The sequence below is a fragment of the Prevotella sp. HJM029 genome, from assembly GCF_000599605.1.
In the GTDB taxonomy this organism is placed as follows: domain Bacteria; phylum Bacteroidota; class Bacteroidia; order Bacteroidales; family Bacteroidaceae; genus Prevotella.
The window spans coordinates 1-41,492 of the sequence record NZ_AZHT01000018.1 but is presented as its reverse complement, the minus strand read 5'-3'; the positions used below and the strand labels follow the sequence as shown (position 1 = coordinate 41,492).

General features: G+C 45.1%; 31 protein-coding genes and 1 pseudogene. 24 read left to right on the top strand and 8 right to left on the bottom strand.

All coding sequences use genetic code 11. From position 1 onward, the window contains the following. Nucleotides 1-493 precede the first annotated feature (493 nt). Genes X919_RS0101795 through X919_RS0101775 form a run of 5 tightly spaced genes read right to left on the bottom strand, consistent with a single transcriptional unit; the run spans nucleotide 494 to nucleotide 7,061 of the window. Nucleotides 494-1,678, bottom strand: a complete 1,185-nt coding sequence (locus tag X919_RS0101795) for an AGE family epimerase/isomerase (RefSeq protein WP_028898779.1) — start codon at nucleotides 1,676-1,678, stop codon at nucleotides 494-496. A gap of 18 nt (nucleotides 1,679-1,696) precedes the next feature. Beyond that, the gene (locus X919_RS0101790) at nucleotides 1,697-2,614 is read right to left on the bottom strand and encodes a dihydrodipicolinate synthase family protein (RefSeq protein ID WP_028898778.1); all 918 of its coding nucleotides are present in this window, start codon (nucleotides 2,612-2,614) and stop codon (nucleotides 1,697-1,699) included. Between the two features lie 31 nt (nucleotides 2,615-2,645). Continuing rightward, nucleotides 2,646-3,887, bottom strand: coding sequence for an MFS transporter (locus X919_RS0101785; protein ID WP_028898777.1), 1,242 nt, complete (start codon nucleotides 3,885-3,887; stop codon nucleotides 2,646-2,648). A gap of 7 nt (nucleotides 3,888-3,894) precedes the next feature. Beyond that, nucleotides 3,895-4,980 (bottom strand): mutarotase, encoded by a 1,086-nt coding sequence (locus X919_RS0101780; RefSeq protein ID WP_028898776.1) that lies wholly within the window; start codon nucleotides 4,978-4,980, stop codon nucleotides 3,895-3,897. Further along, a complete protein-coding gene (locus X919_RS0101775) occupies nucleotides 4,977-7,061 on the bottom strand; it encodes a GDSL-type esterase/lipase family protein (protein WP_028898775.1) in 2,085 nt (694 codons plus the stop codon). The genes X919_RS0101780 and X919_RS0101775 overlap by 4 nt, the downstream gene beginning before the upstream one ends. A 598-nt stretch (nucleotides 7,062-7,659) precedes the next feature. Here X919_RS0101775 and mtnN point away from each other — a divergent pair. The 21 genes from mtnN to X919_RS0101670 all read left to right on the top strand — a co-directional run bounded on the left by mtnN (nucleotide 7,660) and on the right by X919_RS0101670 (nucleotide 37,165). Continuing rightward, on the top strand, nucleotides 7,660-8,319 hold the full coding sequence (gene mtnN / locus X919_RS0101765) for a 5'-methylthioadenosine/S-adenosylhomocysteine nucleosidase (RefSeq protein WP_028898774.1): 660 nt from the start codon (nucleotides 7,660-7,662) through the stop codon (nucleotides 8,317-8,319). Between the two features lie 20 nt (nucleotides 8,320-8,339). Beyond that, complete coding sequence (locus X919_RS0101760) at nucleotides 8,340-8,828, top strand: S-ribosylhomocysteine lyase (protein ID WP_028898773.1); 489 nt, start codon at nucleotides 8,340-8,342, stop codon at nucleotides 8,826-8,828. A 41-nt stretch (nucleotides 8,829-8,869) separates the two neighbouring features. Beyond that, on the top strand, nucleotides 8,870-9,490 hold the full coding sequence (locus X919_RS0101755; protein WP_028898772.1) for a deoxynucleoside kinase: 621 nt from the start codon (nucleotides 8,870-8,872) through the stop codon (nucleotides 9,488-9,490). Nucleotides 9,491-9,507: 17 nt separating this feature from the next. Next, nucleotides 9,508-10,128, top strand: coding sequence for a deoxynucleoside kinase (locus X919_RS0101750; RefSeq protein ID WP_028898771.1), 621 nt, complete (start codon nucleotides 9,508-9,510; stop codon nucleotides 10,126-10,128). A 120-nt stretch (nucleotides 10,129-10,248) separates the two neighbouring features. Further along, nucleotides 10,249-11,406: a purple acid phosphatase family protein gene (locus X919_RS0101745; RefSeq protein ID WP_028898770.1), complete on the top strand. Its 1,158-nt coding sequence runs from the start codon at nucleotides 10,249-10,251 to the stop codon at nucleotides 11,404-11,406. 108 nt (nucleotides 11,407-11,514) lie between these two features. Continuing rightward, complete coding sequence (locus X919_RS0101740) at nucleotides 11,515-12,057, top strand: RNA polymerase sigma factor (protein WP_028898769.1); 543 nt, start codon at nucleotides 11,515-11,517, stop codon at nucleotides 12,055-12,057. Between the two features lie 146 nt (nucleotides 12,058-12,203). After that, entirely contained in the window at nucleotides 12,204-13,169 is a 966-nt protein-coding gene (locus X919_RS0101735; protein WP_028898768.1) for a FecR family protein, read from the top strand. A 24-nt stretch (nucleotides 13,170-13,193) separates the two neighbouring features. Next, entirely contained in the window at nucleotides 13,194-16,613 is a 3,420-nt protein-coding gene (locus tag X919_RS0101730; RefSeq protein ID WP_028898767.1) for a TonB-dependent receptor, read from the top strand. A 10-nt stretch (nucleotides 16,614-16,623) separates the two neighbouring features. Further along, nucleotides 16,624-18,384 (top strand): RagB/SusD family nutrient uptake outer membrane protein, encoded by a 1,761-nt coding sequence (locus X919_RS0101725; protein ID WP_028898766.1) that lies wholly within the window; start codon nucleotides 16,624-16,626, stop codon nucleotides 18,382-18,384. 34 nt (nucleotides 18,385-18,418) lie between these two features. Continuing rightward, complete coding sequence (locus X919_RS0101720) at nucleotides 18,419-21,229, top strand: SusC/RagA family TonB-linked outer membrane protein (protein ID WP_028898765.1); 2,811 nt, start codon at nucleotides 18,419-18,421, stop codon at nucleotides 21,227-21,229. A 28-nt stretch (nucleotides 21,230-21,257) separates the two neighbouring features. Then, the gene (locus X919_RS0101715; protein WP_028898764.1) at nucleotides 21,258-22,946 is read left to right on the top strand and encodes a RagB/SusD family nutrient uptake outer membrane protein; all 1,689 of its coding nucleotides are present in this window, start codon (nucleotides 21,258-21,260) and stop codon (nucleotides 22,944-22,946) included. 15 nt (nucleotides 22,947-22,961) lie between these two features. Next, on the top strand, nucleotides 22,962-24,980 hold the full coding sequence (locus X919_RS0101710; protein ID WP_028898763.1) for a SusF/SusE family carbohydrate-binding protein: 2,019 nt from the start codon (nucleotides 22,962-22,964) through the stop codon (nucleotides 24,978-24,980). 221 nt (nucleotides 24,981-25,201) lie between these two features. Continuing rightward, nucleotides 25,202-27,217: a glycoside hydrolase family 16 protein gene (locus X919_RS0101705; protein WP_028898762.1), complete on the top strand. Its 2,016-nt coding sequence runs from the start codon at nucleotides 25,202-25,204 to the stop codon at nucleotides 27,215-27,217. Nucleotides 27,218-27,224: 7 nt separating this feature from the next. After that, nucleotides 27,225-29,732, top strand: a complete 2,508-nt coding sequence (locus X919_RS0101700; protein WP_028898761.1) for a glycoside hydrolase family 2 TIM barrel-domain containing protein — start codon at nucleotides 27,225-27,227, stop codon at nucleotides 29,730-29,732. 12 nt (nucleotides 29,733-29,744) lie between these two features. Then, entirely contained in the window at nucleotides 29,745-32,048 is a 2,304-nt protein-coding gene (locus X919_RS0101695) for a glycoside hydrolase family 3 N-terminal domain-containing protein (RefSeq protein ID WP_051502365.1), read from the top strand. Between the two features lie 460 nt (nucleotides 32,049-32,508). Further along, nucleotides 32,509-33,036, top strand: a complete 528-nt coding sequence (locus tag X919_RS0101690; protein WP_028898759.1) for a YceD family protein — start codon at nucleotides 32,509-32,511, stop codon at nucleotides 33,034-33,036. A 23-nt stretch (nucleotides 33,037-33,059) separates the two neighbouring features. Beyond that, nucleotides 33,060-33,245, top strand: coding sequence for a 50S ribosomal protein L32 (gene rpmF, locus X919_RS15810; protein WP_081759393.1), 186 nt, complete (start codon nucleotides 33,060-33,062; stop codon nucleotides 33,243-33,245). Next, nucleotides 33,245-34,264, top strand: coding sequence for a beta-ketoacyl-ACP synthase III (locus tag X919_RS0101685; RefSeq protein WP_028898758.1), 1,020 nt, complete (start codon nucleotides 33,245-33,247; stop codon nucleotides 34,262-34,264). The genes rpmF and X919_RS0101685 overlap by 1 nt, the downstream gene beginning before the upstream one ends. Before the next feature lie 93 nt (nucleotides 34,265-34,357). After that, nucleotides 34,358-35,239: a GTPase Era gene (gene era / locus X919_RS0101680; RefSeq protein WP_028898757.1), complete on the top strand. Its 882-nt coding sequence runs from the start codon at nucleotides 34,358-34,360 to the stop codon at nucleotides 35,237-35,239. A 144-nt stretch (nucleotides 35,240-35,383) separates the two neighbouring features. Next, nucleotides 35,384-36,697, top strand: a complete 1,314-nt coding sequence (gene der, locus X919_RS0101675; protein WP_025070252.1) for a ribosome biogenesis GTPase Der — start codon at nucleotides 35,384-35,386, stop codon at nucleotides 36,695-36,697. Between the two features lie 75 nt (nucleotides 36,698-36,772). Then, the gene (locus X919_RS0101670; RefSeq protein WP_028898756.1) at nucleotides 36,773-37,165 is read left to right on the top strand and encodes a hypothetical protein; all 393 of its coding nucleotides are present in this window, start codon (nucleotides 36,773-36,775) and stop codon (nucleotides 37,163-37,165) included. A 563-nt stretch (nucleotides 37,166-37,728) separates the two neighbouring features. Here X919_RS0101670 and X919_RS0101655 read toward each other — a convergent pair. Both X919_RS0101655 and X919_RS0101650 read right to left on the bottom strand, forming a co-directional pair. After that, nucleotides 37,729-38,499 (bottom strand): ABC transporter ATP-binding protein, encoded by a 771-nt coding sequence (locus X919_RS0101655; RefSeq protein WP_028898754.1) that lies wholly within the window; start codon nucleotides 38,497-38,499, stop codon nucleotides 37,729-37,731. Beyond that, nucleotides 38,496-39,254 (bottom strand): MlaE family ABC transporter permease, encoded by a 759-nt coding sequence (locus tag X919_RS0101650; protein ID WP_028898753.1) that lies wholly within the window; start codon nucleotides 39,252-39,254, stop codon nucleotides 38,496-38,498. Before X919_RS0101650 ends, X919_RS0101655 begins: the two co-directional genes overlap by 4 nt. A gap of 136 nt (nucleotides 39,255-39,390) precedes the next feature. On the opposite strand from X919_RS0101650, the gene lptB reads away from it, so the two are divergent. The 3 genes from lptB (at nucleotide 39,391) to X919_RS14565 (ending at nucleotide 40,854) form a co-directional block, all read left to right on the top strand. Beyond that, nucleotides 39,391-40,182 (top strand): LPS export ABC transporter ATP-binding protein, encoded by a 792-nt coding sequence (lptB, locus tag X919_RS0101645; RefSeq protein WP_025070257.1) that lies wholly within the window; start codon nucleotides 39,391-39,393, stop codon nucleotides 40,180-40,182. A 162-nt stretch (nucleotides 40,183-40,344) separates the two neighbouring features. Then, nucleotides 40,345-40,566, top strand: coding sequence for an integrase core domain-containing protein (locus X919_RS17175; RefSeq protein WP_081759392.1), 222 nt, complete (start codon nucleotides 40,345-40,347; stop codon nucleotides 40,564-40,566). 78 nt (nucleotides 40,567-40,644) lie between these two features. Further along, nucleotides 40,645-40,854, top strand: coding sequence for a hypothetical protein (locus X919_RS14565; protein WP_051502363.1), 210 nt, complete (start codon nucleotides 40,645-40,647; stop codon nucleotides 40,852-40,854). Nucleotides 40,855-41,309: 455 nt separating this feature from the next. On the opposite strand, the pseudogene X919_RS16995 reads toward X919_RS14565, so the two are convergent. Further along, nucleotides 41,310-41,492, bottom strand: a pseudogene (locus X919_RS16995) (IS982 family transposase); the annotation flags it as partial.

The window sequence follows — 41,492 nt, the reverse complement described above, 5'->3', positions numbered from 1 at the left end:
AATGACCCTGCAAACCGGCATTTCATACAGCTTCTTTTGTTTCATTTTGTTTGATTAATATAATGACTCATTTAGAGTTATTAATAATTTATACTTTTTCTTATTACACAAAAAGCATCTGCGAAGCGTGTTGAAAACGCCTTGCAGATGCCTAAGAATACAGATAGCTCACGTGCACCGCTACCGCCTTTGCACAAAGACTTAGACGGACAGAATGTGTGTGTGTGTGTTACACTTTTATTTGGTTTGGCCAAACAAAAGTGGTTAAAAGTCGCACAATGTTTATAACTGCGTTCCATTTTTCTACTACACATTTACTAATAAAGAGCTCGTTATCCGAGTAGAATTGGTGCAAATTTAATACTTTTTTATCTTATACGGCATAAACAGCAATAGTTTTTTTCTATTGTGTGTAGAGATTGAATCAAGAAAAACACCCAAAAGCATGGTATTTGCCTTGCTTTATGGGCGTTGTTATAAGGACGTTAGCGTTTTATAGCCGCTCAAGGATGTCGTTGCAGAGCGCAAACGACTTCATCATCATGCGTGGAACGTGAAATGGACCTTTGTAAAGGTTTCCTTTTGCAGGTTGTGCCACCGTACCATCGCGATGCAAGTAGCCATACCACTCGGGATAATCGGCATCGGGTAGGTGGGCGTAAGTCCATTCGCTGATTTGCTGATGGCGTTGCAAGTATTTCTCTTCGCCTGTGGCCAAATAGGCGTAGAGCGAGGCAATGATGGTTTCGCATTGCGGCCACCAAAACTTCATGTCTTGTGCATAGTCTTGTGAGGGTAGATTTTTGCAGTCGCGGAAGTTAATGATACCGCCAAACTCTTGATCCCATCCCCAGTCCCACGACCAATCGAAGATGGTGAGGGCGGTGTTTAAAAGTGGCTTGTCCCACTGGCGATGGCGCGCTTCTTCCATGAGGAACCAGCTGGTTTCGATGCAGTGTCCTGGATTAATCGTGCGTGTCATGTTGGTATCGATAAACTCTCCGTTGGGACCGACGCATTCTAAAAGCGCTTTAAACTCAGGGTGCATGAAATAGCGTTGCAGCTTGTCGATGGATTCGTTGATTTGCTTTTCCAATCGTTCGTCATTAGAAACTTGGCGCAAAATGCTACATACATTGATGAGAATCATCACGATGGAGTGGCCTTGTAACTGCACTGTGGGCTCAAATTTGGGTTGCAAGAAGCCAGGTGTGTTGAGAAAATGCAGCGTGTCTTCAAAAACTTCGAGCGCCCGTTGAGCATAATGTTGGTCGCCCGATGCAAGCGAATATTCGGCCATGGCAATGGCAGCGAAGGTCTCACTGAACACGTAACGACGCTTGCGCAGGGGAGTTCCGTCGGCTGTTACCGAGAAAAACATGTGGCGATCGGTATCGAAGCAATGCTTTTCAATGAATGCAAGAGTCGTTTTTGCAGCCTCAAGCCACTCGGGTTTGCGTTCGATGTGGTTGTAGGCATAGGCACAGACGTAGGCAAAACGCCCCTGAAACCACACCGATTTGGTGGTATCCATGAGCGAACCGTCGCGATTTACGCAGGTGTAGACGCCTCCGTTGACGCGGTCGAGCCCATGCTCCATCCAAAAGGGCATGATGTTTTCGGTGAGGTCGTGCTTGTAGCGGTCGGCCCATTGTTGCAAATAAGTTTTGGGATTGATATTCATCATCGTTGTATTTTAAAATTGATTACACTTGTTGAAAAAATCAATGGCATCGAGTTCGGCCTTCATACGCGCCTCTTCTTCGTCGGTCATATTTTGGAATGGCACGCGGTTGGGACCTAAATCAAAGCCCATGAGTTTCATGATGCGCTTGCCACCAACGATGTTTCCGCGATAGTGGCAGATCACATTAATCACCTCTTGTGCAAAATCCTGGTGTGCACGTGCAGCTTCTATATCGCCCTTTTTCCATGCATCAATGATGGCAACAAGTTCACGTCCATTGTAGTTGGTCGTTCCACCGATGCCTCCTTGTGCACCACCTTGTGCTAATGAGGGCAGAATAGTTTCGTCTTGTCCGTGGAGCATGTCGAACTTTCCGTTGGCATAAAGCCGACATTGGTTGTATTCGTAGAGGCTCTCGTAGGTGTATTTGATTCCAGCGAAATTGGGTATGCGCCCGTCTACAGCTTTCAACAGGTCGACCATCGGCAAAAAGGCGCCATTGAAAGCGGGAATGTGATAATAATAGAATGGTAGGTTGGGTGCAGCAGCGGCTATCTGTTCACAATATTTTACAAGCTCTTCAATGCGGCCAATGCGTGGAAAGGGGGGGGCCATGGCGCCAATTCCCCACGCACCAATCTCAGCAGCATGGCGTGCCAGTGCAATACTCTCGCGCAAACAGCAGCTACCCACATGTACAATCACCTTGAAACCTTCGGGAGCTTGCTTCACCCATTCTTCTGCTAAAGCCATTCTTTCGGTTGTCGTGAGCATATAACCCTCACCCGACGAACCATTGATAAACACGCCTTGCAAACCATTTTTCTTTAACATTGCCCCGTAAGCTGCAATGGGCTGAAGATTCACATCACCATTTTCATGAAAGGGAGTGAATGGAGCGTCAATCAATCCAATAATCTTTTCCATTTTATTTTTATTCTAAAATTCTATTTTCTCATTAATCCATATTGTCTGTCTGCGGCTTTAAAAACCACAATTGTGCTAAGAGTGCTAAGGCTACAATGCCACCTAAGAAGGCAAAGCCAGTGCCAAGCTGGTTGCCATCGGTCCATTTGCCAAGGACTTGTGTTACCGCAGCACCAGCAAACACACCCGTCATATTCATGATGCCATAGGCTGTAGCGCGTTGCTTTGCCGAGATAAACTGGCAGAGTATGGGCATATTATTGGCATCGAACATGCCGTAGCCCACACCAAAGAGTAGGCCTGCCCCCACAATAGCGGGCAGACTATGGCCAATCCCCAGCAATATCAATGCAGGAATGGTGAGTCCTAAGCCTATTGCACTGGTATAGATACGCCCTTTAAGGTTGCGCTTCACCCAGCGATCAGATAGAAAACCTCCCCAAATGACGCCTACAAACGATGAGATGGCAATGGTTATGGTGGAAATAGGCCCTGCTTCTTCCATGGGGATACCTAAGTTTTGGGCAAATAAAGTAGGCAACCAGTTCTTTGTAGCCCAGCCAGGAAGGCTTGGAACAGCAAAGAAGAAGAGGATAATCCAGAAAACCCAGTTGGATAAAACCACTCCAAATCCACTTAGTAAGCTACTTCTTTTTGATGTTTCTTGGGCGGTGTAATTTGCCCTTGTGTCGTGTGAAGGCTTTTCATGTAGCAGAATTGCTAATGCCAACGCATAAAGAATACCGACGAGTCCAAACCAATGGAATGCGGTCTTCCATGACAATATTGCTGCAACCACGGCTCCAAAGCCACCCACTGCTTGACCCATATAGATGCCCGTCATGTGGATTCCTATAGCTAAAGAACGACTTTTTCCCTCATGCCAATCGGCTAAGAGCGACAAAGCTGATGGAATATATAGTGCTTCGCTAATGCCCATGATGCCGCGCAGATAATATAACTGGTTAAAACTCGTGGCATAACCCATGGCCAATGTTACTGCAGACCATACAAACAGACTACCCACAACGAGCCATTTGCGGTTCACTTTGTCGGCCACCATGCCTGCAAAAGGCGACACAAGACCATAAACCCACAGGAAAACGGCCATCAAGGCGCCGAAAGCCTCGGCTTGATTGAGTTCGTGAATGTCGGCCTTCATCGACGTTTGCATGGTCGAAAGCATCTGTCGATCCATGTAATTTAGCAACGCTACCACCCACAGCAGCGCCACAACAACCCAAGGATAGTATTTTTTTTCGATGATTTTCATCATGATGTTAGTAGCTGAAAGTGAGACGATAGATATCAGGTGTGCGCACACCGGGTTTCAATTCGCCGCCGATGAGATAGACATCATGGCCATGTTTCGCCAAGGAAGCCCCTGCGCGCGCAGCAATCTGCTCTTTTCCTACAATGTGCCATTCTCCTTTTTGATATGCGCAAATATAGGGGTTGAAACGATACCATTCCACAGGATGTGTCATGTAGCCTGGTTGAGGATGATTCACGGCTTCAAGGAATATATCTTTATTTACACCACCCATAGCTACAAAGGTGTCTTCGGTGAGATTGATGGCTGCAGCACCCCCTAAATAAATCTCTTCTCCAGCATCATCTTTGGGAGGTAATAGCTCTTTTAATGGGTGTGCTAAGCTTTGACCAGCAATGTTGAGTGCTGTCAATTCTGTCTCGGTCTTGGGTGTGCAGCCGCCCCATTGGCAAAAGCTTCCATCGACAAAAGCACTGATGGGTTGTCCTAATTTCTTGGTTGTAAGAGGCTGGAGTGCGTGCCATCCTAATTCTATATGCTCTAAATCGAGTTCGAAGAGTTGTAAACCATTGCTCACAATAACGTGCTGATTATAGTGTGCTCCTGTGAAGTTGTCCATTTTAGTGGGCAGGGTAGGATAGTTCTCTATACAGGCTTTACCTTCTTTGATGGTGATGACAAAGGCTGTGGCAAAGCTTTCTTGTGTGTTGTTGCCACCAATGCACAACAACCCTTTTTCTAAAGGAATGCTCACACCATAGGCACAAGGAGCAGGAAGCTGTCCGATGCATCGCCAATGAAGTTCATTGTTATCGGTAATCTGTGCAGTATAGATGCCTTGATAAAAGCGTTTTTCACCACCTTCTGCAGCGGGTTTGTTAGGGAAGTTACAACCTCCTGCCATTAAAAGCGTATTGCCCACAGTGCCTGCAAAGCAGGCTGATACACCTTTCTCTATGCCAGGTTCGGCAGATGGGAACCCTATGATACGTTCAATGTGCGATAGTTGGATGGATTGTGCATGCACATCCTCCCCTGATAGGAAATCAATCATTGCGATATAAATAATTAGAATAACACGAATCGTTTTCATTGTGGAATTTTCATTTCAAACGTACTGCACGGAAGTTGTGCTCCGTTTACGAGATTAGCCCGTGTAAAAGGTTGCCAACCATAGCGAACCATCGTCGGCTCTGTTACTTCGTCACAACGCAGAATCACACTTTCACCTTCGATTTCGGCTGTCGCAGTATGGAAAACACCGTCATTTCCAGCTACTTCGAAACCTGTTAACCTACCATTTTTAGCTTGTAGGCCTATCCCATTTTTAAAATAAAGATAGGTCAAAGTACCTACTTTTCGTGCTTTGATGCAGGAAGGGCCTTCCGAAACAATATCGCGTCCATAAATGTTGTGCAGCGCTTGAAGTGTCAATCGCTCGCCAACGGGCTGCTTGTTGCGATAGTGCACATCTAACGAGTCGCCCACATCGCTTGTCACAACCATCCATGTTTGGCGTAGTTGCTTGGCTAAAATGTATTGTGAGTGGCGGAATTGAGGCCACGACGGACGATTTAAACTCGATAATTGTACCACAAGGAATGGCATTTTGGGTTGGTGGAAGAACCGCCTCCAGCTCTTTTCTAATAGCCTAAAGAGGCGTGCATGCAGTTCAATGTTATGGGCATTTGATTCGCCCTGATACCATACTACCCCCTTAATGGCATAGCCTTTCAGTGGCAGCATTCCCGCTTCAAACATGTAGCAAGGCTCATAGGGGTGGCGTTGAGTGGTGGTTTTCTCGGCAAGGGCAATGTTTTCGAGTGCGCGTTTGCGTGCCCATGGCTGTCCGAAATCGCCATGATACCAGTCATACAGGATAGAAGGGAACTGCCATTCCAAGGTATGACGATCAATCCACGACTCTGTTGTGGTGCCACCAACGGCATTACAAATGATGCCCACGGGCACTTTGAGGCTATCGGCCAAAGCCTTTCCAAAATGATAGGCCACAGCAGAGAAAGAAGCTACCGTTGCTTTATTGGCTACTTGCCAACCCTTCATGTCTAATAAAGCCAATCGATTTATGCTATCGAGCACAGCCTTTGGCCATTTTTCAGCGTTTGTAGGGAAACTGGTCGGCATATTGTAGAGGTGGAGTAGGGGTTGTTGGTCGGCATGAGCTAAGTCTTCGCTCGATGTTGTCGTTGCTCTTACAGGAAATTCCATATTGGATTGTCCAGAGCAGAGCCACACCTCTCCAATATATATAAGGTGTAAATCGCGCCGTTCTCCTTTTGTTCTGATTTGAGCTTCATAGGGTCCACCTGCTTCCATGGCAGGAAAGGTTACCTTCCAGTGTCCATCAGCAGCTGCGATACTAGTCTGTTGCAGTCCGTTAAAAGCCACTTTCACTTGTGTTCCAGCATTGGCTGTCCCTCGAAATACGATGGGTTGCTGGCGTTGCATCACCATTCCATCACCATAGAGAGGTGCAAGTTTCAATCCACCATAGTTTCCTGTGAGTGCAGCATAGATGGTTTTCGCCATGATGGTAGCACCTTCGGCATTGGGGTGGAGCGCATCGGCAAATAAATCAGGGCGTGAGTAGAGTGGTGTGTGCAAATCAATGAGCCCCGTTTGATTAGCTTCGGCAATGCGACGAATGTGTTTTTGAATGGCCGCATGCCAGTCGCGCGTGCCACTTTCAAAGCGAGGATGGGGATGAAAGATGGGCGTCAGCAGACAAATCCATATCTTTACTTTGGGATTGGCCTGACGAAAGCTATTGATGAGCTGTTGATAATCATAATCAAATTCGCTGTTATAGTTGGGCCAATTGCGTGGGTCTGTGTCGTTGAGCCCTAAATGGATAACCACAAAGTCAGGTTTAAATGCTAAGGCTTCCTGGTATTCTGGCTGCTGAATATAGGAGCGATGTCCCTTAGAGAGTAGTGTTGTGCCTGAATGCCCAAAATTTCTTACTTCGTAGTGTTTACCTAAAAGTTGTTGCAGCACGTAGGGGTAACAAAGGGTCTCACGATTGTCTAAGCCATAACCAAAGGTAACGCTGTTGCCAACACAAGCCACTCTAATAGGATTTTTTGCAGAGCCTAAGAGGGTGATGAGCAATAGGCCACATACCAATAAATATCTTTTTGTCTTTTGTTTCATTTGCCTTAGCTGCTTTTTGTTTAATAGATTTAGCGCTGAGTTTTGTAGCTACAAATATACAATAAATATGAAACATGCCCAAATATCTATTTGTTTTTTCTGTTTTTATGCTTGAAAAAAGGAGATTGGCAAGCCCAAAACGAGTATGGAACGTGAGAGATGGCATAGGGGGAAGCCTGTATCCTCCATAGGAGGCAGAAAACAGACTTTCAAGCAGGCTTTGGCCAGCATGGTTGCACAATGAAGTTCATGAAGCATTTCGTTATCATCTACTTAGGAAGGTATAGGAGTCCTGTGAAAATTCGATTCAGGATGTTAATGGTTTTGTAAGGAATGTGGGTGTTTCTGTGATGCAAATCGTCGAGAAGTGTAATTGCTTTTTTGAGCATGTATAAGGAAGTGCTACCCATATCTTACGAAAATGGTAAGAAGGGAACATACTTTTATATTGTGGGGTATCCTCAAATGCTCTGTATATGGCGTTGTTCGCAGAAGCTTTAGGCATTAAATGCGATAAAATCATCCTAAATCTGTGTGAGATGCAATGCTTTGCGCCAATATTTTTTACTACCTTTGTAGGCAAAACCAACCAAGAGAAATGAAAATTGGAATTATCGTTGCAATGGACAAAGAGTTCGCGCAACTGAAGAAGGTGTTTGGAAACGATTCCAACATCGTGCTACAAAAATGTGGCATTGGGAAGGTGAACGCCGCCATAGGTGCCACGATGATGATCGAAAAGCATCATCCCGATGTGATTATCTCTTCAGGATGTGCAGGGGGAGCAGACCCTTCACTCAACGTGGGTGACGTGGTTGTAGCCATGGAGACGACCTATCACGATGCCTATTGTGGTGACAATTGTGCTTATGGTCAGATTATGGGCATGCCAAAACGGTATATATTATCGGATAAACTCATTGCAATTGTGCAGCAATTTGGTAGTGATTGCCATGCAATAACGATGGGTTTAATGGTGAGTGGCGACTGGTTTGTTGATTCACGTGAAAAGATGCGTGAGATAATGCAGCATTTTCCCGAGGCCAAAGCTGTGGATATGGAGAGTTGTAGCATTGCGCAAGTGTGTTACACATTTGGTGTGCCCTTTGTGAGTTTCCGTATTATAAGCGATGTTCCTTTAAAAGACCATAAGGCAGAGATGTATTTTGATTTTTGGGAACGATTGGCTGATGGTAGCTTTGAGGTGACACATCGATTTGTGGAACGGTTACAACAAGTAGGCAATGTCTTGAAATAAATATAGAAAAGGAATAAAGAATGGAAAAGATACCGAGTTTCACAGTGAACCACGAACAATTACAACGTGGTGTGTATGTGAGTAGGAAAGACCATGTGGGTGGCGAGATTGTGACAACATTTGATGTGCGCATGAAATTGCCTAATCGTGAACCCGCATTACATAATGGTGCCATTCACACCATAGAGCATCTTGCAGCGACTTTCATTCGCAACGATGCTGAATGGAAAGAACGTATTGTTTATTGGGGGCCTATGGGTTGCTTGACGGGGAATTATCTCATTGTGCAGGGCGACTTAGAAAGCAAAGATGTGCTGGACTTGTTGCGGCGCACCTTCGATTTCATCGCTCATTATGAAGGAGAGGTACCTGGTGCTTCAGCAATGGATTGTGGAAACTACCTATTGCAAGATTTGCCGATGGCACGTTATGAAGCAGAAAAGTTTTTGAAAGAGGTGCTCCTATCCATCACCGAAGCGCAAATGCACTATCCACCTAAAGCAGAATAGATGCCATTTATCGGTTTTTTATCTTTTTAAAAAAGAAAAACGTGCATATTGCAATAGCTGGAAATATAGGGAGTGGCAAGACGACGCTCACGGAATGTTTAGCGCATCATTATGGATGGATTCCTAAATATGAGGCTGTGGACTATAATCCTTATTTGGAAGACTATTATAAGGATATTCCAAGGTGGTCGTTTAATATGGAAGTGTTCTTTCTGAAAGAGCGCTTTAAAGATTTGCTGACGTTAGCGAAAAGCAGCGGAAAAGAAACCTTTGTGCAGGATCGTAGTATCTATGAAGGGGTGTATGTGTTTACAGAGAACAACTATCAGATGGGCAATCTCAGTGCACGAGACTTCCATACGTATATGGAGCTTTTCGAATCGATGACGCATATATTGCATTACCCCGATTTGATGATTTACCTTCGGTCGAGTGTTTCAAATTTAGTAAAAAACATTCAGAAGCGCGGACGCGACTATGAACAGCAGATGCCTTTGGAATATTTGGAGCGCTTAAACCAGCTTTACGAGGAGTTTGTGTTTCAAAAGTATCAGGGAAAAGTGATGGTTGTGGAAGTTGATACACTCGATTTTCTACGAAATAAAAAAGATTTTTCGGGTATTATCGATCAAATCGATGCCCATTTGTTTGGATTATTCTAACCTATTAATATTGAATTATGCATATAGCAATTGCTGGAAATATTGGAAGTGGTAAAACAACACTCACGCGAATGTTGGCCAAACGGTTTCATTGGATACCGCGTTTTGAGCCTGTAGATAACAATCCTTATCTCGATGACTTCTATGCAGACATGCCACGATGGTCGTTTAATTTGCAAGTTTATTTCTTGAATAAGCGTTTTAAAGAGGTGGTTGAGATTGCAAAAAGTAAAGATACCATTATTCAAGATCGAACAATTTTTGAAGATGCACGCATCTTTGCACCTAACTTGCACGAGATGGGGATGATGAGTGATCGAGATTTTGCAAACTATTCTGACCTCTTTGACCTGATGATTTCATTGGTAGCCTTGCCCGATTTGATGATTTACATTCGTTCGAGCATACCCACTTTGGTGAAACATATTGGAAAAAGGGGACGGAGCTTTGAAAAAAGTATTCGTATCGATTATCTCACTGGGCTTAATAATCGCTATGAAGACTGGATTAAAGGCTATAAAGGACACCTTATTATCATTGATGGTGATAACATAGATTTCGAAAATAATGCACAAGATTTTCAGAAGGTTACCGACCAGATTGATGCTGAGCTGTATGGATTGTTCCCTTTGAAATAGAAAAAACAGCAATCAAACCAAACATTTTTAAAAAAAATATAGTACCACTTTAACCTTTTCTCGTATTGCTGGTGTAATCTTTTGAAAAAAGAACTTTTAATACATCAAAAAGCAAAGTACATGAAACATCTATTATTAGGATTAATGTTGCTGTTCACACTTGGTGCCAACGCCATCAAAGTGACGCATGGTCCATGGATATGTGATATGGATAGCACAAGTGCAACCATTGTTTGGGTGACCGATAAGCCTGGCCTTTCGTGGGTAGAGGTGGCTCCCGAAGGCCCCGATCACTTCTATGGACAGGCGCGACCTCGCTATTATGACGTGTTGGCGGGGCGCAGAGTGATTACGGATAGTGTGCATCGCGTGCACGTGACAGGCTTAAAACCCGATGCGAAGTATCGCTATCGTGTGTTCACACAAGAGATTGTTGAGTGGCATTACGACGATTTGGTGAGCTTGGGTAAGACTGCTTGTACCGATGTTTGGCGTGGTAAGCCCTACACCTTTACGACTTTTCCTGCCCAACCGCGCGACCTTACCTTCTTGGTATTGAATGATATTCACGAGCGACCGCAGTTTATGAAAGAATTATGCAAAGATGTTGACTTTCATAAGATTGATTTTGTGTTGCTCAATGGCGATATGTCTCACCGCATACGCGACCAGAAACACATGATGGATGCCTACTTAGACACCTGTGTTAGTATGTTTGCCACGCATACCCCGTTGTTCTTTAATCGTGGAAACCATGAGCTACGCGACCGATTCGCCGATAACCTTTATCATTATTTTCCCACAAACAATGGCCATTATTATCGCGTACAGCACGTAGCAGGAATCGATTTCTTGTTTATTGACTCAGGAGAAGATAAGCCCGATGAGAGTATTGAATATAGTGGTATGGTGGATTATGACCATTATCGCGAAGAGCAAGCTCACTGGTTGCGTAGCCTTCGTGAAGAAAAAAAGGTGGGACGTTATCCTTTAGTGGTATTCTCACACATGCCGCCGACATTGAAAAACTGGCATGGTTGCTATCACATGCAGAAAACAATCACTCCAGAGCTCAACAAAATGAATGTTTCTGTGATGCTTTCTGGTCATCTACACGCGTTTGCCTATCAAGAACCGAATGAGGTAATCAACTTCCCTAATTTGGTGAACAGCAATAATACGTACCTGCTTTGTCATATCTCGAAAGGCAAGTTGGAGGTCGATTACGTTGGATTGACAGCGAAAGAGAAAAAGCATTTTACGTTTCCACTAAAATAATCGTGAGACAGGCGGTTGCAGTAGCCACCGAATAACCATAGGTTGCTGGCCGCCATCCAACGCATTTGCAAGCATTATCCACTACAAACAATTTTATCCTGGGTTTTAATGAATGACACTCCTGATGGCTACATCGCACGATTGAAGGAAGGCTCTTACGAGGTTTTCTCCGATTTGTATGCACATTATTCTAATAGGCTCTATGGCTTTGCCATGGCACAAACTAAAAATAATGCTCTTGCTGAGGATATTGTGCAGGAGGCATTCTTGAAATTGTGGAACACACGCCAACAGTTGGATTGCTATGGTAACGTACATGCTTTGTTATTCACCATCGCGCGAAACTTGATTATCGATGGTTTTAGAAAGCGAATTGCGCAGATTGATTTCGAAGAGTATCGGCAAGCCTGTCATAAAATGTCGCCCATCCCTACGCCCGAAGAGCAGGTGAATTATCATGAAGTGGTAGAACAGGTGGAACAAACGAAAAGACACTTGTCAAAACGAGCATGCCAGATCTATGAAATGAGCCGCGAAAAGAATATGACCATACAAGAGATTGCCGACTCCTTGAATTTATCTTCGCAGACGGTTAAAAACTATCTTACATCAACCTTGAAGGTTTTCAGACGCGAGTTGAAGCAGCGTTAGACCCCCTGCTGAGGCCTCGTTTGCCAAAACCGAGTTCTCAAAGGGCGATTATTCCTCCAATCATGATTAAAAGATCATCGTTAATAAACGTTATATAAAGGTATCACGTGAGCGTCTTTGCGTATCCTTATTAGAAGTAACCCTTTATGGAAAAGCGAATAGAAGAATTGTATCAGCAATATTTATCGGGGCAATTGTCGCAATCTGACTTCGAACAATTGCAACGAAAGGTGGCGCAAACCTCCGATGAAGACTTATGGAATTTGATGTGTGGTGAGTTCTCCTCCTCTGCTTCTTCGGCTAAAATGGAGGATGCCTCACAACAAAGAATACTGCAACAACTTCAGCAACAGATACGCCGTTCGCAGCGTTGGCAGCTTGTTCGTAGGCTTTTGCGCCGTGCCTCGGTGGTGATTTTACTGGTTTCTGTGTTGAGTGGCAGCATTTGGTGGTTGCGTTCGCAGCATACAAAAACACCTATCTATACCTATGTCAGTGTGAAAGCCGGCAGCAAAAGCACGATCACACTGCCCGATGGCACCCATGTGAGTCTCAATGGCAATAGTCAATTACGGTATCATGTGGTTCCAGAGGAGCAGCGTGAAGTGGAGCTTTTGCGAGGTGAAGCCTATTTTGATGTGACCAAGGATGCCAATTGTCCTTTCCATGTGCGTGTAAACGATATGCAGATTGAAGTGTTGGGCACACGATTTAATGTGCGTTGTCATGAAGGAGTGGTTGAAACAGCACTCTTCTCGGGAGCAGTTCAGCTCTCTGCTGCAGGTCTTTCGCAGGTCTATCAGCTGGTGCCTGGTCGAAAGTCAGTCTACTCCGTAGTCAACCATCAAATGAATATTTGTGATAATGATAGCACTACGGACGCACGTTGGAAAGATGGTTATCTGGCGTTTAGTAGCCAACCGCTGAGCGAAGTGCTGCAAGAAATAGAAAATTGGTATGGTGTAACGATAGAATTGCGCAATCAAAAATTAGCAGATGATTTGCTCACGGGGGCTTTCTATCACGAGACCTTGGAGAGCGTACTCTATTCGTTGAGTTTGCAATATAAATTTAAGTATCAGATCAAGCATAATCATATCCTCATAGAATAATCAAATCTACAAACCTATATCATAATGACAAGCAAACAGAGAAATAAATGGAAAGACGTACGGCGCATCTTACTTATCCTGGCGCTGTTGTTGCTTCCTGTCACGTTGTGGGCGCAGCGTGGCCGTGTAAGCCTTAATCTTCAGAACGAAGAAGTGAGCCTGTTTATTCAACAGGTGGAGAAACAAACGCGCTATACGTTTGTTTACCGTAACAATGTTCTTCAACCGCAAACGAAAGTTACTTTGGTATGTAAAGATTTGCCGTTGGAGAAAGCTCTCTCGCAAGTGTTCGCTCCTTTAGGGATTCAGTATTCTTTTAACAATAGTACCATTGTATTGATAAAGGAAAAAGCTGATAAAAACGAGCGAAAGACAACTAAACCTTCCAGCGAACGCACGCAAATGGCAGCAGGAACGAGCAAGCTTTCGGGTATTGTGCATGATGCAAATGGCGACCCAATCATTGGGGCAAGTGTTTTGTTGAAGGGGACAAAGGTGGGCACTATTACGAATGCTGATGGCGAATTTGCATTGGATGTGCCAGCAGATGGCATACTCCTGATTTCGTATATCGGCTTTGCCACTCGTGAAGTAGCCATCAAAAAACACGCCAAATTAAAAATTACATTGGATGAAGACGAAGCACACAACCTCAATGAAGTGGTAGTTGTGGGCTATGGAACACAGAAAAAAGCCTCGGTAACGGGTGCTATCGCTTCTGTCACCACAAAAGATTTGGTGCAGACACCACAGGCGAACATCAGCAATATGTTGGTTGGTAAGATGCCAGGCTTGATTGCTATGCAGCGAAGTGGTGCGCCAGGTGAAGACCAATCCACATTGTTGATTCGCGGTGTGAGCACGTTTTCCGACAATACAGCACCTTTAGTGATGATTGATGGCGTAGAACGTCCTAACTATAATGGTCTTGATCCGAATGAAATTGAGTCGGTAAGCATTCTTAAAGATGCCTCGGCAACGGCCATCTATGGTGTGCGAGGTGCCAATGGTGTGATATTAATTACCACACGAAAAGGTCAACAGGGTAAGCCACGTTTGAGCTATTCGGGGAATATTGCAATCCAATCTCCTACGGCATTGCCACATTATTTAAATAGTGCGCAGTATTGTGAAATGTACAATGAGGCGCTTAAGAACGACGCTTATACAAAGGGAACGACGTATGTTCCACGCTTTACGGAGGAAGATATTGAGCGCTATCGCGATGGAACCGATCCCATTATGCATCCCAATACGGATTGGGTGGGTAAATTTTTGCGTAACACTTCAATGCGCACACAACACAACTTTCATATCTCAGGTGGCACCAATCGGGTGAAATATTTTATCTCTGCGGGCTTCTTTAAACAGAATGGTATGTATAAATACACGAAGATTGATCGTGATCATGATGTGAATGCTTCGGATGCACGTTATAATTTCCGTTCCAATCTTGACTTTAATGTCACGCAAGATTTTAAAGCTATCGTGCAATTGGCAACACAGATTAACAATATTCGTACACCAGGTCTCGGCAATAGTGAGCTTTGGAAAGAAATCTCTTGGGCCACACCCTTGGGAACTCCAGGTATGGTTGATGGCAAACTGGTGCGTCTTGAAAACGCTATCGATGATGAAAATCCTTGGCAAGCCCTGTTGAATAATGGTTATAAAGACACCTATGCGAACACCATCAATACGACATTGCGTTTTGAATACGATTTGTCCAGAGTGTTGTTAAAAGGTTTGTCGGTTCATGCCAGTACCTCTTATGATAGCTATTATTATAGTAGACGGCTCTCAGTGAAGACCATGCAGACGTTTGTTCCTAAGCGGGATCCCAACGATCAAACGCAAATTATTCTCATTCCACAGAATGAAGCGAGCACATGGGGTGGCGAATTTGAATATGGTAAGAATAGGAAAGTGTATTTTGAAGCAGGACTTCATTACAACGCCACATTCGGAAAGCATCAGGCAACTGGACTCTTGCTCTATAACCAAAGTAAGTATTATGCACCTTCTTTAAAGTTCCATGTCCCTAATGCCTATCAAGGTATTGTCGGACGTATAACCTATGGTTATGCTAACCGTTATTTAGTGGAGTTTAATATGGGGTATAATGGTACAGAAAATTTTGCTGCTGGACGCCGGTTTGGCTTCTTTCCTGCCGTCTCAGCAGGCTGGGTTATGAGCGAAGAACCTTTCTTTCCTAAAAACAACTGGCTTGTTTATCTGAAACTAAGAGCCACTTATGGTGAGGTAGGTAATGATAAAATTGGTGGAGATCGTTTCTTATATCTACCTTCAGTTTATGGAAATACGAGTGGAAATCTATCGGGTTACAACTTTGGGTCATCGGCAAATCCTGTTTATTCGCAAATGATTGAGGAAAAACGCTTAGGAAATCCGTTGCTGACCTGGGAGAAAGCACATAAGTTAAATATAGGTGTCGACATGAATTTCCTGAAGAATCATCTCACGATGACGTTTGACTACTTTAAAGAACGACGTAACAATATCCTTTCTAACCGCAATAGTGCGCCCATGTTAATTGGTGCTTCACTACCAGCTTACAATATGGGTGAGATGGAAAATAGTGGTTTTGAGCTGGATATAAATTATCGAAATAGCATCCGTGACTTTAATTATTGGGGACGGTTCAACTATTCTTTTGCACGCAATAAAATTCTTTTCCAAGATGAAGTGCCCGAGAAGTATGCTTATCAAATGCGCACAGGTCGGCGTGTGGGACAGTTCTATGGTCTTCTTTTCGATGGTTTCTACAATACATGGGAAGAGATTAATGCGCTTGATAGGCCTGTAAGCAGCTGGAATGGCAACCGCTTGCAGCCTGGAGATATGCGTTATGTTGATGTCAATAAAGATGGAAAAATTGATATGTACGACATGGTGCCCATCGGATATTCGTCTACTCCTGAGATTATATATGGTTTTTCTGTGGGTTGCAGCTGGCGTGGTTTTGACTGTTCTGCACTCTTTCAAGGAACATCCCATGTTTCAATCAAGTATTTTGGCCGTGCATTATGGCCTTTTATCAACGCACATAATAGTGCAAAAACATTAATTTTGGAACGTTGGACGCAGGAGCGTTATGAGCAAGGAGCCACCATAAGCTTCCCTCGTTTATCAATGAGTCCAACGCGAGATACAGATAACAACTATCAAGACTCTAATTTCTGGATTCGCAATGCCAACTATTTACGGTTGAAAAATGTGGAGATTGGCTACACCTTTCGTAAGCATCAACTCAAAACGTTGGGGTTAGAAAGCTTGCGACTCTATGTCAGTGGTACCAATTTGTTTACTTGGACAGATGTTATCGACTTAGACCCTGAGGCCCCATCTAAAGGAGGTGCAGTAGAAATCAATACTTATCCGCTGCAAAAGATCTATAATGTTGGCTTAAATATTCAATTCTAAAACCTTTCGTATGAAAAAGAAGTTTATATCTATAGCATCGATACTCGCGACTGTTTTCCTGACAGCTTGTTCCGATTTCTTAGAGACTCCACCCTCTGTAGACTATGGAGAGGATGAAGTTTTTGCTACGCGTGTAGGTGTAGAGAAGCTCTTAACGACACTTTATGCCGAAGGAATGCCCTATGGATTTTGTATGAGTAGCAGTAACACGGATCGGCGGTTGTTATCGTCATCCACGCTGGCTTCTGCCTGTGATGAGGGCGAAGATGTGGCTACTTGGGCTATGGGAAATGCCGCATGGAATGCAGGAAATCACACCAACAGTAATTTTACATGGGATGAAGACTGCCGTTTTTATTTGCGAAACCACACGATGCGAGTGGCAAACCTCATTTTAAAGCGTATCCATGAAGTACCTTTCGATGAAGGAGACCCCGATTTTAATCGGCGCACTACAGGTGAAGCCTACTTCATGAGAGCCATGTTGTTGTGGGAAGGTGTCTATCGTTATGGTGGAATGCCTATTGTAAGAGAGGTCATCGACCCAACAGATTTCTCACAACGGGCACGCAATTCCTTTGCAGATTGTATCGATTCGATTCTCATTGACTGTGATCGTGCCACAGAATATCTGCCCGATTACTATACCGACAATGCTAAACTGGGGCGCGCTACGCGCATAGCTGCTTTGGCTTTAAAGAGCAGAGTATTGCTTTATGCTGCAAGCCCTTTGTTCAATACGAACACACCTTATATGGCTTTTCCTGGGCATGAAGAGCTCATTGGCTATGGAAACTATGATAGGGAGCGTTGGAAAAAGGCTGCCGATGCAACCAAAATTGCAATCGATGCGGCCATAGCCTCTGGCCATTACCATCTGTATAACACCGGAAACCCCGATAAAGACTATGAAGATGTGTGGACCATTCCCGATAATGAAGAAATCATTTTGGGGAATATGAAATATCGTAATTTCAAGACAACCAGTCGGCCTTTGGTGGCAAACCTACCCACATGGGCCATGAATAAGTCATGGGGTGATGCGGGATTATATGTGCCCTTTAATTTCGTTTTGCACTATGAGAGGCGTGCAGATGGGCAGCCTGCTGATTGGAATATGGATGGAGGTGACAACCTTATTGATATTTATAACAGTCTTGATCCGCGTTTTAAGCAGACCATTGCCTATCATAGTAGTAGTTGGAATGATGAGATCCCGTTTATCAACTTCCTTGAAGGTGGTGCTGAACATTCGAAAATGGATCGTACTGCACACTTACTTCATAAGTGGGTGCCCCGTATATTACACGTCAATGGTAGCAATACGGCCAATGTTCAGTGGCCTGTTTTCCGACTGGCTGAGCTCTATTTAAACTATGCCGAGGCACTGAATGAGTATGAAAGTGCACCGCCACAAGCAGCTTATGATGCGGTCAATGCCATCCGTTCACGTGCAGGAATGCCTGATTTCCCTGCAAATATGACACGAGAAGCTTTCCGAACGAAGCTCCGTAACGAGCGTGCTGTGGAGTTAGCTTTCGAAGATCATCGCTTTTGGGATATTCGAAGATGGCGTATAGCAGGTGAAGAAGGCGTCATGAAAGGGCAATTTTATGGTTTAAGAATTCATTCAATAGATGGGAATAAAACACATATTCATTATCAACCCTACGTTTTTGAACATCGTTTTTGGAATGATAACTGCTATTTATATGCCATTGACCAGAAAGAAGTCAACAAAGGTTATCTCATTCAAAATCCTGGATGGTAGTTAAAAACAAACCTTAATGTAAAATAATAGGACAATGAAATTGAAATATTTTATCATCAGCTGTGTACTTATGCAGTGCTGTTCTCCTGTTAGTGCACAAGATATTGTCGATACAACGATGACACCTATAGCTTATGGAGCACAGCCTTCATGGGCACAATCAGCAGCAATCTCCACAGTAAAAGGTGAACGCCTTATGGAAATTACCTCGCCAACGGTGGGCAATGCCTTAAAAGGAATGCTGCCAGGGCTATCACTTCTTCAGAAATCGGGTGAGCCAGGTTACGACTTTTACATGGAGAATATGTTCACACGTGGTGTAAGTTCGTTCAATAGTAAGCAAGAAATGCTTGTCTTTATCGATGGTTTTGAAGCTCCTTTAGACAATCTTTCTACCGAAGAAATCGAGTCGGTTTCTTTGCTAAAGGATGCGGCAGCATTGGCAATCTATGGTTCAAGGGGTGCCAATGGCGTGTTGTTGATTACGACAAAGAAGGGCTTCCGCTCTGCACCAAAGATTGGATTCCGCATGCAAACGGGCATTCAAATGCCAACAGTGATGAACACTCCGATGGATGCTTACCACTATGCGAGTCTTTATAATCAAGCACTTGCCAACGACGGGAAAGCTCCTATCTACACAGATGATATGCTCGCGGCCTATCAATCGGGTAGCAATGCCTACCTTTTTCCCAATGTAAATTGGAAAACGCAGGTTTATAAAACGACGACACCACTAACCATGGGCGAACTATCTTTCCGTGGAGGAGGTAGCGGATTGAATTATTATGTCATGGCAGGGCTATTGCAAAACGATGGTATTTATCGTGGAACAGACTCCAAACGACGTGAAAATGCCAATGTCGATTATGCACGTTATAACTTCAGAGCCAACTTAGACGTAGACATCACCCGCTATTTCCGTGCATCACTCTATTCAGGAGTGAGCCTCGCCGAGAAGACAATGCCTGGTGGAGGCGGTGCGGATTCCTACTTAAATGCCATCTGGAGCACACCTCCGAATGCTTTCCCTGTCTACAATCCGAATGGAAGTATTGGCGGGACATCACTCTATACCAACCCTGTAGCCAATCTTTTGTATCGTGGGTTGAATAAAGAGAACTCTCGTTCACTGCAAGTCATCTTCGGTTTACAGTATGACTTTAATGCTTTTGTGCGTGGACTGAGTGCCAAAGTGATGTTTGGTTATCATAATTTTATGGCTGAAACGTCGCCCAAAACACGCGATTATGCACGCTATTCACTCCAGCAAACGGGGGTCGATGCACAAAATAATCCGATTTATAGTTACACGCAATATGGGTCTGAGGCTGCGTTAACCGCATCTGAAGGATTTCGAACCAGTCAGTCACGTATCGGTCTACAAGCGCAGATTGATTATCAACGACGTCTCGGTAAGCATGGCATCCATGCAATGTTGCTGATGCTTAATGATCGTTATCAAGTCTATAATGTGCGCGATGACGAGCGTTATGTAAACTTTGCAGGCCGTTTAACCTATGACCTTAACCAACGTTATATCGCCGAGTTGGTGGCTTCTTATATGGGTACCGATAATTATGCTCGCGGGCATCGCTTTGGTATTTTCCCAGCATTCTCTGCAGCATGGGTAGCCAGTCAGGAGTCTTTCTTCAAGGCAATGTCGTGGATTGATTTCTTAAAAGTTCGTGCATCCTATGGCCTTACCGGTAACAATCAAACGTCAGCACGTTATATTTACGATGAGGCTTATGCCAGCAAGGGAAGTTATCTCTTTGGTATAGGAAGCTCACAGTCTTCAGGTTTCACGGAAAAGACTTTGGCTAATCCTGCCGTTTCGTGGGAGAAAAAACGCGTTGTCAATATCGGTTTCGATGCAGTCGTATTGAGAAATCTGTCGTTCAACTTCGACCTCTTCCATGAAACCCAATCAGATATTCTCACACTTCCTTATGCACAGGTACTCGGTATCGTAGGAGCTTCCTATGGTGGAATCCTTCCTTTGATGAATGTGGGTAAAGTAACCAATCATGGTTTTGAGTTCAAAGCACGTTATCAGGGGACGATTCGCGACAGAATCTCTTACTTTGCAGAGGCCGGAACATGGTATGCAATGAGCCGAGTTGATGAGCAAGGGGAAGATATAAAAGCCGAGAGCTATCTCTATAGAAAAGGAAATCCCGTGTGGAAACCTATTGTTTTAGAGGCCGAAGGCTTCTATACGGCCGACGATTTTGATGGTAGTGGCAGACTAAAAGCCAATCTTCCTCAGCCTCAATTCGGACATGTTGCTCCCGGAGATATTCGCTACAAAGATTACAATGGCGACCAGATTGTCGATGGAAATGATGCACATCCTGTGGGCAACGCTACTGTTCCTGCGTGGAACTACATGTTTAGTGGCGGTATCAAATACAAAGGTTTCGATATCAATGTGCTGTTCCAGGGGGTTGCTCAACGCGATATTTATTTGCGGGGCCCCAACGTTTACTCCTTCCAAAATAATGGATCAGCTTCAAATTTAGCTTTCGATAGTTGGACACCAACCCACACCGACGCTACTTATCCGCGTTTGTCAACGGTTGATTTCAGCAACAATTATCGCACATCCACCTTTTGGCGTCGTAATGGAAGCTACTTAAGGTTGCGCAATATTCAGCTCGGTTATGAGCTGTCTGCAGCAGTTTCGCGAGCCCTACGTTTGAATAGCGTTTATTGTTATGTCAACGCTACCAATTTATTCACGCTCGATCATCTTGGAAAATTGGGTGATGCCGAGCAAGACTATCTCTTAAGTTATCCCCTCATGCGCACGGTTAGTGTCGGTTTGAAACTTGCATTTTAAGTAATATTCTATTTAAAAATATCCCTCTATGAACGTAAAGTTTTCTCCATATATTGTCGTTTCGATAGTCATCAGCGCAACTTCTATTCTCAGTTCGTGCAATAGTTTTTTAGATCGTGAGGAAGAATCGTTTATTGATAAGACGGCAACGTTCGACTCTTACAATCGAACAAAATCCTATCTCACCTATGCTTACACCCTTCTCCCTGAAGGCTTAAATCGCTTTTCGAATGGTGCTTTGTTGGCGGCTGCAACAGATGATGCCACATTTGCCGTCGAATCGTCTGATATTCGGCAGTTAGGTAATGGCTCATGGAACGCCTTAAACAACCCCGATGATCAATGGAATCGCTATTTTTCGGGTATTGCTAAGTGCTGCACCATCATGGAAAATACCGACCATGTAAACCTCGATATTTCACGATTAGACCCCGATAAGCAGGTAGAGTATGCCAACAATTTAAAAGATATCCGCATGTGGTGTGCCGAAGCACGCTTCCTTCGTGCCTATTTCTATTTTGAATTGCTCAAGCGTTATGGCCCCATTCCCATCATCACTTCAACGCTGAGCATCAATGGTGACTATGGAAATATGCCACGCCCCACGATGAAAGATGTGGTCGATTTCATTGTAAGTGAGTGTGATACCGCAGCAGAAACACTCGAACTTACCCCGTGGCGCAATGTCAATGATGCCTTTGGTCGTGCCACGAAAGGGGCTGCTTTAGCCTTGAAGAGTAGGGTGTTGCTCTATGCTGCCAGCCCACTTTATGTTGACTTTGGCGACATCGACGAGGCTCATAAACCCTCGGATGTAGCGCAATGGCGGGCTGCTGCCGATGCAGCAAAGGCCGTTATCGACCTCAATCAATATGAATTAGCCTCGTCGTATGGTAATCTTTTTAAAAACGATTTCCAAAATAAAGAGTATATTTTCGTGCGTAGGTATGCTGCTAATGCTAATTTTGAGAAGAGCAACTTCCCCGTGAGTTTCGGTGGGACAGGGGGCACAAATCCTTCTCAGAACTTAGTCGATTCTTATGAAACGCTCGATGGGACGGCCTTTGATTGGAACAATCCGGCCGATGCTGCATTGCCTTTTGCCAATCGAGATGACCGCTTAGCGGCTACGATTTTAATGAATGTTGCAGACTTTAAAGGTAAAAGGGTGGCCGCTTATCCTGGTGGAGCAGACGCAAGTCCTAATCCGAATGCAACGAAGACGGGCTATTATCTGCGCAAGTTCCTCAATGAAGATGTGAATATTCAAACGGGAGGGAGCAGCAGTGGGCATGTCGTTCCGCTGTTCCGCTTGGCAGAAATCTATTTGAATTATGCAGAAGCGCTCAACGAATGCGATCCCACCAATCCCGATATTGAGGTTTATCTCAACAAAGTTCGCAACCGGGCTTTGCTCCCCGACGTAGAGACAGGGCTTTCACAAGCGCAGATGCGTGGCGTAATTCAGCATGAACGGCGTGTAGAATTGGCCTTCGAGGAGCATCGTTATTGGGATGTTCGTCGTTGGAAAATTGCCTCTTCGACGCTCGGCGCACCGCTGAAAGGGGTACAAATCACGAAGAAACCTTTAGGGGGGTATGCTTATGCGCCCACCGAAATAGAACAGCGCGTGTTTGAGCCCAAGATGTATTGGTATCCCATACCGCAGTCTGAAGTGCTTAAATTAAAACAATGGAGACAAAATACTGGTTGGTAATAAAATAAGGTCATTATGATACGTTTAAGAAATATGATGGTGATGCTATCCATTTTGGGTGCGATAGCTTGCACAGAAAATAATATTGGCTATGATGAAGTGGTGAATGTTCCAGAAGGTGTTTATCTCTCTGGTGCATCGTCAGAGTTCTCTCTCCCCATCGAAACAGGTCGTCTGAAGGCAGGTACTCACGAAAACATGTTGAGTATCTTCGCTTGGTTGAAACCCAATGGTAGCTTTCACATCTCCTATGTGGATAGCGATGGCCAGCCCGTTGCGTATGGAAAGGGGAGTGAGATTGCCCTTTCCAATGCTCACGCCACAGCATTTAAATTGCAAGCCGGCGGCAATGGCTTCTCTGTACCCCAAGAAGGACTCTACCAAGTGGTGGTCAATCAACAAAGAAAAGAACTGGCTATCCTCCCCATTCAGTTTACCATGCAGAGTGATCATGCGTTGACTGCAGATGGAAAAACGTCTGTAGCGCTCAGCGACGTTACCTATGACCACAATCGACACATCGTTACCTGGAGCAATGCCGACTCAACCCAGCAGCTGTATCCCAATAAATATGTATTCAATGTGAACGATGGGACAACCCTCTATCTACGCGATAACGACACCGAGAACTACGCTTTGCCAGCAGTCTTCACGGGAACGGCGTCAACCGAACGTGCCAATCAGCTCTCAGAATCCTATCAGCCCCTCACCAATCTGTCGGATGTGAAGTTGAAATTCCCTTTGAAAGGGCAATATCATGTGCAAGTGCAATACAGCGTACTCACAGGAGAATTTACGGCGCGCATGGGTGGAAAGGGAATCGAAGTAAAAGGACTTGCCAACACACTTTACATGGGTGGAACCAACTTTGGGGCGTGGAGCAGTAACGATGTGGTGCCGATGGCTCCTGTGGGTGCCGTTGGGAATGGCGAATTTTGGCGACTATGCTATTTGCAAGCTGGCCAAACCATAGAGTGGGCTACGACAAAAGATGGTGCCCAGGCATTCTCTTCGTTGGAAACGATGCAAGGTGTGACGCTAAATGGCGACGGAAAAGCCACGGTAAACGCCTCGGGGCTCTATTTGGTTTATGTGAACTTAGACCGCAAACTTATTACGTTTGAGCATCCTAAGGTCTATGCCTCGGGTGCTGCTTTGGCAGATAAAGAACTGGCCTTAACCAGCAATGGGAGTCATTTATCAGTAGAAACAACCGAGACAGGAAACCTTCATCTTTTTGCTACGTCTGAGCAAAATGGACGAGACTGGTCAACCATGTTGTTCACCATTCATAATGGGAAGATTGTTTATCCAGGTGTCGTTGCGAACGAACCGCCTGTCTTGCCTGTGGCAAAGGGAACTACAGTCACGGTTGATGTAGCGCATCAAACGGCCGATTTTGGAGGAACAACTCCAGAGAATCTTATTCCAGAAGGCGTAAATCAGCTTTATATGACGGGCGACGACTTTGGACAATGGGATTGGGCCGCACCAGGAGTGGTGTCGTTAGAGAATGGTTATGCTGGGGCATCGCGTTGGTTTTACATCAGCTATTTGCGCGGAGGAACCGCACTTGAGTTCTCTACTGAAAAGGCTTTTGGCAGAGGAAACTTTGCTAAGTTGAAGACCGCGACAGACTATAACGTTGTGAATCATCGGGCAGTTGTTCCTCATGACGGCATCTACCTAATTTATGTGGGATTGGATTCGCGCGAGATTGCCATTCAACCCCTGACCCTTTCGGGTTCTTGTGGTGATTCTAGTGTGACGTTTACGCCCAATGCTGATGGGCGAAGCATGAGTGTGACGCTGCCACAAGAGGGGCGATTACGCATTTATCCGAACATTCCGGCCTTCAGTCGTGTTAAGAAGTTTGGCTCGTGGAAGCGCGAAGTCTATGTTGATCCCGAAACGAAAGCGTTCTTATATCGTAAGAATGGCGACGGCGAACCAAATAAAGATTATGTGTGGAAAGCAGGAACAAAAATCACCATTGATTTTGTTTCAAAGCAAGCTACCATCGAAGTGCCATAGGTATGCGATGAGATGGTGTGGCGAAAGCGCTGTAATCGTTGGATAATATCGTATAGATTGTCACACCATATCATATATTTTGTTGCATGATATCGCACATTTTACAAAGCAATCTCCATCGCTTGGTAATAAAAGACATTTATTTCCGTTTATATAAAAGATGGAATTGCCGCGATAAACTATTTTATCAGGCTCATGAAGCCATTCAAAAAAAATAAAATATGAAAAGAATTTTAACAGCAATATTTGTCCTGTGTATGAGCTTTGTCAGTATAAGTGCACAGACAGAGCAGTTTGGAATCCCCGCATTGCCCGGCTGGAATCGTTTAAAAGGCGATGAATTTAATGGTACAGATGTTGACCGTTTTGCTTGGGGCATGTATGGTGACGCACGTGAAGACTATAAGTTTGATACCTATGGGAGCAATGGAAAAACAGGAAGTGTACACATCTATCGCGATCAAATGATATCGGTAAAAAATGGCATACTCACCCTTCGTGCCACACGCGATGCTATTTTGACGGGGCTTTACCGGCCTGATAAGCCCGATAATGATGTTGATTATAGTGTGTTGTGGCGCAAACCCATCAAAAGGGAGTATGCCCCACTGTACACAGGATGGTGGTCTGGTGCGTTGTCCAGCAAGGATGCAAAGGATCATGGGCGTTATTATCCGTTGTATTCGCGTATAGAAGTGAAGGCAAAGATACCCTATGCAATAGGGGTATGGATGGCTTTATGGCTTCGTCACCGCTATGGAGGAGCCGGAAATTTTGAGATTGACTTGCAAGAGTTCTTTGTTAATGACGATGATCGGGACATCCCTGATAAATGGACCAATCATACTTATTATTTCAAGGGCAAGCGAACGCTCCATCAATCGGTGCATGGGATGGATCATGCCAAGTCATATCGTGATAGTGTGACCAACGAATTGAAGTACAATACGACCTACAATCATAATGATTTTGCAGATCGTATCCGTGTTATTGATTTCAATCCAGAAGAAGATTTCCATGTTTATGGTGCACAAATCGACCCCCTCCCCGGCGACTCTTCAGTGCATTTGGCGGTGAGTTTCTTGTTGGATGGGAGAGTGAGATCGGTATTTACGACGAAGACTGACATGGTAGAGGGTACTTCTGAATACCGTTATAATGAGCTCTTGAAAGATAAATATATCAAAGGTGATATCGATCATATTTGGGATGTGGCCGTAACAGGAGCCATGGGTGGCAAGATTGATACTCTTAATGGTCTTAATAGAGGCATCTTATACCCTGAATTGGATCCTCAATATCATGGAAAGATAAGTAAAGTGCCCCATAATTATGAAATGAATATCGATTGGTTGCGGGTGTATAAACGTACGAATCGGGCGCTGTGGCTGGGCTCTTTGCCCAAAGGGTCGGACTGGAAAACATTGGCCATCGACTTGAATATGGCCGCTAAGCAATTTAAAGGCTTGCAGGTGGGTGATCAGCTTGTGATGGACCTTGACACGCTTAGCAATTCTGAGTTTAGAACTGTAGGGAAATTGGCCCTCGATGTTTGCGATAAGAGGGGTAAATCCATCATTACCTTACAGCCAGAATTGGCCCAACACGATGCGCAAATGACCTTTATTGTCGATACGGATGACCTTTGCAGGAAGCTGAAGACCGAGGGGTGTACCATCAAAGGAAAAAATATTCGTTTATTCTCAGTGCTGCATTCCTCTAAAGATAGTGCAAAGTGGGTGGGCTTTAAGCAAATACAATGGGGCGAAGTGCTTATCCCCGCTGCATCATTTAAAAAAGTTTCTGCAGGACAACAATTGGAAATCACGGTGAGAGATGCAGATGTCAAAGCGCAAATTTTCTTGCGACAATTCAAGCAACCTGCACAAGGTGAGCACGACCGACCCTCTCTCTCGTCGGACAAAACGTATGGACATATTCTGAACTTGACTGCTGGGGCGGATGAAAAGGTGTACACCTTTACGCTTAATGCGCAAGCCGTTGAGGAGCTCAAGCAACATGGATTGGCCATAACAGGAAAGGGGTATTACCTGAGAAGTGTGCGTGTGATAGGAAGAGGAGATACCGATACAGCCATTAAGGATGTGAAAATGCATGTAAAAACCGATCCCGCGGTTTACACGCTGTATGGGATTAAGGTGGCCAATCGATGGCAAGCCGGCACGCTTCCACGCGGAATTTATATTGTAGGTGGTCGTAAAATTGTTGTGCAATAAAGTTAAGATGAAACATACAACTCTTTTTTTCTCTTACTATCTTTGTGGGATTGCCTTGTGCCTGTTGTCGATAGGGGCACTCAAAAGCCAGGCTTCTGAACGCCATCTATGGGATGAGGGCTGGCGTTTTGCATTGCAGAAAGACGACGCACCACAGCAATCGACGTTCGATGATAGGGATTGGCGCCTGTTAGATTTGCCACATGACTGGGCTATTGAGGGCGATTTTTATGCGAAAAACCCTTCGGGTGCCACAGGAGGTGCACTGCCTGGTGGCAAAGGCTGGTATCGTAAGCATCTGTTTTTACAAGATAGTGATGCGACCTCTCGCTATGTACTCCATCTGGATGGGGCGTATATGAATACGTCTGTGTATGTAAATGGTACATGGGTGGGCACACGTCCCTACGGATTTATAAGTTTTAGTTTTGACCTTACACGCTACCTTCATAAACAAGGTGATAACATTGTGGTTGTGAAGGTGGACAATTCGCAGCAGCCCAATAGTCGTTGGTACACGGGATGTGGTATTTATCGCCATGTTTACTTGTCCAGGTCGTCGGACATTCGCGTGGCTGAATGGGGTACACAAGTGATTGCTACCATCAAGAAAGGGGTGGGGGAGGTGACACTCAACACCCAGATTGAGAATTTTAGTGGAAGCCGTCGTCGAGTGGTTGTACGCCAAAAGCTATGGGATAAAGCACATCAGTTAGTTGCACAGACATCAAAAGTTTGTGTTGTTGACCCTTCTGGCACCACCCTTCAGCAGCAAATGCGCGTGCGACAGCCACAGCTATGGTCGCTTTCTTCGCCACATCTCTATACGATTACGACAGAACTGGTGGCACAGGCGCAGGTGTTGGATTGTGATACCACGACGATGGGGTTCCGAACGGTGACATTTGACGTCAAGAAGGGGTTCTTTCTGAATGGTGAGAATATCAAAATCAACGGAGTTTGCCTGCATGGTGACCTGGGATGTTTAGGCACAGCAATCAACGAAGATGCTCTCTATCGACAGCTGTCGATGATGAAAGCGATGGGCGCTAATGCCATAAGGTGTGCCCATAACCCACCGGCTCCCGAGCTTTTGAACCTTTGTGACCGTATGGGGATGTTGGTTGTTGATGAAGCTTTTGACAGTTGGCTGCAAGGAAAAACATCATTCGACTATTCATTGCATTTCAAGACGTGGTTTGAACGCGATTTGCGCGATATGGTTTTGCGCGATCGTAACCATCCTTCTATCATCCTTTGGAGCATCGGTAACGAGGTATTAGAGCAATGGAACAAAACGAACGATATGGGAGTCGCCTTAGATGAGGTGAATATCTTGCTCAACAACCAGCGCGATAAGGCAGCGTTGACGGCTGGAGATACGCAGAATGTGAATGCCAGACTAACACAAGTATTAGCGGCTATCGTGCGGCGCTACGACCCAACGCGCCTCGTTACGGCGGGATGTAACGAGGTGTCGCCCAACAATAACTTGTTTAAAAGTGGGGCATTAGATGTGATCGGGTTTAACTACCATCAGAAAAAGGTGAGCGAGGTGCCCCAGCAATTTCCAGGAAAGCCTTTCTTGATGACCGAAAGTGTGTCGGCTTTGCAGACCCGAGGTTATTATAAAATGCCCAGTGACTCGCTGTATCGCTTGCCAACCGTCAAGAAACCTTTCACGGATCCAACATTTCTTTGTTCTGCTTATGACAATTCTTGTGCCTATTGGGGTTCCACTCACGAAGAGACATGGGATGTGGTGAAGCACACACCTTATTGTGCTGGTCAGTTTATTTGGTCGGGGTTCGATTATATTGGCGAGCCTACTCCCTTCGCTTTTCCAGCAAGAAGTAGCTATTTTGGGTTGGTAGATTTGGCTGGCTTTCCCAAAGATGCCTACTACCTCTACCAAAGTGAATGGACGAAACAACCTGTGTTGCATGTCTTTCCTCATTGGAACTGGCTCGAAGGGCAAACCATTGACCTGTGGTGTTATTACAATCAAGCCGATGAAGTGGAACTTTTTGTGAATGGAACCTCACAGGGGGTGCGCCGAAAGAACAATGAACACGAATATCATGTGGCATGGCGTGTGGTCTTTGTGCCGGGAGAAGTGCGTGTAGTGGCGCGAAGAAATAGACTGGTTGTAGCCGAAAAAACTCTACGAACAGCAGGCGCGCCACATCATATTCGACTGACGCCCGACCGTAAGGTAATCAAAGCCAATGGGCGAAGTCTGTCGTTTGTTACTGTAGAAGTTGTGGATTGTGATGGTAATCGGTGCCCCTGGGCAGAAAATAATATCCTCTTTTCATTGCAGGGGGAGGGTAAAATTGCAGGCGTTGACAATGGCTCTCCTTTCTCCATGGAACGTTTTCAAGCCCACGAACGGCGTGCGTTCTTTGGCAAATGTCTGGTGGTTGTGCAAGCCGGAAAGGCGCCTTCAACTCTTCAACTCACAGCACGTGGCGTGGATTTGCAGTCTCAAACGATAGAAATTAAATCAGAATAAAACGTAAACAGAATGAAAACAAAACGAACACTCTTGTTGGCGACCTGCTTCATGGGTTGCTTTTTCGTGGGCCATGCACAGCACATCAATCCGCGTCAACCTAAGAAAACGATGCCAAAGACATACCATGTGGCTGACAAAGAAACGCAGTTTGTGCGGCAACTCATGCAAAAAATGACGCTACCCGAGAAGATAGGACAACTTTCACAGTATGTAGGTGGCGATTTGTTGACAGGCCCTCAGAGTGCAGCCCTCTCAGATTCGCTCTTCGAACGCGGGATGGTGGGCTCTATTCTCAATGTGGGTGGCGTTGAAAAGCTGCGTGCACTGCAAGAAAAGAACATGCGGTTGTCGCGGTTGAAGATACCATTGTTGTTTGCTTTTGACGTGATACATGGTTTTAAAACAATTTTCCCTACACCATTAGCAGAATCTTGTTCGTGGGATTTAAATCTCATGTTTGAAACAGCTAAGGCTGCTGCTATAGAAGCATCTGCGTCGGGTATTCACTGGACCTTTGCACCCATGGTTGATATTGCACGCGACCCACGCTGGGGACGCATTGTTGAAGGTGCTGGAGAGGATACTTATTTGGGATGTAAAATTGCGGAAGCGCGTGTGCGAGGGTTCCAATGGAATCTCGGAAACCCCAATGCGGTGATGGCTTGTGCAAAACATTTTGTAGCGTATGGTGCACCGCAAGCTGGTCGAGATTATGCACCAGTGGATCTCTCCTTATCGACATTGGCCGAGGTTTATTTACCACCTTTCAAGGCATGTGTTGATGCAGGAGTCAAAACATTCATGTCAGCATTTAATAGTTTCAATGGTATTCCCGCCACAGGGAACCACTGGTTGTTGACTGATTTGCTGCGTAAGCAATGGCATTATCAAGGCTTTGTGGTGAGTGATTGGAACGCAGTGCAAGAGTTGAAAGCGCATGGCGTGGCCGAAATCGATGAAGATGCGGCGCTATTGGCGTTGAAAGCAGGTGTGGATATGAATATGACAGATGGTTTATATAATCGTTGCTTGGCGACAGCAGTGCGTGAAAAACACTTATCTGTATCGGATATTGATACTGCCGTAGAACGCATTTTGCGCGCAAAGTATGCTTTAGGCCTCTTCGATGATCCCTATCGTTTCCTTGATGTTGCACGCGAACGACGAGAGGTGCGTTCGAGTAGGCTCGATTCTTTAGCACGGAAGGCGGCTGCTTCATCGATGGTGTTGTTGAAAAACAATGTTGCTGTGTTGCCACTTTCTAAGCAAATTCGACGCATAGCTCTCGTGGGGCCATTGGCAAATAACCAAGATGAGGTGATGGGCTCGTGGAATGCACGGGGCAATGCACATGATGTAGTGACCGTGAAGGAGGGACTTCGACAGAAATTAGGCAATGAAGTGGTGATAGATTACATACAAGGTTGTGATTTTACAGACCCTTCCAAACGGGAATTTTCTGCTGCTTTTGATGCTGCTCAGCAAAGTGATGTGGTGATTGCTGTGCTGGGTGAGAAGGCATTGATGAGTGGTGAGTCACGCAGTCGTGCCATGCTTCGTTTGCCAGGACAACAGGAAGCATTATTGGACACGCTACATAAGGCAGGCAAGCCATTGGTTGTGGTGCTGATGAATGGGCGCCCATTGTGCTTACAAAAGGTTGATACGCTGGCTGATGCCTTGCTTGAAGCTTGGTTCCCTGGTACACAAACGGGGCATGCTGTAGCTGATATTCTTTTTGGTGACGTTGTTCCTGCGGGTAAATTAACGACCTCATTCCCGCTTACCGAGGGGCAGATTCCCAACTATTACAATTATAAACGCTCAGGAAGACCAGGCGATATGCCCTATAGCTCGACCGTTCGCCACATCGATGTGCCCAATCACAACCTCTATCCCTTTGGTTATGGGTTGAGCTATACCACGTTTTCTTATGGTAAAATGCAATGCCCAGAGCAGTTCTCGGCTGATGGAACGCTACGAGTTTCGGTTGATGTGACCAATACAGGTCGTTTCGATGGTGAAGAGATTGTTCAGCTTTATGTGGCTGACAAGGTGGCTTCAATGGTGCGACCAGTGAAAGAGCTGAAGGGCTTCCAAAAACTTTTCATTGCGAAGGGGCAAACGCGACGCATCGATTTCGTGCTCGATGTGCATGATTTGGGGTTCTATGATAACCAAATGCGCTATGTGATAGAACCAGGAACGTTTGAAATCATGGTGGGAAGTGATAGCGAAACGCTACAAAAGCGGTCAGTAGTGTGGTTGGGAGAAACACTTCCTCGCCAAGCGAAAGATCACATCTCTCGATGATTGGAGTGGAGGTTGGTGAATAGAATAGACTACTCGTCCTTTCATAGCATAATCTCATGTGCACATAAAACATGATGAGAAGCCTTGACTATAATATGTTTCCGTCCAATAAGTGATGAAGAATAGTATTTCTGACGTGTTTTTTGTGTAAAAAATAGATAAGGGCACTGTTTCTAATATGTTGTTTGATTAGAAAAGATTTTAAAATAATATTTCTAGCAGTTCCTTGTTCGGAGAGCATGTTAGATACAGTGCTTCTAATATGATTTTACTTGAAAAGTGCAATGCCCCTTGGTAGCTTTTATCCACAATTTCTATGGGTTGTCATTGCATGTGACACCTTTATCGGGAAAAGGATTGGTGTAAGATGTTGCCATCTATGTGGTTCTGCTGGAAGATTAAACATTTTTTATTGATTAGTTGGCTATTTACGGAAAATATTTGTATCTTTGCAGCCCGTATGGAGCGTACCGAATCGTTTCAAATAGACCTCAAAGCGTTGGCACAAGGCGAGACAAAGCGTGTGTTCAACTTGGATGATTCATTTTTTCAGTCGTTAGAAGCTGCAGAAGTGAAACGTGGCTGTTTGCAAACAACATTAGTGATTAACCGCACCGATGACTATTTCGATTTGTCGTTTTATACGAAAGGTAGCGTGGTGATTCCCTGTGATTTGTGTCTCGAAGACATGGATCAACCCATTGAAACGGAGAACCACTTAGCTGTGAAAATGGGCGAAAGTTATGCCGAAGATGATGACCTTGTGACGGTGGCCGAGGATGAAGGAATACTCGATGTTGCATGGTTTATCTATGAATTTATTGAACTCTGCATTCCTATCAAGCATGTGCATGCACCTGGAAAATGTAACCCTGCGATGATAGAGAAGCTGAAAGCGCTCTCGACTACCCGAAGTAGTGATGTGAATGGGGAGGAAGCAATGGATCCACGATGGGCAGCTTTGTCGCAATTGAAATTCGAAGAATAAACAAAAAATTAATTTAAAAGATTATGGCACATCCTAAAAGAAGACAGTCAAAGACGCGTACACTCAAAAGAAGAACGCATGATAAGGCAGTAGCTCCTACGTTGGCAGTATGCCCTAACTGCGGTAGCTATTACGTTTATCACACAGTTTGCCCTACTTGTGGTTATTATAGAGGTAAGGTTGCTGTTGTTAAGGAAGTAGCAGAATAATGAAGAATATCAACGCCATCATCACTGGTGTAGCAGGTTATGTGCCTGATTATGTTCTCAACAATGATGAACTCTCGCGCATGGTCGACACCAATGATGAGTGGATTGTCACACGGACGGGTATCAAGGAGCGCCGACTGCTGGTAGAAGAAGGGTTAGGCACATCCTACATGGCACGAAAAGCGGCTAAACTCCTGCTGAAAAAGACGGGAGTTGATCCTGATTCGATTGATGCGGTCATCGTTGCAACCACAACACCTGATTATCCTCATCCCTCAACGGCTTCTATTGTGTTGGGGAAATTAGAGCTAAAGAACGCCTTTGCATTTGATTTTGCAGCGGCATGTTGTGGCTTTATGTATGCGCTTGATGTTGCGTCTAATATGATTCAGAGTGGCCGGCATAAGCGAATTATCGTGATTGGTGCTGATAAAATGTCGGCTATCACCGATTATGAAGACCGTGCTACTTGTCCTTTATTTGGTGATGGTGCAGGTGCTGTGTTGGTAGAAGGGACAGAAGAAGAGAACATTGGCTTGATAGATTCCTATCATCGCACAGACGGAAAGGGACTCCCTTTCTTGCATGTGAAGGCTGGTGGTTCGGTGTTCCCTGCATCTCATTACTCTGTTGACCATCGTATGCATTACACTTATCAAGAGGGACGGTTCGTGTTCCGTTATGCAGTGAATGCTATGGGCGATGATTGTGAAGAATTATTGAAGCGCAATCACCTCACGATGGACGATGTAGACTATGTCATTCCGCATCAAGCAAACCTCAGAATTATCGAGGCTGTGGCCAAACGTATAGGTGCACCAATGGAGAAGGTGTTGGTTAATATCCAGCGTTATGGCAACACAAGTGCTGCTTGTATGCCACTTGTATTGTGGGATTTTGAAAAAACGCTCAAGAAAGGCGATAACATCATTCTCACAGGTTTCGGCGCCGGATTTGTTAATGGTGCAGCTTATTTGCGCTGGGCATATGATGGTGCAGCAACAGGTGCAGCAAAGTAGATCGTAGAGCGAAACAAAAATAAGAGAACGCATCTGTCTTATCCGTCAGGAGGGCGATGCGTTTTTTTATGGATATTCACCTAAGAGAAAGTTATGCACAAAGCAGGTTTTGTAAACATCGTGGGTAATCCCAATGTGGGAAAAAGCACCTTGATGAATCAGTTGGTGGGTGAGCGCATCAGTATTGCTACATTTAAAGCGCAAACTACACGCCATCGCATCATGGGAATTGTGAATGAAGACGATTGCCAGATTGTGTTTTCCGACACACCGGGCGTGTTGAAGCCCAATTATAAGATGCAAGAGATGATGCTGGCTTTCTCGGAATCGGCACTCACCGATGCTGACATTCTACTTTATGTGACCGACGTAGTGGAAAATCCTGAGAAGAATCTCGACTTCTTAGACAAGGTGAAGCGCATGCAAATTCCTGTGCTTTTGCTGGTAAACAAGATAGATGAAACCAATCAACAGCAGCTCGGCGACATCGTTTCGCACTGGCACACGTTGCTGCCCAACGCCGAGATATTGCCCCTTTCGGCCAAGAATAAGTTTGGCATCGACATTTTGTTGAAGCGCATCAAGGAGCTTTTGCCTGAGTCGCCCGCCTATTTCGACAAGGAGCAGCTCACCGATAAGCCCGCCAAATTCTTTGTGAGCGAAATCATTCGCGAGAAGATTTTGCTTTATTATGATAAGGAAATACCTTACAGCGTAGAGGTGCGCGTGGAGCAATTCAAGGAGACGGAAACCAAAATACGCATTAATGCCGTTATCTATGTGGAGCGCGACAGCCAAAAAGGCATCATCATTGGACACCAAGGGGTGGCGTTGAAAAAGGTAAACACCGAAGCGCGCAAGGCACTTGAGAAGTTTTTTGCGAAGAAAATCTTCCTTGAAACCTTTGTGAAGGTCGATAAAGACTGGCGTTCTTCGCAGCGCGAACTCAACAGCTTTGGCTACAATCCCGAGTAAGGGGCGCGCCAAAGTAGATTCCATCAATAATCCATTGGGACGCGAGTTCCATCATTTATCTTAAGGCCCTGAATAGACAGAGGGCACACTCTCCGCAAGAAGGAGGGCCGAAGAATGTATAACTTCAGAAATTAAACAACAATTATGGCAAATTTAGTAGCTATCGTAGGGCGTCCCAATGTGGGAAAATCTACACTTTTTAATCGCCTCACGCAATCGCGTCGGGCAATCGTTAGTGACACAGCTGGCACCACGCGCGACCGACAGTATGGCAAATGCAGCTGGAATGGAAAGGAGTTCTCCGTTGTGGATACGGGCGGATGGGTGGTCAACTCCGACGATGTGTTTGAGGATGCCATTCGCCGTCAGGTGTTGGTTGCCACCGAAGAGGCCGATTTGGTGCTCTTCTTGGTGGACGTAACTACTGGCGTTACCGATTGGGACGAAGATGTTGCCACCATTCTTCGTCGCACAAAATTGCCCGTTATCTTGGTGGCCAACAAGGTAGACAACAGCGCCGATTACTATCAGGCGGCCGAATTCTATCGTCTTGGCTTGGGCGATCCGCAGTGTGTGAGCGCTGCTACGGGTGGCGGAACGGGCGATTTGCTCGACCTTATCATCGGCAAGCTGCCCCAGGAAAACCCGGAAACCATAGAGGATGACATTCCACGTTTCGCCGTTGTAGGACGGCCCAATGCAGGAAAGAGCAGCATCATCAATGCTTTCATTGGCGAGGACCGCAACATTGTGACCGAGATTGCCGGCACCACGCGCGACAGCATCTACACACGGTTCGACAAGTTTGGTTTTGATTTCTACTTAGTCGACACCGCAGGCATCCGCCGCAAGAATAAAGTGAGCGAAGATCTTGAGTTCTATAGCGTGATGCGATCGATACGTGCCATAGAAAACAGCGATGTTTGCATACTCATGCTCGATGCGACACGCGGCGTGGAAGCGCAGGACATGAACATCTTTCAGTTGATACAAAAGAACAACAAAAGTCTCGTTGTGGTGGTGAACAAATGGGACTTGGTGCAGGAAAAGTCTCAAAAGGTAATCGACACGTTCGAAGCGGCCATCCGAAACCGCATGGCACCCTTCGTCGATTTCCCCATCATCTTTGCTTCGGCCCTCACCAAACAGCGCATTTTCCGCGTTTTGGAAACCGCAAAACAGGTTTATCTCAACCGCAAGACACACGTCGGAACGTCGAAGCTCAACGAAGTGATGTTGCCCATCATCGAGGCTTTCCCGCCACAAAGCGTCAAGGGAAAATACATCAAAATCAAATATTGCACGCAGCTCCCCAACACGCAAATCCCCTCCTTCGTGTTCTATGCCAACCTTCCACAGTACGTGAAGGAGAATTACCGCCGCTTTCTTGAAAACAAAATCCGCGAGAACTGGAGCATGCATGGCTGCCCCATCAACATCTTCATACGGCAGAAGTGATGCAGGCTCAGGATGGGGAAAATGGCAGACGACATATATAATAAGGTGAACACACGCCTCGTGCGTCTTTGAAGGATGAAGAAAATCATAGTATTTGGGTGTATTCTGGTGTCGCTTTTTGGTTGTAAACACATTCTTAACGACCCTGCGAAACCCGTAGGGAAAGCGGCTTTGCATTATTATCAGCAGCTTTTAAACGGCAACTATGCCGCCTTTGTCGATGCCACCTATCGGCCCGATAGTCTGCCTTCGACCTATCGTTCGCAGTTAGTTTTGAATGCAAAAATGTTTATCGAACAGCAACAAAACGAGCACAACGGACTGAAAAGCGTTGCCGTGGCGCATGCAACCATCGACGAAGCGCAGCACACGGGCAATGCCTTCCTCACTTTTACGTATGGCGATGGTTCGTCAGAGCAAGTTGTTGTGCCGATGGTGGAGCACGATGGCGTGTGGTATTTGCGCTAATCGCGACCAATATCTTTTCGTTTTGCGCATCGTTTACAGGAAGTTCTGCAAACGATGCGCATTTTTGTAACATGCTTGCTGGAGTTCCTGCAAGCAAAATGCAGTTTTGTAACATATTTGCAGAAGCCCTGCAAATGATAAGTGTTTTTGTAACATACTTGCTGAACTCCTGCAGATAAAGTGCAGTTTTGCGGCATATTTGCAGGAATGCCGCAAGTATCATGCAATTTTGAAGCATATTTGCAGTAAGTGCTGCAAGCAAAATGCGATTTTAGAGTATATTTGCAGGCAAACTGCAAGCAATATGCAATTTTTGGATATGTTTGCAGTTTACCTGCAAATGTGGTGCAAAGAAAGAAGCGATTAAAATCGGAGTGGGCGAATCTTGTGGCGTGTGCGTGGGATGTTTGGTGCGTCATTTCGGGCTTGTTGCGTGGCAATGACGACGAAAATAAATGTGTAGCGCGTGGTTTTTGGGTCGATATTGAGCCATAAACCACGCGCTATTTTTGCGTTATGCTTAGGGGAGTGGCAGCGTTGTGTGCGCCAACGATGTTGAAAAATTATTTTTCTCCTTCGGCAATCTCTACCTCTTTCACCTTCTTGAACAGCTCGCTGGCGAAGACCAGTTCGTTGAGCTTTTTGTTGGTCGAGGTCACCACTTCGTCTTTGTTGCCCTGCCATTCCTTTCGGCCTTTATAGATGAAGACGATGTTTTCGCCAATGCCCATCACGGAGTTCATGTCGTGGGTGTTGATGATGGTGGTCATATTGTATTCTTTGGTGATGCTCGAGAGCAGTTGGTCGATAACCAATGAGGTCTTAGGGTCGAGTCCCGAGTTGGGCTCATCGCAGAAAAGGTATTTGGGATTCATCACGATTGCGCGGGCAATGGCAACGCGTTTCTGCATGCCACCCGAGATTTCGCCGGGGAATTTCTGCTGTGCGTCAATCAGGTTCACGCGATCCAAGCATTCCTGCGCCCGTTTTACACGCTCATTATAGGTCATGGTTGAGAACATGTCGAGTGGGAACATCACGTTTTCGAGCACGGAAAGCGAGTCGAAAAGTGCGGCGTTTTGGAAAATCATCCCCATCTCTCGGCGCAGCATTGCTTTTTCTTTTTTGTTCATCTGCATGAGGTTGCGCCCGTCGTAGAAGATGTTTCCTTGCGTGGGTGTGAGCAATCCCACGAGATTTTTGATTAAAACGGTCTTTCCGCTTCCGCTTTGTCCGATGATGAGATTGGTTTTTCCGTCCTCAAAGATGGTGCTGATGTCCTTCAACACTTCTTTGTCATCAAACGATTTATAGAGATGCTTAACTTCGATCATGAGAGTAATTGTGTGAGAAATACGTCGGAGAATAGAATTAAAACACTGCTCGACACCACGGCATCGGTGCTCGCTTTTCCCACTTCCACGGAGCCTCCTTCGACGGTGTAGCCGAAGAACGATGACACGCTGGCGATGATGAAGGCGAAGAACATGCTCTTGATGATGCTCATCCAGATGAACCAGGCGTTGAATGCGTGCTGCAAGCCGAGCGTGAGGTCGTCGGGGGTGAGGATGTGGCCGATGTATGCGGTGCTGTATGCGCCCACAATGCCGATGGCCGAACTGAAGATAACCAGGAAGGGCATCATTGTGATGAGCCCCAAAATCTTGGGCAGAATGAGATAGTTGGCCGAGTTCACGCCCATGATGTCCAAGGCATCAATCTGCTGGGTGACGCGCATTGTGCCGAGTTCTGAGGCGATGTTCGACCCCACTTTCCCTGCAAGAATCAAACACATGATGCTGCTCGAGAACTCTAAGAGCATAATTTCGCGTGTGGTGTAGCCCGAAACCCAGCGCGGCATCCATGGACTTTGAATGTTCATTTTCATTTGAATGCAAATCACTGCGCCAATGAAAAACGAGATGAGTATCACGATGCCTATCGAGTCGACGCCTAATTGCGCCATCTCTTTGCTGTAACGTTTGAGGAACATGCGCATGCGATCGGGAACCGCTATCGAGCGTCCCATGAGCATCAGATAGCGCCCAAAGGTCGTGAGATATTTTTGTAAGAGTTTGAGAATCAACATAAGTGTTACCTGTCTTCTTTTGGTTGCAAAAGTAACCAAAATCCTTTGAAAAAGTGATTTCGTGCACATAGTTTTTATTTTTTTATTTTGTCAGTCAGCCGAATAGCTATAACTTTGCAGCCAACGCATGTTTGATATGGAAGAACAGAAACTGACAACGCTGCGCACCGAGGGATTGGTGAAACGCTATGGCAAACGAACGGTGGCCAATGGCGTGAGCATTAACGTGAAACAAGGTGAGATTGTGGGGCTACTTGGGCCTAATGGTGCGGGCAAGACCACCTCTTTTTATATGACAACGGGTTTGGTGGTGCCCAACGAAGGGCATGTTTTCTTAGACGAAAAGGAGATCACCGACTATCCCGTTTATAAGCGGGCGCGCGCCGGCATCGGCTATTTGCCGCAGGAGGCGAGCGTGTTTCGCAAGATGAGTGTCGAGGATAATATCATGTCGGTGCTCGAGATGACCCGCCTGTCGCACGCCGATCAGGTGGAGAAATTGGAGAGTCTGATTCGTGAGTTCCGCTTAACAAAAGTGCGAAAGAACAAGGGCGACCAGCTCTCGGGCGGCGAAAGACGTCGCACCGAGATTGCCCGTTGCTTGGCCATCGACCCCAAATTCATCATGCTCGACGAGCCTTTTGCCGGCGTCGACCCCATAGCCGTGGAGGATATTCAGCACATTGTGTGGCGCTTGAAATATCGCAACATCGGTATTCTCATCACCGACCACAACGTGCAGGAAACCCTTTCCATCTGCGACCGCGCCTATCTGTTGTTCGAAGGCCGCATCCTCTTCGATGGTCCTTCAGAGGAACTGGCCGCCAATCCCGTTGTGCGCAAGAACTATCTGAGCGAAAATTTCGTCTACCGCAAGTTCAAACCCAACGCCGAAGACGAAGCCCTCGAAGCCCAACTGAAAGCATAACGTTTCTTCATGTCTTGACTTTGCCCCAGAAAAGTGGGCTATATTGTGGGGCAAAGTGCAGTATATCATATTGAAACATAGCCTATATTGTGTGATAAAATGGATGGTAATGGTGTACATTTCAAATCGAAGTGCAATAAACAACCACGTTTTTCATAGTTTATAATCTATTATTGCTGTCCCTCTGAATTAGAAAAGGCTGTTGCCCAATGGGTGAAATGCTATAATGAGAGCAGGTTTCATGAATCATTGGACAATCTTACACCAAGAAATGTATATTTAGGCCAAGGGGAGGAAATTAAAAGGATAAGAGAAACTATAAAGCAAAATTCAATCAACAAAAGAATTTCTGAGCATAAAAGAATGAAACTACAGAGTAAATAACTACATTTGCAGTTGTGCACTTTTGTTTGACAACGTATGGTGATGGCAAAACATTTATAGGATTTTTAGAATAAGAATATGAGCAAATTTAATATAGAACTATCAAGTGTTCCTGATAGAGAAAATCTTGTGGCAGAAATATGGTATGAAAAAAAAATGGTTGCCGAGGTCAACAAAGAAATAGAAAAATTTGTGATAGAATTTTATCTTGATGAAAAAATTTCATTTATGTTGGATGAATTTTTCGAAGTACTTGAAAATGCAAAAAGGAGAATACTAGAAAGATAATGCTTCGGTAATGCTCCAAATCGGGAGTTATTGCAAAAATCATCTGATTATTAATGTGATTTTTAAAAGATTAGGCATAAAGGTAGGGATGGGTTCTCTGCCTTTTGCTATATTTGTAACCCAAAACAAAGAAAAAATAATCTTACGAGAACGCTTCGGTACTTTATGCTCCAGATTGGGAATGAGGTTTCAATGTCCACATTACCACTCAAACAATGTTATCAAAAGTGGTACTGGTAAACAACGCTACTGATGCAAACATTGTGGAAGGGTAGTGTAATTTCAACTGTGTCAAGGCTCTAATCCTTTATATTTAACCTTATCTGGCTGACGCGATTTTTAATCGTGCCAGCCAGATGAGGAGCCTTTTTTCTGAGGCAAAGTTATATGATTTCAAAACGTTCTCCAAATTTTATTGCTAATTGTTGTGATATCTACCCGAGTTCGGGATAAGATTAGGATGCAAACAGTTCTAACTGCTTTGATTTTTCGGCATAAACAGGTAGTGCCTCAGGTTTATTGTCAAAAAAGCAATAGGCAGTAAGGACAGAATATAGATTCATGATGAAGTTGTGTATCGAGCGATGTCGCGAGTGTACGAGGTTAGCTTTATTCTTCAAGAGTTCATTGATGCACTC

What these genes read in the sequence shown, in the direction of transcription:
- X919_RS0101790 (WP_028898778.1), bottom strand. Translation starts at nt 2,614, where the DNA reads ATGGAAAAGATTATTGGATTGATTGACGCTCCATTCACTCCCTTTCAT.
- X919_RS0101785 (WP_028898777.1), bottom strand. Translation starts at nt 3,887, where the DNA reads ATGAAAATCATCGAAAAAAAATACTATCCTTGGGTTGTTGTGGCGCTG.
- X919_RS0101780 (WP_028898776.1), bottom strand. Translation starts at nt 4,980, where the DNA reads ATGAAAACGATTCGTGTTATTCTAATTATTTATATCGCAATGATTGAT.
- X919_RS0101775 (WP_028898775.1), bottom strand. Translation starts at nt 7,061, where the DNA reads ATGAAACAAAAGACAAAAAGATATTTATTGGTATGTGGCCTATTGCTC.
- mtnN (WP_028898774.1), top strand. Translation starts at nt 7,660, where the DNA reads ATGAAAATTGGAATTATCGTTGCAATGGACAAAGAGTTCGCGCAACTG.
- X919_RS0101760 (WP_028898773.1), top strand. Translation starts at nt 8,340, where the DNA reads ATGGAAAAGATACCGAGTTTCACAGTGAACCACGAACAATTACAACGT.
- X919_RS0101750 (WP_028898771.1), top strand. Translation starts at nt 9,508, where the DNA reads ATGCATATAGCAATTGCTGGAAATATTGGAAGTGGTAAAACAACACTC.
- X919_RS0101745 (WP_028898770.1), top strand. Translation starts at nt 10,249, where the DNA reads ATGAAACATCTATTATTAGGATTAATGTTGCTGTTCACACTTGGTGCC.
- X919_RS0101740 (WP_028898769.1), top strand. Translation starts at nt 11,515, where the DNA reads ATGAATGACACTCCTGATGGCTACATCGCACGATTGAAGGAAGGCTCT.
- X919_RS0101735 (WP_028898768.1), top strand. Translation starts at nt 12,204, where the DNA reads ATGGAAAAGCGAATAGAAGAATTGTATCAGCAATATTTATCGGGGCAA.
- X919_RS0101730 (WP_028898767.1), top strand. Translation starts at nt 13,194, where the DNA reads ATGACAAGCAAACAGAGAAATAAATGGAAAGACGTACGGCGCATCTTA.
- X919_RS0101725 (WP_028898766.1), top strand. Translation starts at nt 16,624, where the DNA reads ATGAAAAAGAAGTTTATATCTATAGCATCGATACTCGCGACTGTTTTC.
- X919_RS0101720 (WP_028898765.1), top strand. Translation starts at nt 18,419, where the DNA reads ATGAAATTGAAATATTTTATCATCAGCTGTGTACTTATGCAGTGCTGT.
- X919_RS0101715 (WP_028898764.1), top strand. Translation starts at nt 21,258, where the DNA reads ATGAACGTAAAGTTTTCTCCATATATTGTCGTTTCGATAGTCATCAGC.
- X919_RS0101710 (WP_028898763.1), top strand. Translation starts at nt 22,962, where the DNA reads ATGATACGTTTAAGAAATATGATGGTGATGCTATCCATTTTGGGTGCG.
- X919_RS0101705 (WP_028898762.1), top strand. Translation starts at nt 25,202, where the DNA reads ATGAAAAGAATTTTAACAGCAATATTTGTCCTGTGTATGAGCTTTGTC.
- X919_RS0101700 (WP_028898761.1), top strand. Translation starts at nt 27,225, where the DNA reads ATGAAACATACAACTCTTTTTTTCTCTTACTATCTTTGTGGGATTGCC.
- X919_RS0101695 (WP_051502365.1), top strand. Translation starts at nt 29,745, where the DNA reads ATGAAAACAAAACGAACACTCTTGTTGGCGACCTGCTTCATGGGTTGC.
- X919_RS0101690 (WP_028898759.1), top strand. Translation starts at nt 32,509, where the DNA reads ATGGAGCGTACCGAATCGTTTCAAATAGACCTCAAAGCGTTGGCACAA.
- rpmF (WP_081759393.1), top strand. Translation starts at nt 33,060, where the DNA reads ATGGCACATCCTAAAAGAAGACAGTCAAAGACGCGTACACTCAAAAGA.
- X919_RS0101685 (WP_028898758.1), top strand. Translation starts at nt 33,245, where the DNA reads ATGAAGAATATCAACGCCATCATCACTGGTGTAGCAGGTTATGTGCCT.
- era (WP_028898757.1), top strand. Translation starts at nt 34,358, where the DNA reads ATGCACAAAGCAGGTTTTGTAAACATCGTGGGTAATCCCAATGTGGGA.
- der (WP_025070252.1), top strand. Translation starts at nt 35,384, where the DNA reads ATGGCAAATTTAGTAGCTATCGTAGGGCGTCCCAATGTGGGAAAATCT.
- X919_RS0101670 (WP_028898756.1), top strand. Translation starts at nt 36,773, where the DNA reads ATGAAGAAAATCATAGTATTTGGGTGTATTCTGGTGTCGCTTTTTGGT.
- X919_RS0101655 (WP_028898754.1), bottom strand. Translation starts at nt 38,499, where the DNA reads ATGATCGAAGTTAAGCATCTCTATAAATCGTTTGATGACAAAGAAGTG.
- X919_RS0101650 (WP_028898753.1), bottom strand. Translation starts at nt 39,254, where the DNA reads ATGTTGATTCTCAAACTCTTACAAAAATATCTCACGACCTTTGGGCGC.
- lptB (WP_025070257.1), top strand. Translation starts at nt 39,391, where the DNA reads ATGGAAGAACAGAAACTGACAACGCTGCGCACCGAGGGATTGGTGAAA.
- X919_RS14565 (WP_051502363.1), top strand. Translation starts at nt 40,645, where the DNA reads ATGAGCAAATTTAATATAGAACTATCAAGTGTTCCTGATAGAGAAAAT.